We start from the raw sequence: 57,061 nt of genomic DNA, 5'->3' as shown, positions 1-57,061 counted from the left end.
TACTGTACTTCCTGAATTATTACGCAGCCCTTTTGACGCATCGATATTAAAACGTGCTCAGGACAAAGGCCTTGTAGAAGTACACCTGCACAATCTTAGGGATTATAGCACAAACAAACATAAAAACGTAGATGACTACCAGTTTGGCGGTGGCGCAGGGATGGTTATGATGATAGAACCCATAGATGCATGTATCTCTAAACTTAAAGCAGAGCGTGACTATGACGAAGTGATTTACATGTCACCCGATGGGGAAACCCTTAATCAGGGCATGGCCAATCGTATGTCTTTATTGAAGAACATCATTATACTTTGCGGACACTATAAAGGTGTAGACCAACGTGTACGCGATCACTTTATTACCAAAGAGATATCTATTGGTGATTTCGTACTTTCGGGAGGAGAACTTGCCGCCGCCGTAGTAGCTGACAGCATTATCCGCCTTATACCGGGTGTACTGAGCGATGAGACCTCTGCCCTTACTGATAGTTTTCAGGATAACCTGCTTGCACCACCGGTATATACCCGCCCGGCAGAATATAAAGGATGGAAAGTGCCCAATGTACTTTTAAGCGGACACGCTGCCAACATCGACAAATGGCGTGAAGATATGGCATTGGAACACACAAAGACAAGAAGACCGGATTTACTGGAGTAGTTTTGATTTGTTTAAGTTTAAGGTTTAAAGTTGCCTAAAAGACTATTTACTGCATTAAAACAGTGTAACGGAAAACTTTTTTAAGTCCAGAACTTTAAAAAATAACATTAAACTTTAAACTTTAAACAAAAACTTTTATATTTGCACCCTCATTCGGACCAACCTCTGGCGAAAATCGTGCATGTTGCTTTGAATCAAACATTTAAAACTAATAATCATGTCTGATTTATTAAAATTCGTACAAGACGAATTCGTTGCAAAAAAAGATTTCCCTGAATTTAATGCAGGAGATACATTAACTGTATACTACGAAATTAAAGAGGGTGAAAAAACAAGAACTCAGTTCTTCAAAGGAGTTGTTATCCAAAAAAGAGGTGCTGGTATCACTCAAACATTTACAATCCGTAAAATGTCTGGTGCTGTAGGTGTAGAGCGTATTTTCCCGCTTAACATGCCTGCGCTACAAAAAATCGAAGTTAACCAAAGAGGTAAAGTTAGAAGAGCTCGTATATTCTACTTCCGTGATCTTACTGGTAAAAAAGCTAAGATCAAAGAAAGAAGAAGAAGATAGTCTTTTCTCTCTGAGATATATAAAATCCCGTTCGCCACGCCGAACGGGATTTTTTTTTTACTCCACTCAACATATTTACAAAAACACACACTTAACCCCTACCTAAATCATAATTACCTACCTTTACCACATGGATCCAATCTTTATCAAAATAGCAGACATTCGCGGCGGCGTTCACTTTGTAAACATCAAACACATCTATGAGGTTGAGGAGGTTATAAGCGCAAAAGCCAAGCTTACCCACGTGCGATATTATTCTATACCTGATTGCAAAAAAGGTCAGGTAAATAAAGTTATAACCAAGGAATTTACTAACGTTCTTCTGGAAAGAATAAACCAATTGAAAGAAAAGCCGTAAAGCAGAGGAATCATCCTTAAAAAAATGCGAATACCAAAATAACTACATCGTTTTTTTACCAATTTACCAACGCCCTGTTACATAAGATTTTCCTATATTTGCGAGCCTTGTTCTATATAAGGCATGCTTTGCCGTGCACTAAAAGAACAACTCACACAAACACTCAAATAAAATACTAATAATCAGCCTTTTGGCAACAACACCAAAAGGGTCATTAAACAAACGAAGACAATGTCCAAAACATCAAAAATCTTTTACACGATAACTGATGAAGCCCCAATGCTGGCTACCCATTCATTACTTCCAATCGTGCAAGCCTTTACTGCACCTGCAGGAATAGAAGTTGAAACACGTGACATATCACTTGCCGGAAGGATTCTTGCTAACTTCCCGGAAAACCTTACTGACAGCCAGAAAATTGGCGATGCGCTTACAGAACTTGGTCAACTGGCTACTACACCTGAAGCTAACATCATCAAACTACCAAACATCTCTGCTTCAGTACCTCAGCTTAAAGCTGCCATCAAAGAACTTCAGGAACAAGGATACAACATCCCTGACTTCCCGGAAGATGCTAAAACTGACGAAGAAAAAGAAATCAAAGCTAAATATGCTAAAGTATTAGGTTCTGCTGTAAACCCTGTACTACGTGAAGGTAACTCTGACCGTAGAGCGCCAAGAGCAGTTAAGAACTACGCAAAAGCTCACCCTCACTCGATGGGTAAATGGTCGACTGACTCTAAAACCAGCGTTGCTAGCATGAGCGAAGGTGACTTCTACGGAAGCGAGAAATCGGTTACTGTAAAAGAAGCTACTGATGTAAGAATTGAATTTACTGCAAACGACGGTACAGTTACTGTACTTAAAGACAAAACTGCGCTTAAAGCCGGTGAAGTTATTGACTCTTCTGCACTTAACCTTAACAACCTGAAAGCATTTATCGCTGAAGAAGTTGTAAAAGCAAAACAGGAAGGTGTACTTTTCTCTGTTCACCTTAAAGCTACGATGATGAAGGTTTCTGACCCTATCATTTTCGGTGCGATTGTAGAAGTATTCTACAAAGACGTGTTTGAAAAATATGCCGCTCTTTTTAAAGAGCTTGGGGTTGACACACGCAATGGTCTTGGTGATGTTTATGCTAAAATAGCTGGACACGCTCAGGAAGCGGAAGTAAAAGCTGCTATCGAAGCTGTTTACAGCAACGGACCGGCTCTTGCAATGGTTAATTCTGACAACGGAATCACTAACCTACACGTTCCTTCTGATGTAATCGTTGACGCTTCTATGCCGGCAATGATCCGTACATCAGGACAAATGTGGAATGCTGCAGGTAAACAACAGGATACTATAGCTATCATTCCGGACAGATGTTATGCCGGTGTATATGTTGCTACTATAGAAGATTGTAAAAAACATGGTGCTTTTGACCCTGCAACCATGGGCAGCGTACCAAACGTTGGTCTTATGGCTCAGAAAGCTGAAGAGTACGGATCGCACGATAAAACATTCCAGGCTGCTGCTAACGGCGTTGTTAAAGTAATTGACAACAACAATGGTACTGTATATATGGAGCAAAACGTTGAAGCTGGTGATATCTTCAGAATGTGCCAGACTAAAGATGCTCCTATCCAGGATTGGGTTAAGCTTGCTGTAAACCGTGCAAGATTATCTGCTACTCCGGCTGTATTCTGGTTAGACGAGAACAGAGCTCACGATGTTCAGATTATCGAAAAAGTAAAAACATACCTTAAAGATCACGATACAAACGGACTTGATATCCGTATCATGAATCCTGTTGATGCTACTAAATTCTCTCTTGAGAGAATCCGTAAAGGTGAGGACACTATATCGGTAACCGGAAACGTACTACGTGACTACCTTACTGACCTGTTCCCTATCCTTGAGCTTGGTACATCTGCTAAAATGCTTTCTATCGTTCCGCTTATGAATGGTGGTGGATTGTTCGAAACAGGCGCAGGAGGATCGGCTCCTAAACACGTTCAGCAATTTACAGAAGAAGGCTACCTGCGTTGGGATTCACTGGGTGAGTTCCTTGCACTTGGCGTATCGTTAGAGCACCTTGGACAAACTCAAAACAATGCTAAAGCTATTGTATTGAGCGAAACTCTTGACGCTGCAAACGAGAAATTCCTTGAAAACGACAAGTCTCCTGCACGTAAAGTAGGTGAAATTGATAACCGTGGTTCTCACTTCTACCTTGCACTTTACTGGGCACAGGCTCTTGCTGCACAAACTAAAGATGCTGAACTTAAAGCTAAATTTGAGACTATCGCTGCTGAACTTACAGCTAACGAAGCTACAATTGATGCAGAACTTATCGCTGCTCAGGGTAAAGTGCAGGAAATAGGCGGTTACTACCACCCTAACTTTGAGCTTACTGACAAAGCAATGAGACCAAGCGCAACATTTAATGCTATACTTGCAAAACTGGCTTAATCTCCCGTTTTCATTTATATTTAAAAAGCTATCTAAAAGGGTAGCTTTTTTTATACCCCGAAGTATAAAAATAATAGTCAAAATCAACCTAACTTCTAATTCGGCAGGGTAGGTTGCAATAAATTATTAATTTTCTGTCAAAAAAACGTAAAACAGTGTAACATTATATACTTTCATTCGTCAAATGACGTTATCTAAATAATTTTATAAAATTGTAAAAGACAAACATCAATCAATTAATCAATCACCTGAAGCATAAGCTTCTGCAAAAACCACTAAAACATGACCTTACAAAAAAGAGGGTATCTCACGGTACTCCTCCTGCTAATTTTTAGTACTGTGTTGGCGCAGGATAAATATACCCTTAGCGGTACTATTTCTGACGACAGCAGCAACGAAACCCTTATTGGTGCCAGCATTTACATCAAAGAACTTCAAAAAGGCACAACAACTAACGAATACGGCTTTTATTCCATCTCGCTTCCGGCAGGTACCTATACCGTACAGATAAGCTATGTGAGCTTTGGCACACGTGAAGAAACTGTCGTACTGAACAGTAATATCCGTAAAAACGTAAAGCTGACATCTGAGAATAAAGAACTTGAAGAAGTTGTTATTTCGAATAATGTTAAACGTGCAGAGATACGTAAGCCTGAAATGAGCGTTAACAAGCTTACAGTTCAGGAAATCAAGAAAATGCCGGTAGTAATGGGTGAGGTAGACGTACTGAAATCGATACTTACATTACCCGGTGTTACCAATGCCGGTGAAGGCGCATCAGGTTTTAACGTGCGTGGTGGCGCAGCCGATCAAAACCTTATTCTTCTTGATGAGGCTACGATTTTTAACTCTTCTCACCTGTTTGGTTTTTTCTCGGTATTCAATGCCGATGCTATAAAAGACCTTAAATTATATAAAGGGGGGATTCCGGCAAGGTACGGAGGAAGATTATCGTCTGTTCTTGACATTTATCAAAAAGAAGGTAACAGTAAAGACTTTCACATGACCGGTGGAATTGGCCTTATTTCAAGCCGTTTGTTGGCTGAAGGCCCTATTGTTAAAGACAAAGCATCTTTCCTTGTCGGTGGAAGAGCATCTTATGCACATCTTTTCATGAAAGCTGCCGGAGAAGATAACTCAGCTTATTTTTATGACCTCAATACTAAGTTAAGTTACAAACTTGGTCAAAACGATAACCTATACCTTTCAGGCTATTTTGGGCGCGATCTTTTAGATATCAGCGATAGCTTTAATAACATCTATGGTAATACGGTATTGAATCTTCGATGGAACCACTTATTTAGTGAAAAGCTTTTCTCTAATGCCTCGATGATATACAGTGACTACTATTATGGATTAAAGCTGAATTTTATAGGGCTGGATTGGGACTCAGGAATTAAAAACTACAACTTTAAGTATGACTTAAAACATTATCTGTCAGATAAATTAAAACTGAATTACGGTCTTAATGCTATTTATTATGACTTTAATCCGGGGACTATAAACCCAAGTGACGCTACATCTGATATTAATCCTGAGCAACTTGAAAAAAAACATGCTTTTGAGCCAGCACTATATATAGATGCTGAACAACAGTTAAGCGAAGCTATTACCGTAAGTTATGGTGTACGCTACAGCATGTTCTACAGACTGGGTTCTCAAAACGTGAATTTGTACACTAACAATCAGGCTGTTACTTTTAACAACGACCTGAAAATTTATGAAGAAGCCACCCCTATTGGTACTAAACATTACGGCAGCGGCGATGTAATTAGTGATTTCAACAATTTCGAACCACGCGTTGGGATAGCTTATAAACTGAACGATGACCAATCGGTTAAAGCATCATACAATAGAATGGCGCAATACCTGCATCTAATTACCAATACCTCATCGCCTACTCCACTGGATGTATGGGCACCAAGTGACAATTACCTGAAACCTCAAACACTTGACCAGTATGCTGTAGGTTATTTCAGGAACTTTAAAGACGATACATATACGCTTGAAACCGAGGTATTCTACAAAAAGATAAAGAACAAGCTTGATTATATTGACGGTGCCAACCTTATCGCTAATGATGCTATTGAACAGGTTGTATTGCCTGGACGTGCACGTTCTTATGGGCTTGAGGTGCTTTTCAGAAAAAACACCGGAAAACTTACCGGATGGGTATCCTATACACTTTCACGTGCAGAACAGCAAACTGAAGGCAGGACTGCCGAAGAAACAGGTATAAACAACGGTAACTGGTATCGTTCGGGATATGATAAAACACATAACCTCTCGATTACAGGGAATTACGAATTGAGTTCAAAATGGGCATTTGGGGCAATATTCGCTTTGCAGTCAGGACAGGCTGTAACCTACCCTAATGGCTATTATCAGTATGGTGATATTACCATTCCAAGCTTTGGAGGAAGAAATGAAGACAGAAATCCTGCTTATCACCATTTAGATATATCAGCTACTTATACTCCTAAACCTGAGAAAAAACAGGGATGGCAGGGAGAATGGGTATTCAGCATCTACAACCTTTACAACAGGATGAATGCAGCCTCAATAACTTTCAGACAAAATCAGGACACCGGAAACAATGAAGCTGTAAGGCTTTCTATTTTTGGAATTATTCCGAGTGTTACGTATAACTTTAAATTTTAAGGAATCATGAGATATTTTAAATTCCTATTCGCTATAATAACATTCAGTTTCTTTACCAGTTGCGAAGAAGTAGTAGATGTTGACCTTGAAACAGCACCTCCCCGCTTAGTCGTAGATGCCTCTCTGGATTGGATAAAAGGTACTGATGGCAGTCAGCAAACCATAAAACTTACAACCACAACAGGTTATTATAACCCTGTAATTCCGGTAGTATCGGGGGCAACAGTATTTGTTACCAACAGCACCGGGACACAATTCGACTTTATTGAAGAACCGGGAACGGGATTGTACAACTGCACTAATTTTGAACCGGTAATTGGGGAAACCTATACGCTGACAGTAGTTACCAATGGAACTACCTATAAAGCAATAGAAACACTGTACTCTTGTCCGGATATAGAAAATATCATTCAGGATAATGAAGGCGGTATATTGGGTGATGAGATAGAAGTCCGTTACTTCTTTAAGGATAACGGTGACGAAGACAACTGGTACCTTAGCCGTTTTGATACAGAGGTTTTACCTTACCCTGAATATGACGCTATGGAAGACCGTTTTAATCAGGGTAACATGATGTTCAACTTTTTTAGTGATGAAGACCTTAAAGCCGGACAAACGGTGGCTATCACATTGAATGGTATATCTAAACAGTATTATAATTATATGCGACAACTTACTGAAATAGCAGATGGTGGTGCCGGAAGCGGTCCTTTCCAGGTACCTCCATCAACCGTAAGAGGTAATCTTGTAAACCAGACTGATATAAACAACTATGCTTTGGGATATTTCCGTGTTACCCAGGCCATAAAAACTGACTACACGATACAGTAAGGACAAAGTCGTAAGGCAAAAGTCCTAAAGTCAAAATATGTACGTAACTTTGAAGTCCTCCGATAGGAGGACTTTTCTTTTTGACTTTACGACTTTAAAACTTTCGACTTATATATGTCATCACACCACATAGTACGCGACGACCAGGAACCTGCTTTGATTATTGCCAACGGGGCTGAATGCAGCACCGAACTTATGGGGCAATTACTGGAATGGTCTCCCCTTGTTATTGTACTTGATAGTGCTATGCCGCGTGTGATGGAACTCGGCATTAAGGTCGATGTCCTTTTGGGCGACTTTGATCGTGGTTTTGACCCGGAATATTATCGCGAGAAACAGTTTCCTCTGGAAATAGTGCATACTCCGGATCAGGATAAAACCGACCTCGAAAAAGCTTTTGATTACCTTATAGGCCGCGGTTTTCCGGCTGTAAACGTAATATGGGCGACAGGCCGCCGTGCCGACCATACCATATCTAACATTACTAATATAGTACGTTTCCGTAATAAACTAAAGATCGTTATTCTGGATGATCATTCAAAAGTATTTCTTTTACCACAAAAGTTTGAGAAATGGTATCCTGCAGGTACTCCCTTATCCATAATTCCCGTAGGAAAGGTTAGCGGGGTAACTACCAATAACCTTAAATATGAAATGACCGATTATGAGCTAAACATTGGTTATCGCACGAGCAGCAGCAACGAACCTCTTAAAGACGGCATTGTTACCATAGAACACAAAGAAGGCGACCTGCTGATGATGGAATGTTTCGATTAGCCCTGCGGGCGTTTCGGGTTTAGAGTTTTTGGTTTCATGATTGTCATTCTGAACGCAGCAAAGCGGAGTAAAGAATCTCTTTCCACTATTAAACCTCTCCCAAAACTGCCAACTGCTACTGGCTACTGAATACTATAATTGCTATCTTTGTAAAAAAGCCAAACAGAATGAGATTCAATGTAGTATCGGAATATAAACCCACAGGTGATCAGCCACAGGCTATCAAAGAGCTTAGTGCGGGAATTGAAGCAGGAGAACGTTTCCAGACACTGCTTGGGGTTACGGGATCGGGTAAGACATTTACCATGGCCAATGTTATCCAGGAAGTACAGAAACCAACACTCGTACTGGCGCACAACAAAACGCTGGCAGCACAGCTATACAGCGAATTCAAACAGTTTTTCCCTAATAATGCGGTGGAGTATTTCGTATCGTACTACGACTACTACCAGCCCGAAGCCTATATACCCGTAACGGGAACCTACATAGAAAAAGACCTTTCCATTAATGAAGAACTGGAAAAGATGCGCCTTAGTACCACTTCTTCACTTCTTTCGGGCAGACGTGATATTATTGTTGTCGCTTCGGTTTCCTGTCTTTATGGTATTGGTAACCCGGTAGAGTTCCAGAAAAACGTGGTTTCCATAGAGCGTGGCGAAACTATTTCGCGTACCAAATTACTGCACCGTCTGGTACAAAGCCTTTATTCACGTACCGAAGCCGATTTTGGCCCCGGTAACTTCAGGATAAAGGGCGACACGGTAGAGGTTTTCCCGAGTTATGGCGATGAACCGTTCCGAATTCACTTCTTTGGTGATGAGATTGAAGAAATTGAAGCTTTTGACAAAGCTACTTCTAAAGTTATAGAACGTTACGACAGGCTGAATATTTACCCAGCCAATATGTTCGTTACGAGTCCCGATGTGCTTCAAAGTGCCATTTGGGACATACAGCAGGACCTTGTAAAACAGGTAGACTACTTTAAAGAAATAGGCAAACACCTTGAGGCTAAACGCCTTGAAGAACGTACCAACTTTGACCTTGAAATGATTCGCGAACTGGGCTACTGCTCGGGTATTGAGAACTACTCACGCTACCTTGACCGCAGGCTTCCGGGTACGCGTCCGTTCTGTTTGCTGGATTATTTCCCTAATGACTACCTTATGGTTATTGACGAAAGCCACGTTACGGTTTCGCAGGTACACGCCATGTATGGTGGTGACCGCAGCCGTAAGGAAAACCTTGTGGAATTTGGTTTCCGATTGCCGGCTGCGATGGATAATCGTCCGTTGAAGTTTGAGGAGTTCGAAGCGATGCAGAACCAGGTGGTATACGTAAGTGCTACCCCTGCCGACTATGAGTTACAGAAATCAGGCGGTGTATACGTAGAGCAGATCATCAGGCCGACAGGGCTGTTAGACCCTATTATTGAGGTACGCCCAAGCCTGAACCAGATAGACGATCTTATTGACGAGATACAGCAGCGTGTAGAACTTGACGAACGTACGCTTGTAACCACCCTGACCAAACGTATGGCAGAAGAGCTTGCCAAATACCTGACCAAAGTATCCATCCGATGCCGCTACATCCACTCGGAGGTAGATACACTGGAACGTGTAGAGATCATGCAGGATTTACGTAAAGGTTTGTTTGACGTACTTATTGGAGTGAACCTTTTAAGGGAAGGACTTGACTTACCGGAGGTTTCGCTTGTTGCGATACTAGATGCTGATAAAGAAGGCTTTTTGAGAAGTAACCGCTCGCTGACACAGACCGTAGGGCGTGCCGCACGTAACGTAAATGGTAAAGCCATTATGTATGCCGATAAGATTACCGACAGTATGCAACGCACTATTGACGAAACCAACTACAAACGCGAGAAGCAGCATAACTATAACGTAGCCCACAACAAAGTGCCTATGGCACTGAATAAGAAGATCGAGAACAGCACCCTTGGACGCAGCGAAGCTTATAAAATTGAGCACGCTCCTAAAATTGCCGCTGAACCCGATACTACTTATATGGCGAAAGGCGATATTGAGAAGATTATCCGTGAGAAACGCAAAGCCATGGAAAAAGCTGCCAAAGAACTGGACTTTATGCAGGCTGCAAAGCTTAGGGATGAGATTAAAGTGTTACAGGAGAAAGTGTAAGCATGGAACAAATATTATCCACAGTCATTTCATTTTTTCTTGTGATTGGTATTATCTCATTTTTAGTCGTATTTGTAATGGCGGCTGCAGTTAAGATATCACAGCCCAATAATTTCTTCAATGAATTTATAAAATATCGCATTAACAAATATGCATTGCCTCTAGTGATAATTTCCTTTTTAATGATATTTACATTAAAGTTCACCATAAATAAAATGGAACGAGAAAAAATTTCAAATGAATTATCAATATCCAAGTCACTATTATACATAAATGGAATTGAAATCACTAATGATTCACTTCTCAAAGACATTCAAGATATATCTAAAACCAGCAGCAGAAGAAATACTGGCGCAACAGAAATAAATCTTGTCATAAAAAATGGCTCAAAGATCAATCATGTAAAACTCTTAAGAAGTTTTGAAGATTCTACAAAATATTGGGTATCATCAAACGAGAATGGAATAGGTTGTTTTGGAGAAGTCAACACGAAGCATTTAAGTAATTACAAATAAACCTGTTGGTTAAAGCATTAGCTATATATTGTAAACATCCATGAAAAAAGCATTATTCCTTTTAGTTTCAGTTTTATTTATTCAATCTGCTTTCTCTCAGGATATTTTAGATCAATTCCCTAAGCCTGCTACTTCGGTTGTTGACTTTGAGAACTTATTTACCGATCAGGAAGAAATTATGCTTAATAACCTAATAAAAATCTATTACAAGCAAACTGATGTTCAAATTGTTATAGTTACAATTGATAAAAAATCAATCACTGCAGAGCAATTTGATAGCCTTACCCTAGAAATAGCTAATAAGTGGGGGATCAATGGTATTATCATAGGGGTTTCAAAAGGGTTGAGAAAGATTAGAATTCAGAATAGCGTTGGACCTGAAACCAAAATAACAGATGATGAAACTAAACAGATTATTGATACTGTTTTCATACCAAAATTTAAAGAAGGACTATATTATAAAGGGACAAGGGAAGGCATACAGGCAATAGTAAATCATTTGAAAAACAACTAAAAATGCAGTTCACCTTCCACCAAACCCCAACTAAAAAGATAGCTGTTATACTATCGCAGGATATCATATTTGATAATGCGGAAGATGCCGCCGAGTTGTTGATGAACTGTCTTTACCAGGATTCGGACAGCATTATACTATATGAGTACAACCTCCCTCCTGCTTTCTTTGACCTGAAGACCAAACTGGCGGGTGATATACTGCAAAAGTTCTCTACCTATAATGGCAGACTGGCTATCATAGGCGACTTTTCAAAATACGAAAGTAAAAGTCTGAAGGATTTCATTTATGAAAGCAATAAACAGGGCCGGATAAACTTTGTTAGCACTATGGAAGAAGCTCAAGCGGTATTATCCATATAATAGCTTCTCCGAAGCTCAAAAACAAACTTACAAACGCCACTAAATCAATACCTCTAACGCTACCGATTGTTTTTTTTTCTATATTTATAGGAACCATAACCAACACATACCGGTATGAAACACTTTTACCTGTTCGCTTTGCTCCTGCTTTGCTGTTCAAAGGTTTCTTTTGCCCAGCAAAATGATACTATTCCACAAAAAAAAGATTCACTTACCACAATCAAACTTGCGGAGTACAACACCAAACTTGCGGTTATAGAGCAGGAACGTGTACAGGATTCACTGGAACGCATCGAACTGGAAAAACAATTAAGCTCGCTTAAAACTACCGACAACCTTAAAAAAGAGGAACTTTTAAAAAAACTCACCGAACTTAACGATCGTGAAAAGGAACGTCATGCCGAAAAGAAAAAACAAATCGATGCTTTACGTTCTAAAGTAAAAGGCTATCCTGTTACCGGTTTCTTTAATGATACACTTTTCACTATTTATGCTAATCAGGGAAGCTTTTCGGCAAGAGAAAGAGCTGAAGCGGTAACCAAGCGCATTGAGGTATTGGGCGACAATTACCTATTCCATACCGACTCTCTGAAAATAGCCGAAACTGACAATACGGTTGATGTGGTTTACAATGACATCATTATCACCAGCATATCTGAAACCGATGCTATATGGAACGACAGTTCGAGACATGAGTTGGCTAAGACCTTTAAAAAAATCATATCCGACGAAATAACGCGCTATAGGCATGAGACCAGCTTTAAAACCCTGGCTACCGAGATTGCATGGGCAGGTTTTGTTATCGTGTTGCTCGTACTATTCATTTACTTTTCTAACAAGCTCTTCCGTTGGACTGCTCTTAAAATTGATCAGCAAAAAGGCAAATGGCTTAATGGTATCCGCTTTAAGAATTACGACTTCCTGAATCCTGAGCGTCAGGTAAGGGTATTGCTTTTCTTCAACAGCATTACTAAATGGATATTTATTATAATACTCATATATATAGCGCTACCTATATTGTTTGGTATTTTTCCATGGACACAGGATTTTGCCGAAAAACTCTTTAGCTATGTCCTTACTCCTGTAAAGAAAGTTGCTTTCGGGGTTTGGAACTACATGCCTAACCTTGTCACTATAATTGTATTGGTAGTCATTTTCCATTATGTGCTTAAGTTCCTGAACTTCCTTAAGGAAGAAATCAGGTATGGAAAACTGAACATCGATGGCTTTTATCCTGACTGGGCCAATCCTACTTACCAGATATTGAGAGTACTGATACTTGCATTTTTACTGGTTTTGATCTTCCCTTACCTGCCGGGCAGCGACTCTGATATTTTTAAAGGCGTATCGGTCTTTTTAGGTTTTCTGTTCACTTTCGGGTCTATGGGGTCGTTGTCAAATATTATTGCCGGCATTGTGCTAACTTATATGAGGCTTTTCAAAATCGGCGACAGGGTTAAAATAGGTGATATAACAGGAGATATTATCGAAAAATCAATGCTTGTAACCCGAATTCGTACACCTAAAAATGAGATCATCTCAATTCCGAATTCTACGATCATGAACAGCCATACCATAAATTACACCAGTGATACCCCAGACAGGGGACTCATACTATACACCACGGTGACCATAGGTTATGATGTACCTTACAAAGATGTCGAAAAAGCATTACTCGATGCAGTAGACAGGACAGAACGCCTGCTAAAAGAACCTAAACCTTTCGTACTGCAAACTAGCCTTGACGATTTTTATGTGTCGTATCAGGTCAATGGGTACACCAGAGACGCCAATCATCAGTCGGCCATTTATTCCGACCTGCACCGTAATATACAGGATACTTTTAACGAGGCAGGCATAGAGATCATGTCGCCACACTACAGAGCTGCAAGAGATGGAAATACTACTACCATCCCTTCAGATTATCTTAATAAGGATTATAAACCGGGAGGTTTTAATATCAATTTTTCTCAGGAGCATAAAGATCAATAACCAACTAAAAACAACTGATTATGTGGGAAAATATTAAAGAGTTTTTAAGTAGTACCCTATTAACTGTTGGTAAAACCCAGTTAACCGTTAGCTCTATACTATTGCTAATAGCCTTTTGGATTGCCGTAATGTATGGCCTTAAGCTTTTAGAAAAAAGTATCTATAGTATTAAGAGTTTTAATCAGGGTAAAAAATATTCCATTTTTGCACTGATTAAATACGTAGTACTTGTTATTGCTATTGTAATATCACTGGAAATCATAGGCTTTAACCTTTCCATACTATTAGCAGGTTCTGCTGCCTTATTAGTTGGTTTAGGGCTTGGTATCCAAAACCTTTTCAGTGATTACATCTCGGGAATTATAATCCTTATCGACTCGTCACTCAAAATTGGCGATGTCATTGAAATCAATAACATAGTAGGTACTGTTGAGGAAATTAAATTAAGGACAACAACAATCCGTACACGCGAAGATAAATACATAATATTACCCAATACCGATCTGACCCGTCATGAGGTAATAAACTGGACCCATAATGAACTGGCTTCCAGATTTCACGTCGAAGTTGGGGTGGATTATAGTTCGGATGTCGATTTGGTTACCAAACTTCTTTTAGAAGCAGTTGCTGAAGAACCCATGGCATTAAAAAAGCCTGAACCTTTTGTGAGGCTTAATGAGTTTGCCGATTCTGCGCTGGTATTTACAGTATATTTTTGGGTAGAAGATGTTTTCAGGGTTGAAAAAGCAAAGAGCGATGTACGTACCTTATCCTTGAAAAATTCAGAAGCAATAATGTAGAAATACCTTTCCCGCAAAGAGTAGTGCATAAGGCAAAAGACTAATTCTGTTGAGCCCTGAACAGTGCCAAAAGCATATCAGGATCGATCATCCCGGTTGGAGAACGTTGCATTTCTACCAATACGCTTTTCATAGCAAACGGGCTCAATCCCATATTGATACCCATTTCACGGATGGCAACCTGTTCATTGTCATGCAGTACACCGTCGGCCTGCATTAGTAATGCCAGCCTGTAAAACTGAAGAATGCGCTGATGCTCTGACTTCATGACAACTTTCTCAGCCGGCTGATTGAAAAGACTTTCAAATATTTCAGGTTCAACCTTTAACTGCTGTGCCACCACGGCAAGAAACCTGAATTCGCGGTCATGTATTTGTCCGTCAATTTTTGCAAAAGCAATCATTTCGGTAAGTAGGCTAAGTTTTTCTTCGTAAGTATTCATCGGAATAGGTAATTTTAGCTAATTTATTCTTTTACCTGTTAAAATCAAACTAATGAAGCTCAATTTTTTATTCGTTTTATTGTACCTTACTTCTATGAATATAAAAGCTCAGGAACATACCTATTCGCCAAATGTATCATGGTTTACCATACATTCCCCACAACTGAAAACTGACAGGAAGATATGGGTATACCTGCCCGAAGATTATAAAGAAACTAATCACAAATATCCCGTAATGTACATGCATGACGGACAGAACCTGTTTGACAAGGCAACTTCTTTTTCCGGAGAATGGCGCATTGATGAGCAACTCGACAGCCTGCATGCTAAAACCATAGTAATTGGTATAGAACATGGTGGTGACAAACGTATTGAAGAACTTACTCCCCACCCTAACGAAAAATATGGAGGCGGAAATGCAGATGCTTACCTCGATTTCCTGGTAAATACTTTAAAACCTTACGTAGATGCTCATTACCGCACCAAAACGGATAAAGAACATACAGCTATTTTTGGCAGTTCACTTGGTGGATTGGTGTCTTTCTATGGCGTACTTAAATACCCTAAAACATTCGGAAAAGCAGGTATCTTTTCGCCATCATTCTGGTTTAACGATGATATTTTCGATCTTGCCATCAAAGCTGAACATATCAATGCGAAGCTTTACTTTATGGCTGGAGACCACGAAAGCGAGAATATGCAAAACGATCTGGAACGCATGCTTGACATTGTGCTGACAAAAACCAATAAAAAGAATATCCATAAAAAGATTGTACACAACGGCAGGCATAACGAAACATTGTGGGCTAAAGAATTTGCAGAAGCTTACATTTGGTTATTTGATTGATTTGGTAATTCGAAATTTGAACCACAAAGTACGCTAAGCAATCACAACGAACACAAAGCTTTGTGAACTTCTTGCAAACACATTGTGCTCTTTGTGTTTAATTAACCTGTATTGTAACAAATAACCGAATTAAACAAATAACCAAATCAACTATTATACACTATCTTTGCCTAAAATAAAGAAGGATGAATAACAACGATGTATTTAAAAAGCTGCGTGTAGCGCTTCAGTTAAGGGATGATCAGATAGTTGAGATATTACAGCTTGTAGATTTCAGGATATCCAAAGCTGAACTTGGTGCTTTTTTCCGCAATGCGGACCACCCCAACTATATGGATTGTGGCGATCAGGTATTACGCAACTTTTTGAACGGACTTATCATTCACCTTCGCGGTACTAAAGAAGAACCTAAAAATGTTCAGGACGTACTGAAACAAAATAAAGCTGCTGTGGCATCTGCCAAAAAAGAGAAGCCTGCGGGTCAGCCTTCTTTTGAGAAACCAAAGAAACCGGCTGCAAAAAAGCCCGCTCCTAAAGGTCCGCCGCAAAAAGCAAAACCTAAAAAACAGGAGCCTATTGTTGAGAAAGTACGATTCAATAACGGTAAGAATAAGAAATCCTAAGGATTAAGCATAAAAAAAGAGCCCTAAGGCTCTTTTCTGTTTTATTCAGGTGCTACGACCGGGCCATCCCACTGGGATATCCCACCTATCAGATTGAAAGTATTTGGGATTTCAAGCTGATTCATTATGTTACATGCCTGAGCACTACGTGCGCCTGCGGCACAGTATACATAATAGTTCTTGCTTTTATCCAGTTCTTCAACTGCATAGATAAAGCCCTGACCTTTATAGATATCTATGTTGATGGCACCCGGTATGATACCGCGGTTCCACTCGTCTTCAGTACGAACGTCAAGTATAACAGCGTTGCTGTCTGCCTGAGCTTTTTCCCACCATTCTTCTTGTGATATGTTCATTTGTATATTATTGGTTTTTAGACAAAGGTATTATGCTTTTATAGAACAGCCAATAGCCTTGGTCTCTTTTACAGATACTTCTTTACCTTTCACAAGAGCATCAACCGCATTTTCTACATATTTTACTTTTACAGCAGCTGCATCTTCATAGTTATCATCAATAGCACCAATATATTTTACCACATTTCCTTTAGCAGTTTTCTGAAGTATATATACATGAGGTGTTTTTGTAGCACCATATTGAGGATAGATCTTCTGTCCCTCATCTAACAGGTATGGGAAAGTGAATTTTTTATCCTTAGCTCTTTCCTGCATTTTAGCGAAACTGTCGTCTTTTTGTTTCTCAGGGTTATTCGGATTGATTGCTACTACCGGATATCCTAACTTTTTATATTTCTTGTCCAGCGCAATGATACGGTCTTCGTACGCCTGTGCATACGGGCAGTGGTTACAGGTAAACACTACTATATATCCTTTAGCATCTTTAATATCTTTTAAAGACACCTTTTTATTATCAACATTCTTAAGGCTGAAATCGGTAGCGATATCGCCTACTTTATAACCTGCAACTGAGTTAACATTGAATGCTGCCAAAAAAGCAACAAGTACAACGGCTCCTAAAATTTTTACTGTTTTCATAGATTTATAGTTTATTTAAAATTGCTTACTTCTTTTTCGAGTTCCTCATACGTGAACTGCTGTTCATAAAATTTACGCCTGTCCTTATTATATATAAGAGTAGCCGGAAGTGCGCCGCTCCATGTTGAATCTACCTTTGGCAACCAGGTATTCTGATCCGGATCGCGCAGGTAAACCACATCACTTTTCAGTTGCTTCTCTTTAATAAAAGGCAGGAGCCTGCTTTCAACCATCTTGTACATATCAAGACTAACAAGCATAACCTTTACTTTATCCTGTTTATATTTCACATTCAGTTTCTCAAAGTGCGGAAGCTCTTCCACACACGGAACGCACCATGTAGCCCAAAAATTCACTACATAAGTAGTATCATTCTTTTGTTTTAAGAAGTATTCCAGCTTATCAAAATCGTAAGCTTTTACACTTACACCATCTTTAGTATATACTTTTAAGGGTGTTGGCGCATTGTTTTTTTGTAATTCAGTAACAGGTTCTGACGTTTTTTCGGCTTCAGTCTCTGTTTTTTTGTTGCAGGAAGTAAGCATAACACCTAAAAAAAGCATTATCCCTACCCCGATTTTTACTCTATTCATGTTTTGTATTTTCTTTTAGCCCACTAAAATTAAGCCCTAATCGTCTACCAAAATAATTTTAAGAAAATTTTAACACAACATTTGTATATACAAATATAAATCATACTACATTTGTATATACAAATTTTGTATTTACTGATATGAAAATAGAAAACATCATAAAATCACCGGGAATGTCTACCTCAAAGAAGGTTATGATGAATATTATGTATACACAAAATGTAATTGGCGAGAACTTTAATGAAACCATGAAAGAATATGACCTCTCACCTGAGCAGTTTAACGTACTGCGAATACTGAGAGGCCAAAAAGGAAAACCCGCCAATATGTGTGTAATCCAGGAACGCATGATTGCTAAAACAAGCAATACTACGCGCCTGGTCGACAAATTACTCCTGAAGAAACTCGTTACACGTGAAGTATGTGAAGAGAACCGCAGGAAGATGGAAATTTTAATTACTGAAAAAGGACTTGAGCTGTTAAAAGAGCTTGATCCTCTGGTACAGGGACACGAGGAAAAGTTTGCTAACAACCTTACCCATACCGAACTGGAACAACTGAATACCCTGTTAGAAAAATACAGGACCATATAATAAATCTAAAACAATGAGTAATTACATAGAAAGCCTTAACTGGCGTTATGCAACCAAAAAGTACGACAGTACTAAAAAAGTATCTGATGAAGATATTGAAAACCTTAAAGAAGCTATCAGACTAAGCGTTTCTTCTATAGGTTTACAACCTTACAAAGTATTTATTGTTGAATCTGATGAGATGAAAAACAAGCTTAAAGCTGCTGCTGGTGGTAACAACCAAAACCTTATTGCAGATTCCTCTCATCTTTTCATTTTCGCAAATGAAGTGAATGTTGGCGACAAACATGTTGAAAACTACGTGAACAACATCAGCCAGACGAGAGATATTCCTGTAGAAAACTTAAAAGGCTTTAGCGATTACATATCTTCATATGTAAATTCACTTACCGAAGAGCAGAAAAATGCGTGGACAATGAAACAGTCGTACATAGCACTTTCTACACTTGTAAACGCTGCAGCTCACCTTAAAATCGACACTACCGCTATGGAAGGTTTCAATGCTCAGGAATTCAATGCAATCTTAGGTCTTGAGGAACTTGGACTTAACACTGCTGTTATTGCAGCCGTAGGTTTCCGTCACGAAGAAGATGCTAACCAACACCTTAAAAAAGTTAGAAAATCTAAAGAAGAACTTTTTGCTACTATATAAATAAAAAGCTTAATTTTAATAACCCTAAATAATTATAATAAAAAAATGAAAAATCTAAAAACGATTGCAATTGCATTAACAGTAGCTCTTACAACACTTACAGCTACAGCTCAGGACAAAAAAATCAACACTTCTAAAAGTAAAATCAGCTGGGTTGGTGAAAAAGTAACCGGAAAACACGAAGGTACTATCAACGTTAAAGACGGTGTTCTTACATTCAAAGGAGACAAACTTACTGGTGGTAATATTACTGTAGACATGAACTCTATACAGTGTACTGACCTTAAAGCAGGTGAAGGTAAAGAAAAACTTGAAGGACACCTTAAAGCTGACGATTTCTTTGGTACTGATAAATACCCAACTGCTAAAATCGTTTTCAAATCGGTTAAAGCTAAATCTGCTGGTGTTTACACTGTAACTGGTGATCTTACTATCAAGAAAACTACTAAACCTGTAACTTTTGACCTAACAGTTGGTAAAAATTCTGCAACTACAACTCTTAAAGTTGACAGAACTAAATATGACATCGTTTATGGTTCAAAAAGCTTCTTTGACAGCATAGGAGACAAAGCTATCTATGATGAGTTTACTCTTAACGTGAATCTTGCATTCTAATCTTAGTTTAAATTGAACAACAAACCCACGCAATGCGTGGGTTTTGTGTTTTCTTTTAAGACACTTTGGTACTCAGTAACTTCTTAGAAAAGCCCTTCAATAGAAAGATACCTTTCACCGGTATCATAATTAAAAGTAAGAACCTTCGCTCCCTCAGGGATTTCTGAAAGTTTCTTATTCACCGCTGCTAATGACGCACCGGTAGAAATACCCGCAAGCAAACCTTCTTTCTTTGCTACATCTCGAGCAAAATCGAAAGCCTCATCTTTTCCTACCTGAATAACACCATCAATAAGACCGCTTTGGTATATTGAAGGTACAAATCCGGCACCTATACCCTGAATGGGATGTGGCGACGGGCTTCCTCCGCTTAATACAGGCGATAATTCAGGCTCAACAGCAAATACCTTCAGATTAGGTAGTTTTTCCTTTAAAACAGCTGCTACGCCTGTTATATGACCTCCTGTACCTACTCCGGTAATGACATAATCGAGTCCATCCGAAAAATCTTCAAGTATCTCCTGAGCAGTGGTTCGCTTATGTACCTCCACATTAGCCTGGTTGTCAAACTGGCTTGGCGACCATCCGTTTGGAGTTTCAGCAACTAGCTCATTAGCTCTTTCAATAGCTCCTTTCATCCCTTTTTCACGAGGTGTAAGCACAAACTCTGCCCCATAAATAGACATGAGTTTCCTGCGTTCTACACTCATGCTTTCAGGCATAACAAGGATAAGTTTATATCCCTTAACTGCAGCCACTAAAGCCAGTCCAATTCCAGTATTACCTGAAGTAGGTTCAATAATAACACTATCCGGTTTCAGAACACCTTTGGCTTCGGCATCCTCGACCATTGCAAGGGCAATCCTGTCCTTAATGCTGTTACCCGGATTATTGCGTTCCAGTTTGATCCAGACATTACGATCCGGAAACAATCTGCTTAAATGTAAATGCGGCGTTTTGCCTATAGTTTCTAAAATGCTTTTTGCTTTCATATATGTGAATTTTAGATTACAAAATTTAAAGGTTCGGGAAAAACATCCCTTGTTTTGATGCTCACTTCGCTTTTATGATATACCATTGAATTAGGCGGTACAGAATTGGTTACCCACACATTCCCCCCTATTATACTGCCATCTCCAATAGTTGTATTACCGCCAAGTATAGTCGCATTGGCATAAATAGTAACATTATTCCCTATCGTAGGATGGCGTTTTACAGAAGCTTCAGCCTTGCTTACACTTAGCGCACCAAGGGTTACGCCCTGATATATTTTTACATCGTTACCGATAACTGAGGTTTCACCAATGACAATTCCTGTACCGTGGTCGATAAAGAAACGTTCGCCAATCTGAGCGCCCGGATGAATATCAATACCCGCTTTGCTGTGCACATACTCACTGAACATTCTGGGTAGTAAGGGCACATTATTTTTCCACAACTCATGAGCCAGCCTGTAAACGGCTATAGCAAAGAAGCCCGGGTAAGAAATAAGTACCTCTGCACGCGATTTTGCAGCAGGATCAAACTCAAAAATCGCTTTCAGGTCATTTTCAAGTTTTTGATGAAGTAACACAACATTATCTTTTAAATATGAGATAAATGAATCAATTTCATGATACTCATATCCCGACAATTCCAACAGATGAAAAAGCGTCTGATCGAGTTCCTTTTCCTGTCTTAAAAAATAGTTGTAATCAGCATATTCTTCCCCTATGCAAAAGAGCCATTTAAAGAATTTTTCGATCCATTCTTCTGTTTTCAACCTGTCGGGCAGTGCTCCCGATTTTAAATAATTAGCAGTATAAACCGGATGTTTCATTGAATTATAAATTAAAAAAAGACTCCCCTTTCGAGAAGCCTTTGCGGTTATATTGAGGTTGTAAACCTGATTTTATGCCACTGCAAACGCTCCCCTTTCACAAAAGGCAACACATACAGATAACAGCATTTAAGGCAACAGTTCTCATTATTTGATATTTTATACAAGCAAAAATAAAGAAAAAACTTGAATACTCTACTGGTTTAGTAGATTATTGAAATAAAATAATGCAGCCATAAATGTTTCATACCTTTGCTGCAATATATCCTATCATGAAGAAAATATTAGTAATAGACAACTACGACAGCTTTACCTACAACCTTGTACACTATCTTGAAGACCTTGATTGCGAGATCACTGTATTACGAAATGACGATATACATATAGACGAACCGGCAGCATATGATAAAATATTACTCTCTCCCGGTCCGGGAATACCTGAAGAAGCCGGATTGCTAAAAGATATCATAAAACGCTATGCAGACTCCAAAGATATCCTGGGAATCTGTCTCGGCCAGCAAGCTATAGCCGAGGTGTTTGGAGGCAGCCTTATCAACCTTAAAGAGGTACATCACGGAGTAGCTACCAACATTAAAATTATTGCAAATAACGACCCACTTTTCAATGGAATGGGGGATACGATTCAGGTAGGAAGATACCATTCCTGGAGTGTGGATCTGGCAACTTTTCCAAGCGTTTTAGAAGTGACCTCTGTTGATAAAAACGGAAACATTATGTCGTTAAGGCATCGTAATCTTAATGTAAAAGCCGTACAATTTCATCCTGAATCGGTATTAACACCTAACGGCAAACAAATTTTAGCAAACTGGATCAACGCATAAATAAAAAGTTTATATAATCAAACCAAAAAACCTGAATAACAATAATATAAATACAAACTATAGAATTTATTTATAGTGATTTTCGCAAACGTTTTTTGTTAAAAAAATGTTAACAACACTGTTAAACAAACGTTTAATTTAAACAAGTGTTTAACTTTGCATTGCAAAACAACACTTAATTTAATGACAGAGTTTAACGACAAACAACTGGAGATTTTGCAGGTAGCTGAAAGGCTTTTCGCAGAAGACGGTTTTGACGGTACCTCTATAAGGCAAATTGCTAAAGAGGCCAAAGTAAATATTGCGATGATATCGTATTATTTTGGTTCTAAAGAAAAGCTGCTTGAGACACTCATTGTGCATCGCACCTCAGGTATGAAAATGCAGATTGAGAACATCTACCGTGACGACCTCTCTCCTCTTGAAAAAGTAGAACGACTTATTGATCTTTACATTTCCCGAATCAATAAGAACAAATGCATGTACCAGATACTGCATTTTGAACTTTCGAACAAAAAAAGGATTATGGACATGAAGTCCTTTATGGACATCAAAAAAGAGAATTCTGAATTATTCAGGATGATCATTGTTGAAGGCCAGGAAAAAGGAGCTTTCAAAAAAGATGTCAACATCCCTCTTATCACCCCTACTATTATGGGAATTCTTATAAACTTTCAGATGAACAGGCTGTATTTTGAAGAGATACTGAATCTGCGCACTGAAGAAGAATTTGAAAATTACATCCTCAACGAGCTTACGGCTCATATTAAACAAACCATTAAAGCGCTTTTAGCAAATGAAAATTAAGCATTTACTGCCATGCAGCCTTTTATTCTTTGCTGTTGCCATTGAGGCACAGGAAAAGAAACAGCTTTCGCTGGATGAGGCTATTAACCTGGCAGTTACCAAAAGTACAGAAGCTACTCTTGCCGACACTAAAGTGGCTACTTCGAAATTTGAATACGAAAACACCAAGAACAGTCAGTATCCTGACTTTAAGGTTTCGGGGCAATACATGAGAATTACCAACCCGGACGTAAAATTAAGATTACCTTTAGGCAGCAGCGATTCAGGAGAAAACGAAGGATCATCATCTACATCACCTGATGTAAACCAGATATTGTTTGCACAGGCTAGTGCAAGCATGCCTCTTTTCTCTGGCTTCAAAATCCAGAACAGCATTAATGCTTCAGAAAATCTTTATAAGGCACAAACCTTTAATGCTGCCAATACCAAAGAGCAACTGGCTATGCAGGCGGTTATGCTGTATGTAAACCTCTACAAAGCACAGGAGTCGATCAGCCTGATAAGGGAAAACCTTAAAAGCGCAGAACAGCGTGTAAAAGATTTTAGCGCTATGGAGCAAAACGGATTACTTGCCCGAAATGACTTTTTGAAATCGCAATTAAGAGTTAGCAACATTCAGGCTACACTTGACGATGCCATAGCAAAAGAATCTAAGATTAATTTCCAGCTTGTAACTTTCCTGAAGCTTCCTCAAGGAACCCAAATCACTGCCAATGCCGCTTATTTTAAAAATGCAGGCGGTTTAAAGCCCTCAATTAGCGAAAGTGAGGCAATTGCTCAGCGAAAGGATTTAGAGGCGCTTAGATGGCAGGAAAAAGCCTCAGAAGCAAACGTTAAGATTGCCAAGGGAGATTACTATCCTTCTGTTGCTCTTTCCGCAGGCTATGTTGCCATGGATATCCAGAATGTAGTTCGTGTCACGAATGCCATGAATTTTGGCGTAGGTGTATCCTATGACCTTGCCGGGATATTCAAGAACGGCAAAAAAGTGAAAGCCGCACAAAGCCGTGCCCTTGAAACAAAACAACAGCTGGAAATACAAACTGACCGTGTGAAAGTTCAGGTTCAGGAATCGCTTGAAAACTACAACCTGAGCATCAGACAAAATAAATCATACCTGGATGCGGTAGAACAATCTACAGAAAACTACAGAATCGTTAAAGACAAATACGACAACGGACTTGTAGACACTAACGACCTTCTTGAAGCTGATATTGAGCAGCTAACTGCAAAAATTAATGAAACGTTCTCTAAAGCTGAAATTACACAGCGTTACTATGAACTGCTTAATGCTTCAGGAAAACTAACCGATTCTTTTAATCTTACACAAAACAATAATTAATTATAGTCCAATCATGGAAAATAGCACTAAAAAGAAAACAAACAAAAAGTTCATGACAATACTTGTTGCCCTTGTTGTACTGGGTGGCGGGTATGGAACTTACAAATACATGCATTCTCTGGCTCACGAAACTACTGATGATGCACAGATTGAAAAAAACATGAACCCTATTATCCCTCGTGTTACAGGATATATCACTAAAGTTTATGTAAAGGATAACGACTTTGTTAAAAAAGGCGACACACTTTTCGTTATCGACGATAAAGATTATGCTGTAAGAGTTGAAGACGCTAAAGCTGCTTTAATTGCCGCCCAGGGAAGTTATGAGGCAGCGAAAGCTGATGTTGGCAGTGCTTCGGCAGGTGTATCTGTCTCTGATGCGAATATCCAGTCATCAAAAGGAAACATTGAAGCAGCTAAAGTAAGACTTTGGAGAGCTAACAATGACTTTGTACGTTTCGAGAATCTTTACAAGAATCACTCAATAACTAAACAACAGTATGAGCAGGCTCAGGCTACAAAACAGGAAGCTGAAGCTCAGCTAAAAGTATTGCAACAGGCAGAAGCCGCAAGTAAATCTCAAAGAAGTGCGAGCGTTTCAAGATCGGCTGTTACAGGAAAACAGACAGAAGTTGCTTCGGCAAATATCAAAAGAGCTCAGGCTGCCCTTGACGCTGCTAACCTTAACCTTAGCTATACAGTAGTTACTGCTGCTATTGATGGACAGGTTTCTACGATAGACATTCAGCCGGGACAACTGGTACAACCGGGACAGGCATTGTTTTACATCATCAACACTCAGGATGCGTGGGTTGTAGCCAACTTTAAAGAAACGCAAATCACAAAAATGAAAGAGGGCCAAAAAGTAACGATCGTTTCTGACGCTTACCCAGATGTAGAATTTGAAGGCCAAATTACAAGCTTCTCTCCTGCTACCGGTGCAAGATTTTCATTATTGCCTCCTGATAACGCAACAGGTAACTTCGTAAAAACAGTACAAAGACTTCCTGTAAAAATCAGCCTTACTCAAAACAACGATAAAGAAAAAGTAAAACTGCTTCGCCCGGGTATGAACGTAGAAGTAGATGTACATTTAAAATAAAATTATGGCAGGAGCAGCAACTGTAAGCGAAGACTTGGTTGAATACGGCTTCAGGCGGGTTATCATTACGATAACAGCGGTACTATGTGCCCTGCTTGAAATTGTAGACACAACCATTGTTAACGTTGCACTTAACGAAATGCGAGGTAGCCTTGGTGCCACGCTAACCGATGTAGCCTGGGTTATTACGGCCTATGCTATTGCAAACGTAATCGTAATCCCTATGACGAGCTGGCTTTCACAGCAGTTTGGACGACGTAATTACTTTGCGGCATCAATTATAATATTTACCGTATCGTCATTCCTATGTGGTAATGCGACTAACATTTGGGAACTGGTTATTTTCCGGTTCATACAGGGTATGGGTGGTGGAGCGCTGCTTGTAACAGCACAAACCATTATTACCGAAAGTTATCCCGCAGAAAAACGTGGTATGGCACAGGCTATCTACGGTATGGGTGTAATTGTAGGTCCTACCCTTGGTCCGCCTCTTGGAGGATGGATTGTAGACAACTGGAGTTGGCCTTACATATTTTACATCAATATACCGCTTGGTATAATTGCTACCATGTTTACCTTAATGTATGTAAAAAGCCCTAAATATGGTGAAAAGCTTAAAGCTAACCAGGTAGACTGGTGGGGAATAGTATTCCTCGCAGGATTCATCGGATCGCTTCAGTTTGTACTGGAGCACGGACAACAGGACGACTGGTTTGAAGACCATCTGATAATTGCACTAAGCGTAGTCAGCTTATTTAGCCTTGTAGCTTTCATCTGGAGGGAATTGGTATATGAACATCCAATAGTAAACCTTCAGGTACTTAAAGATACCAATCTGCGTATAGGGACTATATTGTGTTTTATAATGGGATTCGGTTTGTACGGAACCACATTTGTAATACCAATTTATACTCAGCAGATATTGGGATGGCCTGCGCTTGATGCCGGTCTGCTACTGATTCCAAGTTCGTTGATGACTGCTTTCATGATGCCTATTATCGGGCAGATGATACAGCGCGGTATTCCGCAAACATATATGGTGGCCGTAGGGTTTCTGATATTCTTTGTATTTACCTTCTGGATGTACAACATCATGACACCGGATACCGGAAGCGAACACATGTTCTGGCCACTTATTATGCGAGGAATGGGACTTGGTCTCCTGTTCGTACCTATTACAACAATGGCGCTTTCTACCCTCAAGGGGAAAAGTATTGGAGAGGGTGCAGCTTTTACGGGAATGATGCGTCAGTTAGGCGGTTCATTTGGTATTGCGATCATCAGTACATTCATTACACGTTTTACACAAAGCCACAGGGTAACCCTTGTAAGTCATGAACAGTTAACCGATTATGCTGTGCAGCAAAGAGTACAGCAGCTTACTGCGGGCTTTATGTCTAAAGGATACTCTTTAACAGAAGCTACCGCCAAAGCATACAAAGCGATGGAAGGAGCTGTTATAAAACAGGCAACAGTATTATCATATATGGATATATTCCTGTACCTGGGTATACTCTTCCTGATATGTATTCCGTTTATCCTGCTTATAAAAAGAGGCAAAGGCAAAGTGGATATGAGTGAAGCTATGCACTAATAGTTAACAGTTTCAAGTTGACAGAATATACAGGCCTGTCAGTAATGATGGGCCTTTTTAAACATCAATCAAAATCAAAAAAATCAAATCAAATGGAAAAAAATTACAACGATAAGGTTTCTAAACAGGAAATCGAAAATAAAGAGAGTATCATGAATGCTTTAAAAAGGCTTTTAGGTACCGACAAGAAAAAAGACATACATGGCCTTTCTGAATTTGCATGGCCTTAATAGTTTACAGTCATTATGAATCCGAAATACAACCACTATAAGATCACACTGGAACATAAATTCAGTCCGAAAGAAGAAAACCTAAACCCCGCCCTCGAGCTTGAGTTTGATAATCACGACGAGATATTCTCAATCATCAGCAGATTGCAGGAAAAGAATCATTTTCAGGATACTGAACAATCGGCACAATTTGCCATTGGACTTAAAATGTTCAGCGAAGTGATGCTTAAAAACAAAGAGAATGAGTTGTTTTCTGAATTCCTGCCGGAATTTAAAAACTTTATGGCTAAATTAAAAAAATAATATACTTAGTTATATACACATCTGTTCTAAAAACCGAAACGCCGAAGAGTATCTTCGGCGTTTTTTATTGGTTGTTATTTTGAAAAAGCTCGAGCTGCCTGAAAACCGGCACCAACGACTCCCCTTTCTCCGTTAAAGAATATTCGATGTGCAATGGTTTTAGGTTTATTGTCTTTTTTTCTAAAAGTCCAAAATCTTCCAGTTCCCTAAGCGCAACAGAAACCGATTGCTTATTAGCACCCTCTATCTGGCGTAAAAGAGTATTAAACCTCAACGGCCCATCCAAAGCAAGCCGAAAGACCTGTGGCTTGAATTTTCCTGAAAGCATTTTTAAAAGTCCTTCTGCAGGACATCCTGAAGCTGAATCTGTATCTTTTTGGGTAGTCATATTTTTTTGACTTATTGACTTACGTCGTAATTGTTTTAAAATTTGCAGCAAAATTATGAATTAATACCATGCAATCAGGAATCAGATACATTTTAACAAAGTATACCTTTTTGATGTTGTTCCTGATAACCGCTATTAGCTGTCAATCACAAACCAATTCAAAAATGAGCGATACTAAAAATAATGCATTACTGTGCGACCCTGTTACAGGATCATGCGAAATGCCTTCTGCCACATCATCAGCAGAAGGTGGTACTATTAAAAAAGGTATTAAACCAATTACAATAATTTACTACACCGATCCTATTTGTTCATCTTGTTGGGGTATAGAACCACAACTTCGAAAACTAAAACTTGAATACGGCGAGTATTTTGAGATAGATTATCGCATGGGCGGCCTTCTACCGGACTGGAGCTATAACAGCGGCGGTATAAGCAAACCTTCTGATGTTGCACATCATTGGGATGAAGCCAGTCATTATTATCAGATGCCTATAGACGGTGATGTATGGCTTGAAGATCCGCTTGATTCTTCATATCCATCATGTATCGCCATGAAGGCAGCACAAATGCAGGATCCTACAAAAGCGATAAGATTTATGCGAATACTGCGCGAAGGACTTTATCTCGACAAAAAAAATATAGCTAAATGGGAAAACATTGTTTCAGCAGCTAAACAGGCTGGACTAGACACGGCAAAAATGAAGACTGATTATGATAACGGTGCCAAAGAATTGTTTCAAAAAGACCTGGAGTTAGCCCGTCGCATGGGGGTGCGTGGGTTTCCAACCCTTTTCTTTTCTGATGGCACCACCAACCAACTTACAGTTTATGGCTCTAAGCCGTATGATGCATACGAAAAAGTTATATTGGCCCTATATCCGGATGCTAAAAAGAAAAAAATCAGTGATGATAACCCTCTTGGTATTTTTAGCTACTATCCTACGCTTGCTGTAAAAGAATATGCTGAAATACTAAATATATCTACTACGAAAGCAGAAGAAATACTCGAGCAGCACTATAAAAAAGGTGTCCTTAATAAGAAGAGCATCAAAAACGGATCTCTTTACAGTAAAAAATAAACTACTAAACCTCCAACTCTTTATACTAAAAAAAAACGGCGATATAGATTATTCTTTATCGCCGTTTATCATAATAATGCTCCGTTATTGCAATATGAAATCAATCTCTGGAGCAGATGTATCTCTCATATCTCCAAACCTAAGGTAAACTTCTGCCTTTTTCATAAATGGAGTATTTAACAATATCGGTTCAATCGTTTTATATAACTCCTCGGCATTATTCCCGTAAAGAAATAAAGTTCCGTCTGAGCCATCGATATTAATTTCATGCCCGTCAAGCTCGCCTATTCCCTTGTCGAAAAGTAATATCCTGAGTTTACTCTCCAGATTGTGCAATTCATCCAACTCCTGATAACCATAATAGAAATTGATAATTACCGAATGCTTATATTCTCTTTCAGTATTTTCAAGTTTAAACAAATCCTCAATCCTCATTTTTCAAATTCTAATTTTCAAATAACAAATTCCAAACTATGAAATCTATTATCTAATATCTATCATTATCTAAGTTCTCAATACTATCTGGTAAACACAAGCGTATTCCCCTTGGATAATTTCGGATCAAATTTATAACCCTCATAATCAAAACCCTGTAATCCTTTCAGGGTTTTCACATTCTTATCAATGATATAACGCACCATCATTCCTCTCGCCTTTTTGGCAAAAAAGCTAATCATTTTAAGCTTGCCATCTTTATAATCTTTAAACTCAGGAGTAATAACCGGAACTTTCAATGCTTTTACATCAATTGCACTAAAATATTCATTACTGGCAAGATTAACGAAAAGCTCATCATCAGCTAATTCGTTGTTTAAAGCTTCGGTAATGGCCTTTTTCCAGTACTCATAAAGATTCTTATTCTCTCCTACCGGCAATTGCGTTCCCATTTCGAGACGATACGGCTGTATAAGGTCAAGAGGTTTCAGCAATCCATATAATCCTGAAAGTATCCTTAATGAATCCTGAATCTTATTGATCTTGGCAGCCGGTAAAGTATAAGCATCGAGTCCTATATACACATCTCCATTAAAAGCATACATGGCCGGACGTGCATTTTTTGTAGTAAATGGCAGTTTCCAGTCCTGGTTACGTTGCCAGTTAAGGTCGGCTAATTTATCTGAAATATCCATCAGCTCACTTAATTCCTTTGGCGACTTTTCTTTAAGTACATTTTGCACTTCCTGTGCATTAGCCAGAAAAGCAGCATCGGTATGTTTACGGGTAGGCAGTTTGGTTTCAAAGTCCAGCGACTTGGCAGGAGATATTACAATTTTCATAAGTGTGAATTATACTTCAAAGTTAAGGAATGTAATAGTATACTCAAAATACTAACCTCAACATAGGTCCCTTAACCATACCCGCAACTAAAATAGTTTTTATATTTGCTCTAAACAGCAAATAATGTTCAGGGCAATTATAAAATACAAATGGATAATAATGTACGGTTCCGGCCTTGCGTTGCTGCTTTTGCTGCTTCGAGGGCTGGAACTGTTCGTTTTATTCAGTCCCCAAAAACAGGATCTATATATAGGAGCCATTGCTCTTCTCTTTACAGGCCTTGGTATCTGGCTTACACTGAAACTTTCTAAACCCAAAGTAGAAACAATAGTCGTTGAAAAAGCGATTTACGTTTCTAAAGGAAATGATTTTATCCCTAACCAAACTGAAATTGAAAACCTCGCCATAAGCAAACGCGAACTTGAGGTATTACAATTAATGGCCGATGGCCTGAGCAATCAGGAAATCGCCGAAAAACTTTTTGTATCGCTAAATACCGTAAAAACACATTCCTCTAAAGTATATGAAAAACTTGAGGTTAAACGACGCACACAAGCCGTAGAAAAAGCAAAAAAATACGGCATTATAGCATAAATCACCCAAAAGTATGAGCTGAAAATCAGGAGCAATTTTGAATTTTGCCTCATAATTAAAACACATAAATAATGAAACGAGTTACAGGTATAGGAGGGATTTTCTTTAAATGTATAGACCCCGTAAAAATGAATGAGTGGTATAAAACCCACCTTGGTTTAGAGACCTCTCCTTATGGGGCTAAATTTGAATGGGAACAACAATCGGAATCTTCAAAAAAAGGGTATACACTATGGAGTCCCTTTCCTGACATTACCAAATACTTTGAGCCATCATCAAAAGATTTTATGATCAACTATCGCGTATATGATATTACTGCCTTGGTAGAAGCATTAAAAAATGAAGGAGTAACAATTCTGGACGAGATCGCTACTTACGAATATGGTAAATTCGTTCATATCCTGGATCCCGAGGGAAATAAGATCGAATTGTTTGAAGCCAATGATGGCGAGTAATAACTTATAAATATACCAACATGAAAAAAATTGTACTTATATACGGACTTACAGCAGGATTTGTGTCTTGCCTGGGTTACCTTATCTCTATAAACAATGACAATGTAAATTTTGAAAACGGCATGATATATGGCTTCGTATCCATGTTCCTGGCGTTCTCACTGATTTTTGTAGCTACCAACCAATACCGGAAACAAAACGGCGGTTTCATATCTTTTGGAAAAGCATTTCTGATAGGTTTATACATTTCGCTAATAGCATCCTCCATATATGTATTAGTATGGCTTATAGTATTATATAACTTCCACCCTGACTTTATGCAGGAATATACAACCCATACTTTAGAACAACTCAAAAACAGTGGCGCTTCAGCTGCAGAGATTACTTCTAAAACTGCTGAAATGCAGGAGGCTGTGGAAAATTATAAGAATCCGCTATTTGTAATCTTATATACTTATGCAGAAATACTGCCCCTAAGCATAATAATATCACTTATCAGCTCTGGTATTTTTGCGCTGGTTTCATTAAACAATAAGAAAAAAGCAAGCACTTTATAATTAAAAGCGTCTTTGGACGCTTTTTTTATTTTTCCTACATTTGTTGGAAAGCCTTGCAATTATGGATATGTACGAACAAATAGACCAGAGTCTAAGCCGCTACGTAAGTTTTTCAAAAGAAGAACTGGAAATATTAAACTCACTGCTTGAATACCGAAAAGTACCTAAAAAAACCATCATGCTTCATGAAGGTGAAGTGTGTAATTTTGAAGCTTTTGTGGTAAAAGGCTGCGTTCGTAAATATTTTATTGACCACAATGGTTTTGAGGTAATACTGCAGTTTGCCATAGAAAATGCCTGGGTAAGCGATATATCGTTTAGTCATTATGAAGACAAACCCAGTCGCACCTTTATAGAAACCATGGAAGATTGTGAATTCCTGATCTTCAGTCCCGAAACTAAAGAAGAGCTTTTAAAGCGAGCACCACGATTCGAAAGAGCCTTTAGGATATTGTTTGAGCGCAATCTTTCTGTAACCCAAAACAGGCTTTTCAATACCATTTCAAAAACGGCAATGGAGAAATACCTTGAGTTTCTTGAGATGTACCCTACCCTGCCGCAACGTGTGGCCCAACATTATATAGCTTCTTATCTTGGTATCTCTGCTGAGTTCCTTAGTAAGGTAAGGGCGAAATTAGCAAAGCAGTAGTGAGTATTGAGATATTAGATGATAGACGTGAGATAATAGATTTCTCATTATTTTTCTGTATCCCCTATTCTCAATAGTAAAATCTAACTTCTCATTACTAAAAAAAACAGCTTCGCTGTTTTCTTGTCCTAGTTCAATGTTTTGATGTTTTATATGCAGCAACTTTGCATAGTAATATTAAAACAACCAATATACTATGGACAGAAAAGAATTTATCAGGAAAGGACTTATGGGAACCGGAATGTTCATTACTTCCGCAGCCATAGGCGATACATTAAAAAATGACATCGACGAGATACAGCCTCTTGAACCAATCGGTTACAACCATTTACCAAACGAGAGTTCGCTTATCTTAGAAAATACAGTACTACACAAAGCAAACAGCCGCGGACATGCTAACCAGGGATGGCTTGACTCTCACCATTCTTTTAGCTTTGCTAATTATTATAATCCGGACAGGATGCACTTTGGCGTGCTTCGTGTACTGAATGACGACCGTGTAGATGCCGGTATGGGCTTTGGCACACACCCTCACGATAACATGGAAATCATTTCTATTCCGCTTGAGGGTGATTTAGAGCACAAAGACAGTATGGGGAATACCGCCGTTATCAAAAAAGGAGATATTCAGGTAATGAGTGCCGGTACAGGAATTTACCACAGCGAATACAACAAGAACAAAGACAGGCTTACAAAGTTCCTTCAGATATGGGTATACCCTAACAAAAAGAATGTTACTCCACGTTACGACCAGATTACGCTAAACGAAGCTGACCGTCACAATAAACTGCAACAAATACTTTCACCAAATGCTAACGAAGAAGGTGTATGGATCCATCAGGATGCATGGTTTCACCTTGGAAAGTTTGACAAAGACTTTACAACAGACTATAAATTAAAGAAAAGCGGTAACGGTATTTATGCTTTTGTAATTAAAGGTGATATTAATATTGGCAACATTCAACTGAATGAGCGCGATGCTCTTGGAATCTGGAATACTTCAGAGATCAGTATCATTGCCAATACCCCGGATGCAGAATTATTATTAATTGAAGTTCCGATGACAGTTTAATTTTCTTGTCCTAGTTCAATGCACAGGCATTTATTATAACGGAACTTTGCTTTATCAAATAACAAATAAAAAAACCATATAAATTTTAAGATTATGTCAACAACAAAATGGTCAGTAGACCCAACACACTCAGAAATAGGATTTAAAGTAAAACACATGATGTTTACTAACGTTTCAGGACAGTTTACCAAATTCACTGCCGAGGCTACAACTAACGGAGATTCATTCGAAGGAGCTTCTTTCTCTTTCAGCGGAGATATCGACTCAGTAAGCACAGGTAACGCAGACCGTGACGGACACCTATTAAGCGGAGACTTTTTTGACGCAGCCCAATTTCCAAAAATCACATTTGAATCTACAGCTTTCAACAAGAAAAACGAAGGAGAATATACACTTAACGGTAACCTTAGCCTGCATGGTGAAACAAAACCGGTAAGCCTTGATGTAGAATTTGGCGGTATCGCTAAAGACCCTTGGGGAAATACTAAAGCCGGTTTTACTATTACAGGTAAGATCAACCGTAAAGATTTTGGCCTTACATGGAACTCAACCCTTGAAACAGGTGGTGTACTTGTAGGCGAAGAAGTGAAGCTGGCTATTGAGCTTCAGTTCGTAAAACAATAATTGTTTTAGTCCAATTTATATGTTTCGGTGAACCTGTGGTGCGAAAGTGCCACAGGTTTTTTATTTAATAAAAAATCCCGAAGCTTTCACTTCGGGATTTCTATATAAGATTGCTTCGTCATACTTCCTCGCAATGACGGCATCAACGAATAAACAAATCAACTATTCGTCTTCCTCAACAGTATGTGATTTAGAGTAAGTACGCCATTTTTCAATGCATTCGACCATATCCTGCGGCAGTTCGCTATCAAAACGCATAAATTCTTTTGTTGTTGGATGTTCAAACCCAAGCGTTTTAGCGTGTAGTGCCTGGCGTGGTAATATCTTGAAGCAGTTGTCTATAAACTGCTTGTATTTTGTAAACGTTGTTCCCTTAAGGATCATATCTCCACCATAACGCGCATCATTGAATAAGGTATGCCCGATATGTTTCATGTGCACACGAATCTGGTGGGTACGTCCGGTTTCAAGTCGGCATGAAACTACAGTTACATAACCCAGGCGCTCAATAACCTTATAATGAGTTACAGCGTGTTTGCCCTGCTCACCATCCGGATATACAGCCATCTGCATACGGTCTTTCATGTGGCGGTCAATATTACCCTCTATCGTACCTTCATCTTCTTCAACATTACCCCATACTATTGCGATATATTCCCTTTCAGAAGTTTTCTCTGCAAACTGCTGCGTAAGGTACGTCATCGCCTGCTCTGTTTTGGCAATAACCAATAGTCCTGAAGTATCCTTATCAATACGGTGTACAAGTCCCGGCCTTTCGCTGCTGTTCATTGGGAGGTTCTCAAAGTGGTATGCCAAAGCATTTACCAGTGTACCTGAGTAATTACCATGCCCCGGATGCACAACCATACCCGGCTCCTTGTTTACCACAAGCAGCTGGTCATCTTCATAGACTATATTTAAAGGAATATTCTCAGGCGTAAGCAGGTACTCATAAGGCGGGTGCTCTAACAATATACGAACGATATCATTAGCCTTAACCTTATAGTTTGATTTTACAGCAATATCATTTACATAGATATTACCATCATCTGCTGCCTTTTGTATCTTGCTCCTGGTGGTATTTTCCATCAGGTTCATTAAAAACTTATCTACCCTTAATGGCGATTGTCCTTTTCCTGCCTCAAAACGATGATGCTCAAAAAGCTCTTCATTATCGTCCGGCTCCTGCTCTATAATAGGTTTTGTCATTTCTTATTCTTCCGAACTTTCAGGTTCTGATGTTTTTATAGTATCGTTTTCAGGCTCTTCATACCCAGTTTTCCCATCACCTAAAACAAGATCAACTTTTGATGATTTCATTACTTTATCCCCTGCTTTAAGCTTTTTACCGTTAACCCATACTTCAAGCACAACATCTTTAGCAAGATATGGTTTGTAGGTTTTCTTACCCTCTTCAAGTCCGGCAGACTTTAAGCTTGGTATTGCAGCCCTGTATGTTTTTTGGATGATGTCCGGTAAGCTTACAGCTGCAAAACCTTTTGAATTTATCTTGACATAAACTTTTCTTCCGTCCTTTACATTCACTTTTGGAAGTGGATCCTGCTCAACAATTGTATAAGGTGGATATTCTGCCCTAAAATCAACCGTATCCAGAACTACATATTCCAAATCAACAGCGTCAAGAGCTTCTTCTGCTTTTTCCAGGGTCATTTTACGTAAATCAGGAACCGGAATTTCCTCGCCGTGATTCGTAGCATAACTAAGGTATTGAAGCAAACCAAAAATTACCACAACTACAATTACCAATGCGATGGCAAGCTGCTTGAAAAAAACTTTACTGGTCAAAAAATCTTTTAGGGTCATCTATTATGAATTTTGGCAAAGATATAAATAATACTAAACTTTATAGTTTACACAAATAATGATATTTTTGTGTAAGCTTAAGAATCGTTATTATAACGCTTTTTGCGTTACTTTCGTGTAAGCTTTTAACATTAACCCTCTCTAAAAATGAATGTAGCAGTAGTAATGGGCGGATATTCAGACGAATCCGTTATTTCTATACGAAGCGGCCAGCTTATCCTTACTAACCTTGACAAATCAAAATACACACCATTTGAGGTGCATATCCTTCCTGAAGGCTGGAATGTATTGATCGATGGCAATAAATACCCTGTAAATAAAGGTGATTTCTCTTTTGAAAAAGAGGGCAAAAAGACAACTTTTGATGTGGCTGTAAATATAATTCATGGTACTCCCGGTGAAGATGGCCATATGCAGTCGTACTGGGAACTGCTTGAACTACCTTATACAGGATGTGGTTTCTACCAGTCGGCACTTACCTTTAATAAAAGAGATACCTTGTCGGTACTTTCTAAATTCAATATCCCAAAAGCAAAAAGCATCTACATTTCTAAAGGAGATGTTATCTCAGCACAACAGGTAGCTGATACCGTAGGATTGCCTTTTATGGTAAAACCAAACCAAAGCGGAAGCAGCCTGGGTGTTTCTAAAGTGAATGACCTTGCCGATTTTGAAAAAGCACTTGAATTTGCCTTTGCTGAAGACAGCGATATTCTTATTGAAGAATACCTTAAGGGAACCGAAGTATCGGTTGGAGTACTGAACCTTAACGGAAAAACAACCGTATTAGGACTGACTGAAATCGTATCGCACAATGACTTTTTTGATTATGAGGCTAAATACCAGGGGAAATCAGATGAGATAACTCCCGCTCGCCTTGATGCTGCAACGGAACAAAAAGTTCGCGAAACTGCAGCAAAAGCATATGAAGCATTAGGAATGAGCGGATTTTCCCGCACTGATTTTATTGTAAGGGATGGCGAACCTCATTTTATAGAGATGAATACTAATCCGGGATTATCGCCCGCGAGTATCTTTCCGCAACAGGCACAACATGCCGGAATACCTTTCTCGGACCTGCTTGACAGCGAAATAAAACTGGCAATGGAACGCAAGGTGCTTTGGAAGAAATAGTATTCAGTGAATAATTACAGTTTACACTTATAGGAGTGATTATGAAATTTCCGGCTTCGGATCTCCGACTTCGGACAAACTAAAAAAACATGAAAATAGCAGTATTCCCGGGATCATTTGACCCTATAACATTAGGCCATTACGATATCATTAAACGTGGCGTGAGCCTGTTTGACAAAGTAATTGTTGCCATCGGTGTAAATGCTGAAAAAAAATATATGTTTTCGCTGGAAGAACGTAAACGCTTTATAGAGGAATCATTTGCTGATGAGCCTAAAGTAGAGGTTGTAACCTATCAGGGACTTACCATTGATCTTTGTCGTAAAGTTGGCGCAGACTTTATCCTTCGCGGACTACGCAATCCTGCCGACTTTGAATTTGAAAAAGCCATTGCACATACCAACAGAGAACTTTCACAGATAGAGACTGTATTCCTGCTTACTGCTGCAAGTACGTCATATATTAGTTCAAGTATTGTTCGTGACGTTCTTCGCAATGGTGGAGACTACACTATATTAGTTCCTGACGCTGTAAGGGTAAAATAGGCCTATGAATAAATTTTTACTATTACTCCTTTTTAGTTGCATAATCACCGCGCAAAAAAAAACGCAATACCAAACTCCCTATGAAAAAGGGAATGGTAACCAAACTGCTACCTACGAAGAAACTATAGCTTTTTTCAGGCTTCTTGACAAAGACTTTGAAACTATACAAATGCAGGAAATGGGACTTACCGATAGCGGTGAGCCATTGCACATAGTTATTTACAATCCTGATAAAAAGTTCGACTTTAATGCAATTCATAAGGACAAAGCTGTTCTTTTAATCAATAATGGTATTCATCCGGGTGAGCCTGATGGTATTGATGCTACCATGATGTTTTACCGTGATCTTGCAACCGGCAAGGTTACTGCACCTAAAAATACAGTACTTGTAAACATCCCTATCTATAATATAGGAGGGGCATTGAATCGCAATTCGCACAGCCGTGCAAACCAAAACGGGCCTGAAAGCTATGGCTTTCGTGGCAATGCCCGCAACTATGACCTTAATCGTGATTTTGTAAAAAACGACACCCGCAATGCGAGAAGTTTTGCACAGATCTTTCATACTGTAAATCCAGATGCTTTTATAGACAATCATGTTAGCAATGGTGCCGATTACCAATATACACTGACCTATATAGCTACCCATCATCAAAAGCTGGGAGGCGAGCTGGGGACATTTTTTAAGACTGAAATGATGCCTCAAATTCTATCGGCCTTAAAAGCTAAAGGTATCGAAGCAACTCCTTATGTAAATGTGCACGACACCAAACCCGATGCCGCAGGTTTTGAACAGTTTATGGATTATCCCAGATATTCAACAGGATATGCATCTATGTTCAATGTACCCGGATGTATGCCGGAAACACATATGCTAAAAGAATATTCTGCGCGGGTAAAGGTTACCTACGAATACATGGCAGAGTCTGTTAAATTTATAGATTCTGATTATAACAGGATTAAATTGTTGCGTTCTGAGAATCTGGAGAATTATAAACCCGGATCACGATATACATTACAATGGGAAATAGATTCTACTCAGGTTACCCCTCTACCCTTTTTAGGTTATCAGGGCGATTATAAAACCAGTGAAGTAACAGGTAAACAAAGACTTTTTTACGACCGTAAAAAACCTTTCAACAAAATGCTTCCCTATTACCAAACGTACCAGCCGTTGATTCAGGTCGCAATACCGGAAGCTTATATAATACCTAAGTCATGGTGGAATATCATTGAGCTTTTAAAACTCAACAATATTAAAATGGAACCTCTTGCTAAAGATAAGGAGATTGAAGTGGAAAGTTATCGTATAAAAGACTTTAAAACGGGTAAATTGGCCTATGAAGGACATTACCCTCATAGTACCGTTGCAGTAGAAACTACTACTCGTAAAGTGTTGTTCAAAAAAGGAGATCTGATGGTAACCACAACGCAGCCCGGTGTAAAATATTTATTGGAAACACTTGAACCACAAGGGAATGATTCCTTTTTTGCATGGAACTTTTTTGACGCTATACTACAACAGAAAGAATATTTTTCAGACTATGTTTTTGAAGATACAGCAGCAAAGCTTATTAAAGAAAATAATAACCTAAAAACTGAATTCGAAAAGAAAAAACAGGAAGACAAAACATTTGCAGATAATGCCGATGCTCAGTTGGACTGGATTTACCGTCATTCACCATATTATGAAAGGACGCATATGGAATATCCGGTTTACAGGAAAGTAAAATAAAGATATTATCTATCACATTTAAATCTTAAAATTTTTAAAAATGGAATTTAATTGATCAGAATTAATAGAAGTTGATGTTTACGATTCTATGTCAAGAATTACCTTTTTCAAAAATTTTAAAGAAGATGACATAAATAAGTTCCATACATCAACTATAATATTGAAATTAAAAACCAAAGAAAATGATTTCACTCGTATCCATTATGATTACACCGATGAATTTGATTTTTTATATGATCGATTTAATAACATTACTTATGCATTAGGCAAAACAATCCGTTTGGCGGAAATAATAAACTACGAATTATCAACAGCAATTTTCATTTACACAAAAAACAAATACAATATTGATTCATTATGCAGTTTGAGTAAAGAATGTGAAAGAATTTTTGCAGAAGATAAAACCTTCAAGGGTTTTTCTTTTGCAAAATTTGCCTTTTTATTAAGTGCAATCTTAAAAATAGATGCTGATTTCTACAAAATAGAAGAATTAAATACAAGAGAAAAAAGAAAACTTTTCACAAAAACACTAAATTACTTTATTGAAGAACGAAACTATTTTGCACACGGACATCTAGAATTAATTGGAGAAAAACCAGATGCTTATTTAAAAGTTGTTCATCAGAATAAAGATTATTATATAAAGTTATCACAAAAATTATTAAATGAATATTTAAAAACGTTTAAATTTCTTCTTAAAATTATTTATAATATCAATATAGTATCTTCTAACATTCCTTTTTAACAATCTATTTTCAAAGTATTATTTCTCTACTTCAGCATCCTCGAAAAGCAATTTAATATTCTCATAAGAATTAGTAAGAGCTTCTTTGATCTGATCTGCATTTAACCACGCAACCTTTTCTATACCTTCTTCCAGTTGTCCAAAGAGCTTTCCTGTATAATCAGTCTTCATTTCATACCAATGTGTAATTTTTAACCTGTAAGTTCCATTACGTTTAAAGATATGATACGTCTTCTGAAGCTTATTGGTAATTTTCAGATTTTTCACTCCAGTTTCCTCTTCTACCTCACGAACTGCGGTATCTTCTATATCTTCTCCTTTTTCAATTCCCCCCTTGGGTAAATCCCATTTACCGTTGCGAAGTATAAAAAGTACCTCTCCTTTTTTATTGTAAACAAGCCCGCCTCCGGCTTTAGCCACAGGAATTTTCTCCTTTAATTTTTTTAAGGTCTCTTTTTCATCAGGATGGTATAAAAACGCTTTTTTCACCTTGTTATTAAACATATTAACTATCAATTGTTCAATATCAACGCTCTCCAGTAAAAACAACCTGAAGTCAGTTTCTTTTTCAACAGTATTTGTCAAAAAAAGTGGTTTATCGTTTACAAAAACTTTATACATTTGCAATATGATTTTCAATATAGACACAGCCAAAAAAACAGCCGAATTGCTTTTACAAATAAACGCAATTAAATTAAATCCTAAAAATCCTTTTACATGGGCTTCCGGATGGAAATCGCCTATTTACTGCGATAACAGGATAACTCTCTCATTCCCACCGATAAGGAATTACATACGTGAAGAATTCTCCAAGCACATAGAAAAAGAGTTCGGAAAACCGGATGTAATAGCTGGTGTTGCTACCGGAGCTATCGGTATAGGTATGCTTGTTGCTGAGTATATGGGACTTCCGTTTGTATACGTTCGTCCTGAGCCTAAAAAACATGGCCGTCAGAACCAAGTTGAAGGTTTCCTTCAAAAAGGTCAAAACGTGGTTGTTGTAGAAGACCTTATCAGTACAGGAAACAGCAGTTTAATGGCTGTAGAAGCTTTAAAAGCTGCAGGAGCCAACGTTAAAGGAATGGTAGCCATATTTACATACGGTTTTGATGTTTCAGTAGAAAATTTCAAAAAAGCGAATGTAACACTACACACGCTTGGTAATTATGAGACACTACTTGACCTGGCTGTTTCTAAAAAATACATTACCGAAGAAGAACTTGATACTCTTAAAGACTGGAGCAAAAGCCCTTCTACCTGGGGTCAATAAGTTGATAATACACTATACGCCAAAAGAATTAATTACAAACTAAATAAATTATATTAATCAACCAAACTAATCACAATGAAAAAAATGTTTTTGTTAGTGATGCTGCTTACAGCATCTATGTCTTTTGCACAATTAAAAAAAGTTCAAACCACTCCAAGTGAATCAATCGGAAAAGCACAACAATTTGGAGCTCCTTTAGAAGCTGAAATTACAAAATCAGGTAATAAATACACTGTAAAATTCAGAGATCAGCAGTTTAAAACACTGGACGAATACCGTGAATTCAGTTTTGAAGATGTTGACAATACATTTAACGATTTATATGCTGCCGTTGAAGAAGGTTTTACCACGATGCCCAAAGAATCTGTAATGCTTGAACTTCCGGACTATATTGTAGGGCTTCACTTTAGTAAATTTCTTGGAGCGCCTGTTTTAAGATTTTCATGTGCGACAAAAGTAAAAGATGCACCGGTATATTTTTCAAACGAAATTGCCAAAAAACAAGTTGAGAAACTTTTTGGAAAGAAAAAATAATTAAAATCCATGAATTTAGAAAGCCCTAAGGTAACCGTAGAAAAACCTGCTCAATACATATTTGACCAGCTTACTGATGTAAAGAACTTTGAAAAGCTAATGCCTGAAAACATAGCTAAATTCGAAGTTGCCGGTGATGAATCATTCATCTTTGCATTAAAAGGAATGCCTGAAATAAAATTAAAGCTAAAAGAAAAATCAGCTCCTAACAAAGTTGTTTTGGGCGCTGCAAGCGACAAGCTTCCTTTTACCCTGACCGGAAATATTAATACTGTTTCTGAAGCTTCAAGTGAAGTACAGCTTTTTTTTGAAGGCGAATTCAATGCAATGATGGCAATGATGATTAAAGGCCCTATTACTAAATTCATCGAAACGCTTGCGCAGAATATGCATAAGCTTTAAACAAAATAACCTTATAAAAGAAGCCTTTTAGCACAACTAAGAGGCTTTTTTTTATACTTTTATCAAAAGATATTTCCGTTATGAAAACTAAATTCTTATTTCTTTCACTATTTTTTACTTTTTTCCTTTCCCAGGCGCAAAGCAATGATCTGTATATCAAGATTATGCTCGAACAGGCTAACGAGATGGGTAAAAAATTTGTAGAACGTGATTATGCAGGTTTTCTTAAGTATGCTCATCCAGCGACAATAAAAGCAATGAGAGGCGAAAAAGAAGCTCTCAAAAAAATGAATGAGCAAATGATGGAGATTGCAAAAGAAGGTATTATTGTTACTGATGTAAATTTTGGAACACCATCTAAAATAATCACTGTTGATTCCGAATTACAATGCACACTACCGCAAATCCTGACTATGGATCTGCCAGAGGGAAAACTAACAGCTACAACAACAGTAATAGCAATTTCGAAGGATAATGGTAAAAACTGGTATTTTCTAGATACGGCAAACTACAATTTTCAGGACATGAGAATGCTTTTACCCAACCTCTCTGATCAAATTGTAATACCTGAAAGAACCGAACCTTCTTTTGAACCTAATACAAAAACAGAATAAGACAACAGAATCATTGTCGTTAAATATTCTACAAAACACTTACTCAGGATTATGGTTTTGAGTAAATTTAAGTCCCTTTAAAAAAACAACATTATGGAAGAGAATATAAACGATTTCGAATTGCATTACGACCTTGAAGATGAAATGAATTCGCAGGAACTTACTGAAATTCATATTGGAGATGTTAATCTCCCAACCGGAAAGATTATTGTTGCAGATCCATTTTTCTCTCTTGAGCAAAGACCTTTTTCACGTACTGTTATACCTGACAAATATCCTGTTTATATATTTATGGCAAACATTGACGCCCTGCATCACAGGATAGCCTATGCAAAAATAAAATTCAGGCCTGAAGATGCTTCTAAGTGGATTTTGGCTTTAACCGACGATCTGACAAATGAAGAACTGAATGAACTTGGTGATGATGAGTTTTACGGCTTCCCTGTTGAATCAGGGCTTGCCTGTTTCCTTGACGAAGAAACAAATACTCAATTCAACACCAAAATGGATGAGCTTCAGGATAAAAACCCTGAATCAAACTATTATGATGATGTACTCTCTGAAGAGTTTATAAAATACTCCGGGAAAAATAATTTTTCTCGCGACCTTGGCGACTGGAATGACCATCATCCTATTGCAGATTCTGACAACAATATTATTATGTTTGCTTCGGGTTGGGGTGATGGCTACTACCCTGCTTACTGGGGATTGAATGAAAATGGTGACACAGTGGAGTTAGTCGTAGATTTTTTAATAAATGAGTTTGACCCTGAAGGCGCAGACGAAGAATATGAAGATGATGAAGACTAAATAAAACACTGAAAACACCTGCTTATAGCGGGTGTTTTTTTTTAATATAAAAGCTGAACTTCTTTAATCCCGTATGCTTTAACAGTATCGTCTTCAAGTTGTACTTTTAGCTCTCCTTTTTGAGATACCCCCTGTATTATCCCCATAAACCTTACTCCATTTTTCTCGAAAGGCATAGGTAGCCCTTTCTTATAAAGTTTTGCATGATAGTCTTTCCAAATCTTGCTGCCATTCTTGTTGAGTAAAATAGCGACATTTCGTTTAAGGCTTTCTACTATGGCAGTCATTATGGCATCTTTGTCAAACTCTTTATTCATTACTACAGCTAATGAAGACGCTTTCGTCAACTCACCGAATTCTTTTTGATTTACATTCAGCCCGATACCGATAACTGAATAAATCTCACCTCCTGATTTTATACTGTTTTCTATAAGTATGCCACCTATTTTTTTATTATCTGCCAAAATGTCGTTAGGCCACTTTATAAAAAGATTTGGAACCGAAAAATTCTCCAGCGCACCAACAACACTAACAGCTACAGCAGCATTCAAACTGAAAATCTCTGTTACATCAAGCAAAAGATCTTTAACCAATACACTAAAAGTAAGGTTCTTACCGGGTTCAACATTCCATTGAGCTCCCATTTGGCCTCGTCCGGCAGTTTGATCTTCAGCTGATACAATTGTAAAGTTTTCAAGATATTGTGCAGATGATAATCCCTTTAGATAATCATTTGTTGAGTTAATGGCACTGAGTTTGATAATATTCATTACAAAATAACTTTGTATTGCTTTTATAGCTGTAATAGTTTAACTAACGCTCAAAAGTAAATACAAAAAATGATAACTTTGCGAAAACATATAATTTTAAATGGCTAAGAAAAACGTAAGTAATGATGATCTGTTAGCTAATATCATCAAAGGTATCGAAGAAGTAAAAGGAAATGATATTGATATTCTTGACCTTAGGGCCATAGACAATACCGTTTGCGATTATTTTGTAATCTGTAACGGTACTTCAAATACACAAGTGAACGCAATAGTTCACTCTATCCAAAAAACAGTTTCCAAATCCCTGAAAGATAAACCATGGCATGTTGAAGGTACAGAAAATGGTGAATGGGTACTTATGGACTATGTGAATATTGTAGTTCATGTTTTTCAAAAACACATTCGTGAATATTACAATATTGAAAGCCTTTGGGGAGATGCCCGCATTACATCAATAGGAAACAACTATTAAATAACCGGAATTCATGTCAAAAGATAACAAACCAAACAAGGTTAGAATTAGCCCATGGGTAGTTTATGGAGGAATACTAGTACTATTCCTTGCTATAAATTTTTTATGGGGGGGCTCTAACTGGAATGACCCGCAGCAAATATCGCTTGCAAAATTTTACACTTACCTTGATAAAGGTGAGGTAAGCAAAGTAGCCTATAATAAAACAACAGCAGAAGCATTCCTTAAACCGGAAGCATTGAAGCTGAAAGAACATGAGAAAGTAAGTAAAGATCTTTTAGGTAATAAAAACACCAAAGGACCACACTATTCTTTCCAGACTGGAAATTCAGAAGAATTTCAGAAAACACTAAACCAGGCTCGTGAAGCCGGTAAATTAAACGATTATGAATTCCAGGGAGATGGCATTTGGGGTGAAGTTCTTATAACGCTTCTTCCTATACTTGTGATTGTTGGATTGTGGATTTTCATGATGCGCAGGATGTCAGGCGGTGGTGCCGGCGGAGGCGGTGGACAGATATTTAATATAGGTAAGTCTAAAGCCAGGCTTTTCGACGAAAAGAACGACATTAAAGTAACATTTAAAGATGTTGCAGGTCTTGAAGGGGCTAAAGAAGAGATACAGGAAATTGTAGAATTCCTTAAAAACCCTGAAAAATATACCAGCATAGGTGGTAAAATACCTAAAGGAGCCCTTCTTGTAGGACCTCCGGGAACAGGTAAAACACTTTTAGCAAAAGCTGTAGCCGGTGAAGCGAAAGTTCCTTTCTTCTCGCTTTCAGGTTCTGATTTCGTTGAAATGTTTGTTGGTGTAGGTGCATCACGTGTTCGTGACCTTTTCAAACAGGCAAAAGAGAAATCGCCAGCTATTATCTTTATTGATGAAATTGATGCTGTAGGACGTGCACGTGGAAAAAATAACTTCTCTGGTTCGAATGATGAGCGTGAAAACACTCTTAACCAGCTATTGACAGAAATGGACGGTTTTGGCACAAACACTAACGTTATTGTGCTTGCCGCTACCAACCGTGCTGATGTACTTGACAAAGCGTTAATGCGTGCAGGACGTTTTGACAGACAGATTTATGTAGATCTTCCGGATATTCGTGAAAGAAGAGAGATATTTGAAGTACACCTTAAGCCTCTTAAAAAAGCTGAAGATCTGGATACTGAATTCCTTGCTAAGCAAACTCCGGGATTCTCGGGTGCTGATATCGCTAACGTATGTAACGAAGCCGCGCTTGTAGCAGCGAGAAAAGATAAAAAAATGGTAGACAAACAAGACTTCCTTGATGCGGTAGACCGTATTGTGGGCGGACTTGAAAAGAAAAACAAAATTGTTTCTCCAGAAGAAAAGAGAGCCATTGCGATACACGAAGCTGGTCACGCAACTGTAAGCTGGATGCTTGAGCATGCTGCTCCACTAGTAAAAGTAACAATTGTACCTCGCGGACAAAGCCTTGGAGCTGCATGGTATCTGCCTGAAGAAAGACTTATTGTAAGACCGGATCAGATGCTTGATGAAATGTGTGCAACCATGGGTGGTCGTGCTGCCGAAAAAGTAATTTTCAACAGGATATCTACAGGTGCATTAAGTGATCTTGAAAAAGTAACTAAACAAGCCCGTGCAATGGTAACCATTTATGGCCTTAACGAAAAGCTTGGTAACATTACTTACTATGATTCATCAGGACAAAGCGAATATAATTTCTCAAAGCCTTATTCTGAAGAAACAGCTAAAGTTATCGATAAGGAAATATCAACTCTTATTGAAGATCAATACCAGAGAGCAATTAAGCTTCTGGAAGACAACAGAGATAAATTACTTAAGCTTTCAGATATATTAATTGAAAAAGAAGTAATCTTTAAAGATGACCTTGAGGATATATTTGGTAAGCGACCTTTTGATAAACATGAGCATGAGGTAATTACAGAAGCATAGGCAATTTATTTTGCTAAAAAAATCAAAAATCTTAATTCAATTCTTAAATTGAATTAAGATTTTTTTATCTTTGAGCATATCAGGAGAAATAAGGTAATGTAAGGTATGAGTCTTTTTAAGAAAATTTTCGGTGCAGCAAATGATGGTTCCAGTGAGGATAAAAATTCGGATTCGAATCCGTTCCTTCCGGAAGAACAACTCCCTGTAGACGAACTTTTTATGCTTAATTTCAGAAAAAATGGAGGCAAATTTATCTACTGTGAAAACCTTAGCGAATTGCATGAGCAGTTCCTGAATGTGCTCGAAGAAAATGATTGGTTTGAATGCAATGTTATGTGCCTTGAACCTAAACTTTACAGCCTACTCGACGAAAACAAGCTTTCTTACGCAAAATCGGACAATCCAAAGTTTCTTTTAGCGTCATGCGAAAATCTTATAGCGGATGAAGGTTCAATATTGTTTTCATCGAACCAAATCAAACAAAACAAGCCAAACGAACTACCTGCAAATATTGTAATTGTAGCAACTACAAGCCAGATTTTGGCAAATAAAAGTGACGGCTTAAGGGAAATCAAAAGAAAGTACGATAAAGATTACCCTACAAACATTACTACTATTAAATATTTTGAAAAAGTAAAAGAAGAAGATTTCCTGCATTACGGAAGTTCTGCTAAAAATCTATACCTGCTTCTTTTAGAAGATCTCTAACATGAATGAAAGTATTGTCAGGACGCTCTCGGGAATCGTTTATATAGCACTCCTTGTTGGCGCAACCCTGTTCTCCGAATATAGTTTCGTATTGCTGTTTGGCATGTTTATGCTTATTGCGATTAACGAATTCTGCAAACTTTCAAACCTGAGCAAAACTATTCCTTTAATTATGGGTGTTGTTGGTTTTGTTGTGTTTTCTCCTTTACTTATAAATACCTTTTACACTAATATACTTTTAAATATAGGGGCTTTATTTATGGCCTTTATGCTTCTTGAAGAACTTTTTGAAAAAGGCCCTTCGGCTCCAAAAGACAAGACAGCAAAACTTGCCAGACTTACAGGTTATGTAATATTACCTTTCCTGTTAATCATAAAACTTCCTTTTGTGATAGTTGGCGTCTACTCCCCTTTTGTAATTATAGGTAGCTTTATCCTGATCTGGACAAATGACACTTTTGCATACATCGTTGGCAAAACAATGGGAAGACACAAGCTGTTTGAACGTATCTCACCTAAAAAAACTATAGAAGGTTTTTTAGGAGGAATGCTGTTTACGATACTAGGCGCTTGTATTTTAAGTCAGTTTGATAATTTCTTAACACCGGTTTTCAACTCATCCCTTCCGTGGATTGGAGCCGCGGTAATCTTAGTAATATTCGGCACCTTAGGCGATTTAGTGGAGTCACAACTTAAGCGTAAAGCCGGCGTTAAAGACAGCGGTAACATAATGCCGGGACACGGAGGCATTTTAGACAGGCTGGATAGTATTATATTTGCAATACCTTTTCTATTTTTGTATTATCAAATTTTAACTTATGTTTCATAAAGAAGGAGCTAAACTTATTTTTATTGGGCTAATTGTAACAGTAGCCATTGCATTGCTTGCAGACCATTTCATTGCTAATGGAATACTTCGAATGATAGTACAACTGATAGCGCTTGCTTTCCTGATACTGATATTACAGTTTTTCAGGAATCCAAAACGTCATGTTATTGCTACTGACCATAACATTATTGCTCCGGTAGACGGGAAAGTAGTTGTTATTGAAGAAGTTTATGAACCAGAGTACTTTAAAGATAAAAGACTGCAGGTATCTATCTTTATGTCACCAATAAACGTACACGTAACGCGTTATGCCGTAAACGGACTGGTTAAGTTCAGCAAATACCATCCGGGTAAGTACCTTGTTGCATGGCATCCTAAAGCCAGCGAAGAAAATGAGCGTACAACTATTGTAATCGAAAACAATCTGTTTGGTGAAATATTATACAGACAAATTGCCGGTGCACTGGCAAGACGTATTGTTAATTATGCCCAGGAAGGTATGCAGGTTGTTCAGGGAACTGATGCAGGTTTCATTAAATTTGGATCAAGAGTAGACCTGTTCTTACCACTTGATACAGAAGTAAATGTAAAACTTGGTGAAAAAGCAATTGGCGGTAAAACAATAATCGCAACCAAAGCTTAATGCAGGAAAAAGATTTAGACACTCAGTTTCAGGAGGCTTATGAAAAAGCTTCAAACATGACTGAAGCCCTGCCTCAGGATGTGATGCTGCGCATTTATGCTTATTATAAGCAGGCTACAGGTGGTATTGCACAGGTAAACCCTTATCAGAATTTTGATTTGAGGAATGCTTTTAAAATGAATGCCTGGATGCAGGTAAGACACCTGACTCCTGACGAAGCAAAAAAATTATATATCGAGACTATTAATTCTATCATCAAATAATATAATAAATTATGAAAAAAGTAAAGATCTTATTATCGGCTTTTGTAGTAATGGCAGCAATGCAATCTTGTAAAGAAAAAAATAATCTTGAGGAAGTAGTAGCAGTCCCTGAACCCCAGAAAGAAGCTGCAGCTCCACTTGGAAACCCCGATGACGTTAAGGCTGAAGGAGGACCTTTTCAGATGGCTAAACTTGGTTATGCCTACGATGCTCTTGCACCTCATATTGACGCAAGAACAATGGAAATCCACTACTCTAAGCATTATAAAAAATATACCGACGAGCTTAACAAAGCAGTAAAAGGAACACCACTTGAAGCTAAAACAATTGAAGACATCCTGAAAACCCTTAATATGGAAGACAAGGCTGTTAGAAACAATGGTGGCGGCTATTATAACCATACTTTCTTTTGGGAAATTATGGGAGGCGCTAAAGCTGGTGAAACTCCTTCAGGAGCACTGTCTGAAGCTATTGTGAAAGACTTTGGATCTTTTGAAGCTTTCAAAACTCAATTTGCTGAAGCGGCTACTAAACAATTCGGTTCAGGATGGGCTTGGCTTGTAGTTGATTCTACAGGAAAACTGGTAATTGGCAGTACTCCAAACCAGGATAATCCTTTAATGCCTAACACAGGAATTTCAGGAAAACCTGTGCTGGCACTTGATGTTTGGGAACACGCATATTATCTGAACTATCAAAATAAGAGGCCGGATTACATAACAGCTTTCTTTAATGTAATCAACTGGGATACAGTAGCAAAAAAATATGACGCTGCAATAAAAAAATAATAACGGTTAAATCCGAAATCAAATCCGCCTAAAGGCGGATTTTTTTTATTCATAAGTAATTAATCAGTATTAAAAAATTGTCTGTTTAAAGAAAAAATGCCATTTTTGGATTCCTAAATAAACTAACTCAAACATAAATAATGAAATACCTATACCCTTTTGCTTTATTGCTATTTTTGGCTTCTTGCCAAAAAGAAGAAAAAAAACCTATTGACCGTACTAAAGCCGACTGGACATTCTACAAACTTGAAGGAGATGTGAAGCAATTATCTACCAAGTCATGGCAGGTTGATGGAAATATGCAAAAAATAAAACCGATGTTTGAAGACATGAGTACGCATGACAGCGACTTGATTTTTGATGAAGCCGGAATGCTTACGTCTGAAAAACAATATATAGGCAAAACTCCTTTTGAAGAGACCACATATAAGGGCCGTGAAAAGAAGCAGCAAACTATTCAATATATAAACAATGCGCCTGGGATTAAGATAGAATATGATTGGGACGCAACAGGTAAAAACAATACATCCATCACCAGAAGAAATAGTGATAATACCCAGATTGATCGTGTAGAAATGAAATATCAGGGCAATAAACTTGCCCAAAAAACTACTTTCAATGCTCAAAACAATCCTAACGACAAAATTGCCTATATTTATGACAGTAAGGGCAATGTAATTCAGGAAGATATATACTTAAATTCTGAATACGTTCAGCACAAAGCGATAAACAAATACGACAAGAAAAACAGAAAAATATCAGAAGCCCGTTATAACAAAGACGGCAAAAAACAATATGAGACTATCTCTAAATATGAAGGAGACAATCTTATGAAAAAATTCACTCTTAATGACAAGAACGAAGTTGATTACTCTGAAGACTATACTTATGACAGTAAAGGAAATGTGCTGACGCATTTGACCTTTGAAAATTTTGACAAATCTTATACCCTTGACACTTACACCTACGACGGAAAAGGGAACAAACTGACATGGGAGATAACTAAAAACAAAAAACCTTTTATGTCAGCAACTTTTACATATGACAAATACAACAATACAACCTCAGTAATTGTAAAAGACTCAAATACAGGAATGGAAGTTGATAAAAGAGAATATATATATGAGTATGATGCTAAAGGCAACTGGACAAAAAAAGTAACAAAAATAAAAGGTGTTCCACAGTTTTTAGCAGAGCGAATAATCACTTATGCTGATGAAGAATAAATCATAAAAGCTTTATACAAAAACGGCTGCCATCTGGCAGCCGTTTTCTATTTATCGCATTTATTTCTTATTTAAGACTCGCAAGACTTTGCTCTATTGTTGCAATTTTTGCAAGGGCGTCAGCTTCTTTTTGTCTTTCGATAGCCACAACTTTTTCCGGTGCACTACCTACAAACTTCTCATTAGAAAGTTTTGCCTGAACTGATTTAAGAAACCCTTTATTATAATTTAATTCTTCTGTCAGTTTAGCAATTTCCTCCTCAACATTTACATTTCCGGTTACCGGCACAAAATATTCATTAGACCTAACCCTGAAAGTAAGCGCTCCTGAAACCTTTTCAGCAGTATATTCTACTGAAGAAATGTTTCCAAGTTTAGCGATAACACTGTCATATTCATTAGAGATCCCCTCATTATTAACTATTTTAAGTTCAATAGCATCTTTCTGAGGAATATTCTTTTCTTTTCTAATTGTACGTATACCCGCTATAACTTCAGCGGCTACTTCAAACCCATTAATCAGTCTTTCATCTGCTTGTTTTAGCTTAGGCCATTCAGCAATAATAAGCGCTTCTTCTTCTGTTCTTTCAGCAATATGATGCCAAATCTCTTCCGTAAGGAAAGGCATAAAAGGATGAAGCAATTTCAGGTTATTCTCAAGCATCTCAATCGCACTGTTAAAAGTAGTCCTGTCGATAGGCTGTTGGTAACCCGGTTTTATCATTTCAAGGAACCAAGAGCAGAAATCATCCCATACCAGCTTGTAAATAGCCATTAGCGCATCAGATATTCTGTATTTTTCAAAATGATCTTCAATCTCTGCAAGGGTCTTATTCAGTTTTGCCTCATACCAGTTTACCGCTTTACGTGCATAATCCGGCTGATCGATATCTGCTACCTCCCACCCTTTTATAAGACGGAATGCATTCCATATCTTGTTTGTAAATGCTTTACCCTGATTACAAAGTTCCTCATCAAAAAGAATATCATTTCCTGCAGAAGCACTTAACAACAGTCCAACACGAACACCATCAGCTCCGAATTTTTCAATCAGATCAAGTGGATCCGGCGAATTCCCTAATGACTTAGACATTTTACGACGTTGATTATCTCTTACCAGTCCGGTAAGGTAAACGTTCGTAAATGGTTTCTCACCAGCATATTCATAACCCGCAATAATCATTCTTGCTACCCAGAAGAAGAGGATATCCGGCCCGGTCACAAGGTCATTAGTAGGATAATAATATTTAAAATCTTTATTTTCAGGCTCAAGTACACCTCCAAAAACCGCCATAGGCCATAACCATGATGAGAACCAGGTATCAAGTGCATCCGGATCCTGCTTAAGATCAGCTACAGTAAGATTCTGATTCCCTGTCCTTGTTTTTGCTAGCTCAAGAGCATCCGCAGGAGTTTCAGCTACTACAAAATCCTCTTTACCTTCTCCATAGTAGTAAGCAGGAATTTGTTGCCCCCACCATAACTGACGCGAAATATTCCAGTCACGGATGTTTTCCATCCAGTGGCGATATGTATTATTAAAACGGTTAGGGTATAATTTTACCTCTTCGGTTTCCAAAACAGCTTTAATAGCAGGCTTTGCAAGCTCTTCCATTTTCAGGAACCACTGATCAGAAAGCCTTGGCTCTATAACAGCTTTAGTCCTTTCAGATGTCCCCACCTTATTGATATGATTCTCTACTTTTTCAAGATTACCAATAGATTCCAGCTCTCTTGCAATTTCATCCCTTACCACAAAACGATCTTTGCCCGCATAGTGCAGACCAAAACTGTTTAATGTAGCATCTTCATTAAAGATATCAATGATCTCAAGGTTATGTCTTTCACCAAGTTCTTTATCGTTTACATCGTGTGCAGGAGTAACTTTAAGACACCCTGTACCAAACTCCATATCAACATACTCATCAAAAATGATAGGTATTACACGGTTTGCGATAGGCACAATAGCTTTTTTCCCTTTAAGATGCGTATAACGTTCATCATTAGGGTTGATACAGATCGCAGTATCTCCCAGTATAGTTTCTGGACGCGTAGTTGCAATGGTAACAAAATCACCTGTACCTTCGATCTGGTATTTTAAATGATACAGCTTTCCTTGCCTTTCTTCGTAGATAACTTCTTCATCAGAAAGCGTCGTTTTAGCTTCCGGATCCCAGTTAACCATTCGGTAACCACGATATATAAGTCCTTTATTATATAAATCCACAAACGATTTTATAACCGAAGCAGACATATCAGGATCCATTGTAAACTTAGTACGTTCCCAATCACATGAAGCTCCCAGTTTTTTTAACTGGTCAAGGATAACGCCTCCATATTTATCGGTCCATTCCCAGGCATGCTTAAGGAATTCTTCACGTGTAAGATCATTTTTATTGATCCCTTCAGCTTTTAGCTTAGCAACAACTTTCGCTTCAGTGGCAATAGATGCATGATCAGTGCCGGGTACCCAGCAGGCATTATAACCTTTAAGGCGTGCTCTTCTTATCAGTACATCCTGAATAGTATTATTAAGCATATGCCCCATATGCAGTACCCCGGTAACGTTTGGCGGAGGTATTACAATAGTATAAGGTGTTCTATGGTCTGGCTCTGAATGAAAATAATTGTTTTTCATCCAGTAATCGTACCATTTGCTTTCGGCTGTCTTGGCGTCAAATTGTGCTGGGATCGTCATAACTTACAGTGCTATAAATTATCCAATAAAATATTGGTATGTTTTTTGTAAAATGTATGCAAAAGTAACCATATAAGTACAATTTTGAAAAAACATTATAGCATAATTTGCACTTTAATTTAAACTGAGTATTTTTACTAAATCCAAATTCACTATTACTATGAAAAGACTTTTAGGATTTTTTGCAGTTTTACTACTTACAACCGTATCATACGCACAATCAGGAGCGAAAATGGAATTCAAATCTGACACTGTTGATTATGGAAACACTTCTAAAGAAACGGACAACGGTATAAGGTTTTTTGAATTTACAAATACAGGCGATGCACCTCTAATCATCAAAGATGTAAAATCAAGTTGTGGCTGCACCGTGCCATCATGGCCTAAAGAGCCTATTGCACCAGGAAAATCAGGAAAGATCGAAGTTAAATATAATATGACCCCTGGTCCTATACGTAAAACTATAACTGTACAATCAAATGCTGTTAATCATTCCGACGGTGTTGTAGCACTTAAAATAAAAGGCGATGTGACTAAAAAAGAAGAAGTCAATATTCTTGACAAGAAAAAATCACTCCCAAATCAATAATAAATTAATGCCAAACTATACAAGCCCTGTTTCTACAGGGCTTTTTCTTTTTATAACATTTTCACTTTACTGATAACAGAACAAAAACAATTTTGATCAGGTATAAATTATTAAATCTCTAAAAAAAATCGCAAATTTGCACCAAACATTATAAAAACTAAAATACAATGCCTCAAGTATCTAATAAAGGCAGGCAAATGCCTGAATCACCAATCAGGAAACTGGTTCCATATTCTGAAATGGCAAAAAAGAAAGGCCATAAAGTGTATCACCTTAACATAGGCCAGCCAGACATCAAAACTCCTGAAGTGGCGCTGGAAGCTATAAAAAACAATACTGTAAAAATATTAGAATACAGTCATTCTGCTGGTTTTGAAAGCTATAGAACTAAACTTGCTGCAAGCTATAAAACTCACGGCGTAAATGTAGATGCTGCTGACATAATCATTACTACAGGAGGTTCTGAAGCACTACTTTTTGCTTTAGGAAGCACAATGGACGCCGGAGATGAAATCATTATTCCTGAACCATTTTATGCTAACTACAATGGATTTTCAGTTGCATCGGGAGTAACGGTTGTACCTGTTATCTCAACTATTGATGAAGGCTTTGCACTTCCTCCTATCGCTGACTTTGAAAAACTTATTACGCCAAAAACTAAGGCAATCCTTATATGTAATCCGGGTAACCCTACAGGATACCTTTATACGCAGGAGGAAATACAGCAACTTGCTGAACTTGTAAAAAAACATGATCTTTTCCTTATTGCAGATGAAGTATATCGTGAATTTACTTATGATGGTGACAAACATTATTCAGTAATGAATGTACCGGGAATAGAAAACAATGCCATAATGATTGATTCAGTTTCTAAACGTTACAGTATGTGCGGTGCAAGAATTGGATGTATTGTTTCTAAAAACAAAGAAGTAATGTCTACAGCTATGAAATTTGCTCAGGCACGTCTAAGCCCTCCTACTTTTGCGCAGATTGCAAGTGAAGCTGCTCTTGAAACACCTCAAAGCTATTTCGATGAAGTTATTGGTGAGTATAAAGAGCGTAGAGATACGCTTATTAACGAACTTAATAAAATTGAAGGCGTTAAGGTTGCAACTCCAAAAGGAGCTTTCTACTGTATTGCTAAGTTACCAGTAGACAATGCTGACAACTTTGCTCAATGGTTACTTGAATCATACGACCTTAATGGAGAAACCGTAATGGTTGCTCCTGCTGCAGGCTTCTATTCTACTCCTAATGTAGGTCTTGATGAAATTAGAATTGCTTACGTTCTTAAAAAAGAAGACCTTATTCGTTCCGTAGAAATTCTTTCTGATGCTATAAAAAAATACAACAGCAAATAATAACTCTTAGGTTATATGATAAGCCCTTCGTTTTCACGAGGGGCTTTTTTGTAGTATATCTAAGCGCATTCATTCCTTCGTTGTTTACTGCCGCCACTTATCCCCTCCTATCATAGTATTATAACATCTCTATCAGGAATAATTAACAACTGACGCGAGTTCTTCAAACTCACAATCTCCCTATAAAAACAAAAACCGGGCAGCTGTTGGCTGCCCGGTTCTTTTTATTGTTTTTGCATTCTTATCTCTTCAGTGAGAAATGCGATTTAAATTCACGTATCACGGTTGTTGTTCCGTCATATTCCGGGTAGGTAACGGTAAACCAGTAGTCGGTTGCCGGTACCTGTACACCGTTGAAGGTACCATCCCATCCATCACTGTCAGGGCTGATCTGTTTGATCAGTTTGCCGAA

General features: G+C 38.1%; 66 protein-coding genes (1 of these 66 cut by a window edge). 51 read left to right on the top strand and 15 right to left on the bottom strand.

Features of this window, described 5'->3' with window-relative positions:
* The 13 genes from trmD to DEU42_RS04165 all read left to right on the top strand — a co-directional run.
* Positions 1-658, top strand: the 3' portion of a protein-coding gene (gene trmD, locus DEU42_RS04225) for a tRNA (guanosine(37)-N1)-methyltransferase TrmD (RefSeq protein WP_114757042.1). Its footprint begins 17 nt before the window's first position; 658 of the gene's 675 nt are visible here — the last part of the coding sequence; its start codon lies beyond the left edge, outside the window; the stop codon is at positions 656-658.
* A gap of 217 nt (positions 659-875) precedes the next feature.
* The gene (gene rplS / locus DEU42_RS04220; protein WP_114757041.1) at positions 876-1,229 is read left to right on the top strand and encodes a 50S ribosomal protein L19; all 354 of its coding nucleotides are present in this window, start codon (positions 876-878) and stop codon (positions 1,227-1,229) included.
* 130 nt (positions 1,230-1,359) lie between these two features.
* Positions 1,360-1,587, top strand: coding sequence for a hypothetical protein (locus tag DEU42_RS04215; RefSeq protein WP_114757040.1), 228 nt, complete (start codon positions 1,360-1,362; stop codon positions 1,585-1,587).
* A 231-nt stretch (positions 1,588-1,818) separates the two neighbouring features.
* Positions 1,819-4,044, top strand: coding sequence for an NADP-dependent isocitrate dehydrogenase (locus tag DEU42_RS04210; RefSeq protein ID WP_114757039.1), 2,226 nt, complete (start codon positions 1,819-1,821; stop codon positions 4,042-4,044).
* Between the two features lie 282 nt (positions 4,045-4,326).
* Entirely contained in the window at positions 4,327-6,705 is a 2,379-nt protein-coding gene (locus DEU42_RS04205) for a TonB-dependent receptor (RefSeq protein WP_114757038.1), read from the top strand.
* A gap of 6 nt (positions 6,706-6,711) precedes the next feature.
* Entirely contained in the window at positions 6,712-7,536 is an 825-nt protein-coding gene (locus DEU42_RS04200) for a DUF4249 domain-containing protein (RefSeq protein ID WP_114757037.1), read from the top strand.
* Positions 7,537-7,650: 114 nt separating this feature from the next.
* Positions 7,651-8,313, top strand: a complete 663-nt coding sequence (locus DEU42_RS04195; RefSeq protein WP_114757036.1) for a thiamine diphosphokinase — start codon at positions 7,651-7,653, stop codon at positions 8,311-8,313.
* A gap of 167 nt (positions 8,314-8,480) precedes the next feature.
* Complete coding sequence (gene uvrB, locus DEU42_RS04190; protein ID WP_114757035.1) at positions 8,481-10,466, top strand: excinuclease ABC subunit UvrB; 1,986 nt, start codon at positions 8,481-8,483, stop codon at positions 10,464-10,466.
* A gap of 2 nt (positions 10,467-10,468) precedes the next feature.
* Positions 10,469-10,981: a hypothetical protein gene (locus DEU42_RS04185; protein WP_147278058.1), complete on the top strand. Its 513-nt coding sequence runs from the start codon at positions 10,469-10,471 to the stop codon at positions 10,979-10,981.
* A 40-nt stretch (positions 10,982-11,021) separates the two neighbouring features.
* Positions 11,022-11,495: a TPM domain-containing protein gene (locus tag DEU42_RS04180; RefSeq protein ID WP_114757033.1), complete on the top strand. Its 474-nt coding sequence runs from the start codon at positions 11,022-11,024 to the stop codon at positions 11,493-11,495.
* Between the two features lie 2 nt (positions 11,496-11,497).
* Positions 11,498-11,857 (top strand): DUF4180 domain-containing protein, encoded by a 360-nt coding sequence (locus DEU42_RS04175; protein WP_114757032.1) that lies wholly within the window; start codon positions 11,498-11,500, stop codon positions 11,855-11,857.
* 114 nt (positions 11,858-11,971) lie between these two features.
* On the top strand, positions 11,972-13,849 hold the full coding sequence (locus DEU42_RS04170) for a mechanosensitive ion channel family protein (protein ID WP_114757031.1): 1,878 nt from the start codon (positions 11,972-11,974) through the stop codon (positions 13,847-13,849).
* A 20-nt stretch (positions 13,850-13,869) separates the two neighbouring features.
* Positions 13,870-14,649: a mechanosensitive ion channel family protein gene (locus DEU42_RS04165; protein WP_199509049.1), complete on the top strand. Its 780-nt coding sequence runs from the start codon at positions 13,870-13,872 to the stop codon at positions 14,647-14,649.
* 40 nt (positions 14,650-14,689) lie between these two features.
* Here the strand turns inward: DEU42_RS04165 and DEU42_RS04160 are convergent, their stop codons facing one another.
* Positions 14,690-15,091 carry an excinuclease ABC subunit B gene (locus DEU42_RS04160; protein ID WP_114757030.1) on the bottom strand — a complete coding sequence of 134 codons (402 nt, stop codon included), beginning with the start codon at positions 15,089-15,091 and terminating at the stop codon, positions 14,690-14,692.
* A 52-nt stretch (positions 15,092-15,143) separates the two neighbouring features.
* On the opposite strand from DEU42_RS04160, the gene DEU42_RS04155 reads away from it, so the two are divergent.
* Positions 15,144-15,938 (top strand): alpha/beta hydrolase, encoded by a 795-nt coding sequence (locus DEU42_RS04155; RefSeq protein ID WP_114757029.1) that lies wholly within the window; start codon positions 15,144-15,146, stop codon positions 15,936-15,938.
* 185 nt (positions 15,939-16,123) lie between these two features.
* A complete protein-coding gene (locus tag DEU42_RS04150) occupies positions 16,124-16,561 on the top strand; it encodes a DUF1456 family protein (RefSeq protein WP_114757028.1) in 438 nt (145 codons plus the stop codon).
* Positions 16,562-16,602: 41 nt separating this feature from the next.
* Here DEU42_RS04150 and DEU42_RS04145 read toward each other — a convergent pair whose 3' ends face one another.
* From DEU42_RS04145 to DEU42_RS04135, 3 genes are read right to left on the bottom strand one after another with little or no spacing between them, the layout of a single operon-like run.
* Positions 16,603-16,917 carry a rhodanese-like domain-containing protein gene (locus DEU42_RS04145; protein WP_114757027.1) on the bottom strand — a complete coding sequence of 105 codons (315 nt, stop codon included), beginning with the start codon at positions 16,915-16,917 and terminating at the stop codon, positions 16,603-16,605.
* A gap of 30 nt (positions 16,918-16,947) precedes the next feature.
* Complete coding sequence (locus DEU42_RS04140; RefSeq protein ID WP_114757026.1) at positions 16,948-17,556, bottom strand: thioredoxin family protein; 609 nt, start codon at positions 17,554-17,556, stop codon at positions 16,948-16,950.
* Positions 17,557-17,567: 11 nt separating this feature from the next.
* Positions 17,568-18,149, bottom strand: coding sequence for a redoxin domain-containing protein (locus tag DEU42_RS04135; RefSeq protein WP_114757025.1), 582 nt, complete (start codon positions 18,147-18,149; stop codon positions 17,568-17,570).
* A 140-nt stretch (positions 18,150-18,289) separates the two neighbouring features.
* Here DEU42_RS04135 and DEU42_RS04130 point away from each other — a divergent pair, with 140 nt between their 5' ends.
* Genes DEU42_RS04130 through DEU42_RS04120 form a run of 3 tightly spaced genes read left to right on the top strand, consistent with a single transcriptional unit; the run spans position 18,290 to position 20,009 of the window.
* Positions 18,290-18,742: a MarR family winged helix-turn-helix transcriptional regulator gene (locus tag DEU42_RS04130; protein ID WP_114757024.1), complete on the top strand. Its 453-nt coding sequence runs from the start codon at positions 18,290-18,292 to the stop codon at positions 18,740-18,742.
* A gap of 13 nt (positions 18,743-18,755) precedes the next feature.
* The gene (locus DEU42_RS04125) at positions 18,756-19,394 is read left to right on the top strand and encodes an NAD(P)H-dependent oxidoreductase (RefSeq protein ID WP_114757023.1); all 639 of its coding nucleotides are present in this window, start codon (positions 18,756-18,758) and stop codon (positions 19,392-19,394) included.
* 45 nt (positions 19,395-19,439) lie between these two features.
* On the top strand, positions 19,440-20,009 hold the full coding sequence (locus DEU42_RS04120) for a YceI family protein (RefSeq protein WP_114757022.1): 570 nt from the start codon (positions 19,440-19,442) through the stop codon (positions 20,007-20,009).
* A gap of 83 nt (positions 20,010-20,092) precedes the next feature.
* Here DEU42_RS04120 and cysK read toward each other — a convergent pair whose 3' ends face one another.
* Both cysK and epsC read right to left on the bottom strand, forming a co-directional pair.
* Positions 20,093-21,001, bottom strand: a complete 909-nt coding sequence (cysK, locus tag DEU42_RS04115) for a cysteine synthase A (protein WP_114757021.1) — start codon at positions 20,999-21,001, stop codon at positions 20,093-20,095.
* Positions 21,002-21,012: 11 nt separating this feature from the next.
* Positions 21,013-21,828 (bottom strand): serine O-acetyltransferase EpsC, encoded by an 816-nt coding sequence (gene epsC, locus DEU42_RS04110; protein ID WP_114757020.1) that lies wholly within the window; start codon positions 21,826-21,828, stop codon positions 21,013-21,015.
* Positions 21,829-22,100: 272 nt separating this feature from the next.
* Between epsC and DEU42_RS04105 the strand changes: the two genes are divergently transcribed.
* The 7 genes from DEU42_RS04105 (at position 22,101) to DEU42_RS04080 (ending at position 28,048) form a co-directional block, all read left to right on the top strand.
* Entirely contained in the window at positions 22,101-22,670 is a 570-nt protein-coding gene (locus DEU42_RS04105; protein ID WP_114757019.1) for an anthranilate synthase component II, read from the top strand.
* Positions 22,671-22,853: 183 nt separating this feature from the next.
* Complete coding sequence (locus DEU42_RS04100; protein WP_114757018.1) at positions 22,854-23,477, top strand: TetR family transcriptional regulator; 624 nt, start codon at positions 22,854-22,856, stop codon at positions 23,475-23,477.
* The gene (locus tag DEU42_RS04095; RefSeq protein ID WP_114757017.1) at positions 23,467-24,819 is read left to right on the top strand and encodes a TolC family protein; all 1,353 of its coding nucleotides are present in this window, start codon (positions 23,467-23,469) and stop codon (positions 24,817-24,819) included. Before DEU42_RS04100 ends, DEU42_RS04095 begins: the two co-directional genes overlap by 11 nt.
* Before the next feature lie 13 nt (positions 24,820-24,832).
* The gene (locus DEU42_RS04090; RefSeq protein ID WP_114757016.1) at positions 24,833-25,921 is read left to right on the top strand and encodes an HlyD family secretion protein; all 1,089 of its coding nucleotides are present in this window, start codon (positions 24,833-24,835) and stop codon (positions 25,919-25,921) included.
* A 4-nt stretch (positions 25,922-25,925) separates the two neighbouring features.
* Positions 25,926-27,515: an MDR family MFS transporter gene (locus DEU42_RS04085; protein WP_114757015.1), complete on the top strand. Its 1,590-nt coding sequence runs from the start codon at positions 25,926-25,928 to the stop codon at positions 27,513-27,515.
* Positions 27,516-27,607: 92 nt separating this feature from the next.
* The gene (locus tag DEU42_RS17435; RefSeq protein ID WP_158537851.1) at positions 27,608-27,745 is read left to right on the top strand and encodes a hypothetical protein; all 138 of its coding nucleotides are present in this window, start codon (positions 27,608-27,610) and stop codon (positions 27,743-27,745) included.
* A 15-nt stretch (positions 27,746-27,760) separates the two neighbouring features.
* Positions 27,761-28,048 carry a DUF3861 domain-containing protein gene (locus DEU42_RS04080; RefSeq protein ID WP_114757014.1) on the top strand — a complete coding sequence of 96 codons (288 nt, stop codon included), beginning with the start codon at positions 27,761-27,763 and terminating at the stop codon, positions 28,046-28,048.
* A gap of 64 nt (positions 28,049-28,112) precedes the next feature.
* Here DEU42_RS04080 and DEU42_RS04075 read toward each other — a convergent pair whose 3' ends face one another.
* Positions 28,113-28,436: a winged helix-turn-helix transcriptional regulator gene (locus DEU42_RS04075; RefSeq protein WP_114757013.1), complete on the bottom strand. Its 324-nt coding sequence runs from the start codon at positions 28,434-28,436 to the stop codon at positions 28,113-28,115.
* 164 nt (positions 28,437-28,600) lie between these two features.
* Here DEU42_RS04075 and DEU42_RS04070 point away from each other — a divergent pair, with 164 nt between their 5' ends.
* A complete protein-coding gene (locus DEU42_RS04070; protein WP_114757300.1) occupies positions 28,601-29,518 on the top strand; it encodes a DsbA family protein in 918 nt (305 codons plus the stop codon).
* A gap of 84 nt (positions 29,519-29,602) precedes the next feature.
* Here the strand turns inward: DEU42_RS04070 and DEU42_RS04065 are convergent, their stop codons facing one another.
* Both DEU42_RS04065 and yaaA read right to left on the bottom strand, forming a co-directional pair.
* A complete protein-coding gene (locus DEU42_RS04065; protein WP_114757012.1) occupies positions 29,603-29,953 on the bottom strand; it encodes a hypothetical protein in 351 nt (116 codons plus the stop codon).
* Positions 29,954-30,036: 83 nt separating this feature from the next.
* Positions 30,037-30,795, bottom strand: a complete 759-nt coding sequence (yaaA, locus tag DEU42_RS04060; protein WP_114757011.1) for a peroxide stress protein YaaA — start codon at positions 30,793-30,795, stop codon at positions 30,037-30,039.
* 124 nt (positions 30,796-30,919) lie between these two features.
* On the opposite strand from yaaA, the gene DEU42_RS04055 reads away from it, so the two are divergent.
* The 6 genes from DEU42_RS04055 (at position 30,920) to DEU42_RS04030 (ending at position 34,747) form a co-directional block, all read left to right on the top strand.
* Complete coding sequence (locus tag DEU42_RS04055) at positions 30,920-31,390, top strand: response regulator transcription factor (protein ID WP_114757010.1); 471 nt, start codon at positions 30,920-30,922, stop codon at positions 31,388-31,390.
* A 71-nt stretch (positions 31,391-31,461) separates the two neighbouring features.
* Positions 31,462-31,845 (top strand): VOC family protein, encoded by a 384-nt coding sequence (locus DEU42_RS04050; RefSeq protein ID WP_114757009.1) that lies wholly within the window; start codon positions 31,462-31,464, stop codon positions 31,843-31,845.
* A gap of 20 nt (positions 31,846-31,865) precedes the next feature.
* Positions 31,866-32,402, top strand: a complete 537-nt coding sequence (locus tag DEU42_RS04045; protein ID WP_114757008.1) for a DUF4199 domain-containing protein — start codon at positions 31,866-31,868, stop codon at positions 32,400-32,402.
* A gap of 61 nt (positions 32,403-32,463) precedes the next feature.
* The gene (locus tag DEU42_RS04040; protein WP_199509048.1) at positions 32,464-33,051 is read left to right on the top strand and encodes a Crp/Fnr family transcriptional regulator; all 588 of its coding nucleotides are present in this window, start codon (positions 32,464-32,466) and stop codon (positions 33,049-33,051) included.
* A 196-nt stretch (positions 33,052-33,247) separates the two neighbouring features.
* Positions 33,248-34,123, top strand: coding sequence for a pirin family protein (locus DEU42_RS04035; protein ID WP_114757007.1), 876 nt, complete (start codon positions 33,248-33,250; stop codon positions 34,121-34,123).
* A 93-nt stretch (positions 34,124-34,216) separates the two neighbouring features.
* Positions 34,217-34,747 (top strand): YceI family protein, encoded by a 531-nt coding sequence (locus DEU42_RS04030; RefSeq protein WP_114757006.1) that lies wholly within the window; start codon positions 34,217-34,219, stop codon positions 34,745-34,747.
* A gap of 162 nt (positions 34,748-34,909) precedes the next feature.
* Here DEU42_RS04030 and DEU42_RS04025 read toward each other — a convergent pair whose 3' ends face one another.
* Together DEU42_RS04025 and DEU42_RS04020 are read right to left on the bottom strand one after the other, a co-directional pair.
* The gene (locus tag DEU42_RS04025) at positions 34,910-35,956 is read right to left on the bottom strand and encodes an RluA family pseudouridine synthase (RefSeq protein WP_114757005.1); all 1,047 of its coding nucleotides are present in this window, start codon (positions 35,954-35,956) and stop codon (positions 34,910-34,912) included.
* A 3-nt stretch (positions 35,957-35,959) separates the two neighbouring features.
* Positions 35,960-36,571, bottom strand: a complete 612-nt coding sequence (locus DEU42_RS04020; RefSeq protein WP_114757004.1) for a PASTA domain-containing protein — start codon at positions 36,569-36,571, stop codon at positions 35,960-35,962.
* A gap of 147 nt (positions 36,572-36,718) precedes the next feature.
* Between DEU42_RS04020 and DEU42_RS04015 the strand changes: the two genes are divergently transcribed.
* From DEU42_RS04015 to DEU42_RS04000, 4 genes are all read left to right on the top strand, one after another.
* Positions 36,719-37,705 (top strand): D-alanine--D-alanine ligase, encoded by a 987-nt coding sequence (locus DEU42_RS04015; RefSeq protein ID WP_114757003.1) that lies wholly within the window; start codon positions 36,719-36,721, stop codon positions 37,703-37,705.
* Between the two features lie 89 nt (positions 37,706-37,794).
* The gene (gene coaD / locus DEU42_RS04010) at positions 37,795-38,250 is read left to right on the top strand and encodes a pantetheine-phosphate adenylyltransferase (RefSeq protein ID WP_114757002.1); all 456 of its coding nucleotides are present in this window, start codon (positions 37,795-37,797) and stop codon (positions 38,248-38,250) included.
* A gap of 4 nt (positions 38,251-38,254) precedes the next feature.
* Entirely contained in the window at positions 38,255-39,985 is a 1,731-nt protein-coding gene (locus tag DEU42_RS04005) for a M14 family metallopeptidase (protein WP_114757001.1), read from the top strand.
* An 88-nt stretch (positions 39,986-40,073) separates the two neighbouring features.
* Positions 40,074-40,730, top strand: coding sequence for a hypothetical protein (locus DEU42_RS04000; protein WP_114757000.1), 657 nt, complete (start codon positions 40,074-40,076; stop codon positions 40,728-40,730).
* Between the two features lie 18 nt (positions 40,731-40,748).
* Here the strand turns inward: DEU42_RS04000 and DEU42_RS03995 are convergent, their stop codons facing one another.
* Complete coding sequence (locus tag DEU42_RS03995) at positions 40,749-41,351, bottom strand: NUDIX hydrolase (protein ID WP_114756999.1); 603 nt, start codon at positions 41,349-41,351, stop codon at positions 40,749-40,751.
* Positions 41,352-41,358: 7 nt separating this feature from the next.
* Here DEU42_RS03995 and pyrE point away from each other — a divergent pair, with 7 nt between their 5' ends.
* The 5 genes from pyrE (at position 41,359) to DEU42_RS03970 (ending at position 44,360) form a co-directional block, all read left to right on the top strand.
* The gene (pyrE, locus tag DEU42_RS03990; RefSeq protein WP_114756998.1) at positions 41,359-42,000 is read left to right on the top strand and encodes an orotate phosphoribosyltransferase; all 642 of its coding nucleotides are present in this window, start codon (positions 41,359-41,361) and stop codon (positions 41,998-42,000) included.
* 75 nt (positions 42,001-42,075) lie between these two features.
* A complete protein-coding gene (locus DEU42_RS03985; RefSeq protein WP_147278057.1) occupies positions 42,076-42,534 on the top strand; it encodes a hypothetical protein in 459 nt (152 codons plus the stop codon).
* 9 nt (positions 42,535-42,543) lie between these two features.
* The gene (locus DEU42_RS03980) at positions 42,544-42,936 is read left to right on the top strand and encodes an SRPBCC family protein (protein WP_114756996.1); all 393 of its coding nucleotides are present in this window, start codon (positions 42,544-42,546) and stop codon (positions 42,934-42,936) included.
* An 80-nt stretch (positions 42,937-43,016) separates the two neighbouring features.
* A complete protein-coding gene (locus tag DEU42_RS03975; protein WP_114756995.1) occupies positions 43,017-43,550 on the top strand; it encodes a hypothetical protein in 534 nt (177 codons plus the stop codon).
* 93 nt (positions 43,551-43,643) lie between these two features.
* Positions 43,644-44,360, top strand: a complete 717-nt coding sequence (locus tag DEU42_RS03970) for a DUF4241 domain-containing protein (protein ID WP_114756994.1) — start codon at positions 43,644-43,646, stop codon at positions 44,358-44,360.
* Positions 44,361-44,401: 41 nt separating this feature from the next.
* On the opposite strand, the gene DEU42_RS03965 is transcribed toward DEU42_RS03970, so the two are convergent.
* The gene (locus tag DEU42_RS03965) at positions 44,402-45,130 is read right to left on the bottom strand and encodes a biotin--[acetyl-CoA-carboxylase] ligase (protein WP_114756993.1); all 729 of its coding nucleotides are present in this window, start codon (positions 45,128-45,130) and stop codon (positions 44,402-44,404) included.
* 100 nt (positions 45,131-45,230) lie between these two features.
* Between DEU42_RS03965 and rsfS the strand changes: the two genes are divergently transcribed.
* From rsfS to DEU42_RS03925, 8 genes are all read left to right on the top strand, one after another.
* Complete coding sequence (gene rsfS, locus DEU42_RS03960; RefSeq protein WP_114756992.1) at positions 45,231-45,602, top strand: ribosome silencing factor; 372 nt, start codon at positions 45,231-45,233, stop codon at positions 45,600-45,602.
* Positions 45,603-45,615: 13 nt separating this feature from the next.
* The gene (gene ftsH, locus DEU42_RS03955; protein ID WP_114756991.1) at positions 45,616-47,544 is read left to right on the top strand and encodes an ATP-dependent zinc metalloprotease FtsH; all 1,929 of its coding nucleotides are present in this window, start codon (positions 45,616-45,618) and stop codon (positions 47,542-47,544) included.
* 105 nt (positions 47,545-47,649) lie between these two features.
* Positions 47,650-48,252, top strand: a complete 603-nt coding sequence (locus DEU42_RS03950; RefSeq protein ID WP_114756990.1) for an LUD domain-containing protein — start codon at positions 47,650-47,652, stop codon at positions 48,250-48,252.
* Between the two features lies 1 nt (position 48,253).
* On the top strand, positions 48,254-49,081 hold the full coding sequence (locus tag DEU42_RS03945; RefSeq protein WP_114756989.1) for a phosphatidate cytidylyltransferase: 828 nt from the start codon (positions 48,254-48,256) through the stop codon (positions 49,079-49,081).
* Positions 49,071-49,724 (top strand): phosphatidylserine decarboxylase family protein, encoded by a 654-nt coding sequence (locus tag DEU42_RS03940; RefSeq protein WP_114756988.1) that lies wholly within the window; start codon positions 49,071-49,073, stop codon positions 49,722-49,724. Before DEU42_RS03945 ends, DEU42_RS03940 begins: the two co-directional genes overlap by 11 nt.
* Entirely contained in the window at positions 49,724-49,987 is a 264-nt protein-coding gene (locus DEU42_RS03935; RefSeq protein WP_114756987.1) for an acyl-CoA-binding protein, read from the top strand. Before DEU42_RS03940 ends, DEU42_RS03935 begins: the two co-directional genes overlap by 1 nt.
* A gap of 11 nt (positions 49,988-49,998) precedes the next feature.
* Positions 49,999-50,775 (top strand): superoxide dismutase, encoded by a 777-nt coding sequence (locus tag DEU42_RS03930; protein ID WP_114756986.1) that lies wholly within the window; start codon positions 49,999-50,001, stop codon positions 50,773-50,775.
* A 140-nt stretch (positions 50,776-50,915) separates the two neighbouring features.
* Complete coding sequence (locus tag DEU42_RS03925; RefSeq protein WP_114756985.1) at positions 50,916-52,001, top strand: hypothetical protein; 1,086 nt, start codon at positions 50,916-50,918, stop codon at positions 51,999-52,001.
* A gap of 67 nt (positions 52,002-52,068) precedes the next feature.
* Here the strand turns inward: DEU42_RS03925 and DEU42_RS03920 are convergent, their stop codons facing one another.
* Entirely contained in the window at positions 52,069-54,699 is a 2,631-nt protein-coding gene (locus DEU42_RS03920) for a valine--tRNA ligase (protein ID WP_114756984.1), read from the bottom strand.
* Between the two features lie 160 nt (positions 54,700-54,859).
* On the opposite strand from DEU42_RS03920, the gene DEU42_RS03915 reads away from it, so the two are divergent.
* Both DEU42_RS03915 and DEU42_RS03910 read left to right on the top strand, forming a co-directional pair.
* The gene (locus tag DEU42_RS03915) at positions 54,860-55,288 is read left to right on the top strand and encodes a DUF1573 domain-containing protein (protein ID WP_114756983.1); all 429 of its coding nucleotides are present in this window, start codon (positions 54,860-54,862) and stop codon (positions 55,286-55,288) included.
* A gap of 167 nt (positions 55,289-55,455) precedes the next feature.
* A complete protein-coding gene (locus DEU42_RS03910; protein WP_114756982.1) occupies positions 55,456-56,649 on the top strand; it encodes a pyridoxal phosphate-dependent aminotransferase in 1,194 nt (397 codons plus the stop codon).
* Between the two features lie 241 nt (positions 56,650-56,890).
* Here the strand turns inward: DEU42_RS03910 and DEU42_RS17770 are convergent, their stop codons facing one another.
* The gene (locus DEU42_RS17770) at positions 56,891-57,049 is read right to left on the bottom strand and encodes a T9SS type B sorting domain-containing protein (protein WP_410501017.1); all 159 of its coding nucleotides are present in this window, start codon (positions 57,047-57,049) and stop codon (positions 56,891-56,893) included.
* Positions 57,050-57,061: the final 12 nt, after the last annotated feature.

This window comes from Flavobacterium sp. AG291 (assembly GCF_003350375.1).
Taxonomy (GTDB): Bacteria; Bacteroidota; Bacteroidia; order Flavobacteriales; family Flavobacteriaceae; genus Flavobacterium; species Flavobacterium suzhouense.
The sequence above is the reverse complement of the archived record's forward strand: the minus strand, read 5'-3'. Positions and strand labels throughout refer to the sequence as shown.

Coding starts and splice junctions, on each gene's coding strand:
- rplS (WP_114757041.1), top strand. CDS start 876: ATGTCTGATTTATTAAAATTCGTACAAGACGAATTCGTTGCAAAAAAA.
- DEU42_RS04215 (WP_114757040.1), top strand. CDS start 1,360: ATGGATCCAATCTTTATCAAAATAGCAGACATTCGCGGCGGCGTTCAC.
- DEU42_RS04210 (WP_114757039.1), top strand. CDS start 1,819: ATGTCCAAAACATCAAAAATCTTTTACACGATAACTGATGAAGCCCCA.
- DEU42_RS04205 (WP_114757038.1), top strand. CDS start 4,327: ATGACCTTACAAAAAAGAGGGTATCTCACGGTACTCCTCCTGCTAATT.
- DEU42_RS04200 (WP_114757037.1), top strand. CDS start 6,712: ATGAGATATTTTAAATTCCTATTCGCTATAATAACATTCAGTTTCTTT.
- DEU42_RS04195 (WP_114757036.1), top strand. CDS start 7,651: ATGTCATCACACCACATAGTACGCGACGACCAGGAACCTGCTTTGATT.
- uvrB (WP_114757035.1), top strand. CDS start 8,481: ATGAGATTCAATGTAGTATCGGAATATAAACCCACAGGTGATCAGCCA.
- DEU42_RS04185 (WP_147278058.1), top strand. CDS start 10,469: ATGGAACAAATATTATCCACAGTCATTTCATTTTTTCTTGTGATTGGT.
- DEU42_RS04180 (WP_114757033.1), top strand. CDS start 11,022: ATGAAAAAAGCATTATTCCTTTTAGTTTCAGTTTTATTTATTCAATCT.
- DEU42_RS04175 (WP_114757032.1), top strand. CDS start 11,498: ATGCAGTTCACCTTCCACCAAACCCCAACTAAAAAGATAGCTGTTATA.
- DEU42_RS04170 (WP_114757031.1), top strand. CDS start 11,972: ATGAAACACTTTTACCTGTTCGCTTTGCTCCTGCTTTGCTGTTCAAAG.
- DEU42_RS04165 (WP_199509049.1), top strand. CDS start 13,870: ATGTGGGAAAATATTAAAGAGTTTTTAAGTAGTACCCTATTAACTGTT.
- DEU42_RS04160 (WP_114757030.1), bottom strand. CDS start 15,091: ATGAATACTTACGAAGAAAAACTTAGCCTACTTACCGAAATGATTGCT.
- DEU42_RS04155 (WP_114757029.1), top strand. CDS start 15,144: ATGAAGCTCAATTTTTTATTCGTTTTATTGTACCTTACTTCTATGAAT.
- DEU42_RS04150 (WP_114757028.1), top strand. CDS start 16,124: ATGAATAACAACGATGTATTTAAAAAGCTGCGTGTAGCGCTTCAGTTA.
- DEU42_RS04145 (WP_114757027.1), bottom strand. CDS start 16,917: ATGAACATATCACAAGAAGAATGGTGGGAAAAAGCTCAGGCAGACAGC.
- DEU42_RS04140 (WP_114757026.1), bottom strand. CDS start 17,556: ATGAAAACAGTAAAAATTTTAGGAGCCGTTGTACTTGTTGCTTTTTTG.
- DEU42_RS04135 (WP_114757025.1), bottom strand. CDS start 18,149: ATGAATAGAGTAAAAATCGGGGTAGGGATAATGCTTTTTTTAGGTGTT.
- DEU42_RS04130 (WP_114757024.1), top strand. CDS start 18,290: ATGAAAATAGAAAACATCATAAAATCACCGGGAATGTCTACCTCAAAG.
- DEU42_RS04125 (WP_114757023.1), top strand. CDS start 18,756: ATGAGTAATTACATAGAAAGCCTTAACTGGCGTTATGCAACCAAAAAG.
- DEU42_RS04120 (WP_114757022.1), top strand. CDS start 19,440: ATGAAAAATCTAAAAACGATTGCAATTGCATTAACAGTAGCTCTTACA.
- cysK (WP_114757021.1), bottom strand. CDS start 21,001: ATGAAAGCAAAAAGCATTTTAGAAACTATAGGCAAAACGCCGCATTTA.
- epsC (WP_114757020.1), bottom strand. CDS start 21,828: ATGAAACATCCGGTTTATACTGCTAATTATTTAAAATCGGGAGCACTG.
- DEU42_RS04105 (WP_114757019.1), top strand. CDS start 22,101: ATGAAGAAAATATTAGTAATAGACAACTACGACAGCTTTACCTACAAC.
- DEU42_RS04100 (WP_114757018.1), top strand. CDS start 22,854: ATGACAGAGTTTAACGACAAACAACTGGAGATTTTGCAGGTAGCTGAA.
- DEU42_RS04095 (WP_114757017.1), top strand. CDS start 23,467: ATGAAAATTAAGCATTTACTGCCATGCAGCCTTTTATTCTTTGCTGTT.
- DEU42_RS04090 (WP_114757016.1), top strand. CDS start 24,833: ATGGAAAATAGCACTAAAAAGAAAACAAACAAAAAGTTCATGACAATA.
- DEU42_RS04085 (WP_114757015.1), top strand. CDS start 25,926: ATGGCAGGAGCAGCAACTGTAAGCGAAGACTTGGTTGAATACGGCTTC.
- DEU42_RS17435 (WP_158537851.1), top strand. CDS start 27,608: ATGGAAAAAAATTACAACGATAAGGTTTCTAAACAGGAAATCGAAAAT.
- DEU42_RS04080 (WP_114757014.1), top strand. CDS start 27,761: ATGAATCCGAAATACAACCACTATAAGATCACACTGGAACATAAATTC.
- DEU42_RS04075 (WP_114757013.1), bottom strand. CDS start 28,436: ATGACTACCCAAAAAGATACAGATTCAGCTTCAGGATGTCCTGCAGAA.
- DEU42_RS04070 (WP_114757300.1), top strand. CDS start 28,601: ATGAGCGATACTAAAAATAATGCATTACTGTGCGACCCTGTTACAGGA.
- DEU42_RS04065 (WP_114757012.1), bottom strand. CDS start 29,953: ATGAGGATTGAGGATTTGTTTAAACTTGAAAATACTGAAAGAGAATAT.
- yaaA (WP_114757011.1), bottom strand. CDS start 30,795: ATGAAAATTGTAATATCTCCTGCCAAGTCGCTGGACTTTGAAACCAAA.
- DEU42_RS04055 (WP_114757010.1), top strand. CDS start 30,920: ATGTTCAGGGCAATTATAAAATACAAATGGATAATAATGTACGGTTCC.
- DEU42_RS04050 (WP_114757009.1), top strand. CDS start 31,462: ATGAAACGAGTTACAGGTATAGGAGGGATTTTCTTTAAATGTATAGAC.
- DEU42_RS04045 (WP_114757008.1), top strand. CDS start 31,866: ATGAAAAAAATTGTACTTATATACGGACTTACAGCAGGATTTGTGTCT.
- DEU42_RS04040 (WP_199509048.1), top strand. CDS start 32,464: ATGGATATGTACGAACAAATAGACCAGAGTCTAAGCCGCTACGTAAGT.
- DEU42_RS04035 (WP_114757007.1), top strand. CDS start 33,248: ATGGACAGAAAAGAATTTATCAGGAAAGGACTTATGGGAACCGGAATG.
- DEU42_RS04030 (WP_114757006.1), top strand. CDS start 34,217: ATGTCAACAACAAAATGGTCAGTAGACCCAACACACTCAGAAATAGGA.
- DEU42_RS04025 (WP_114757005.1), bottom strand. CDS start 35,956: ATGACAAAACCTATTATAGAGCAGGAGCCGGACGATAATGAAGAGCTT.
- DEU42_RS04020 (WP_114757004.1), bottom strand. CDS start 36,571: ATGACCCTAAAAGATTTTTTGACCAGTAAAGTTTTTTTCAAGCAGCTT.
- DEU42_RS04015 (WP_114757003.1), top strand. CDS start 36,719: ATGAATGTAGCAGTAGTAATGGGCGGATATTCAGACGAATCCGTTATT.
- coaD (WP_114757002.1), top strand. CDS start 37,795: ATGAAAATAGCAGTATTCCCGGGATCATTTGACCCTATAACATTAGGC.
- DEU42_RS04005 (WP_114757001.1), top strand. CDS start 38,255: ATGAATAAATTTTTACTATTACTCCTTTTTAGTTGCATAATCACCGCG.
- DEU42_RS04000 (WP_114757000.1), top strand. CDS start 40,074: ATGTCAAGAATTACCTTTTTCAAAAATTTTAAAGAAGATGACATAAAT.
- DEU42_RS03995 (WP_114756999.1), bottom strand. CDS start 41,351: ATGTATAAAGTTTTTGTAAACGATAAACCACTTTTTTTGACAAATACT.
- pyrE (WP_114756998.1), top strand. CDS start 41,359: ATGATTTTCAATATAGACACAGCCAAAAAAACAGCCGAATTGCTTTTA.
- DEU42_RS03985 (WP_147278057.1), top strand. CDS start 42,076: ATGAAAAAAATGTTTTTGTTAGTGATGCTGCTTACAGCATCTATGTCT.
- DEU42_RS03980 (WP_114756996.1), top strand. CDS start 42,544: ATGAATTTAGAAAGCCCTAAGGTAACCGTAGAAAAACCTGCTCAATAC.
- DEU42_RS03975 (WP_114756995.1), top strand. CDS start 43,017: ATGAAAACTAAATTCTTATTTCTTTCACTATTTTTTACTTTTTTCCTT.
- DEU42_RS03970 (WP_114756994.1), top strand. CDS start 43,644: ATGGAAGAGAATATAAACGATTTCGAATTGCATTACGACCTTGAAGAT.
- DEU42_RS03965 (WP_114756993.1), bottom strand. CDS start 45,130: ATGAATATTATCAAACTCAGTGCCATTAACTCAACAAATGATTATCTA.
- rsfS (WP_114756992.1), top strand. CDS start 45,231: ATGGCTAAGAAAAACGTAAGTAATGATGATCTGTTAGCTAATATCATC.
- ftsH (WP_114756991.1), top strand. CDS start 45,616: ATGTCAAAAGATAACAAACCAAACAAGGTTAGAATTAGCCCATGGGTA.
- DEU42_RS03950 (WP_114756990.1), top strand. CDS start 47,650: ATGAGTCTTTTTAAGAAAATTTTCGGTGCAGCAAATGATGGTTCCAGT.
- DEU42_RS03945 (WP_114756989.1), top strand. CDS start 48,254: ATGAATGAAAGTATTGTCAGGACGCTCTCGGGAATCGTTTATATAGCA.
- DEU42_RS03940 (WP_114756988.1), top strand. CDS start 49,071: ATGTTTCATAAAGAAGGAGCTAAACTTATTTTTATTGGGCTAATTGTA.
- DEU42_RS03935 (WP_114756987.1), top strand. CDS start 49,724: ATGCAGGAAAAAGATTTAGACACTCAGTTTCAGGAGGCTTATGAAAAA.
- DEU42_RS03930 (WP_114756986.1), top strand. CDS start 49,999: ATGAAAAAAGTAAAGATCTTATTATCGGCTTTTGTAGTAATGGCAGCA.
- DEU42_RS03925 (WP_114756985.1), top strand. CDS start 50,916: ATGAAATACCTATACCCTTTTGCTTTATTGCTATTTTTGGCTTCTTGC.
- DEU42_RS03920 (WP_114756984.1), bottom strand. CDS start 54,699: ATGACGATCCCAGCACAATTTGACGCCAAGACAGCCGAAAGCAAATGG.
- DEU42_RS03915 (WP_114756983.1), top strand. CDS start 54,860: ATGAAAAGACTTTTAGGATTTTTTGCAGTTTTACTACTTACAACCGTA.
- DEU42_RS03910 (WP_114756982.1), top strand. CDS start 55,456: ATGCCTCAAGTATCTAATAAAGGCAGGCAAATGCCTGAATCACCAATC.